This is a genomic window from Corticibacter populi (assembly GCF_004217315.1).
Taxonomy (GTDB): Bacteria; Pseudomonadota; Gammaproteobacteria; order Burkholderiales; family Burkholderiaceae_C; genus Lampropedia; species Lampropedia populi.
In genome coordinates this window covers 56930-113934 of the sequence record NZ_SGWR01000005.1, presented here as the reverse complement: position 1 = coordinate 113934, position 57005 = coordinate 56930, and the positions used below count along the sequence as shown (strand labels likewise).

Annotated in this window: 48 protein-coding genes and 1 pseudogene (2 of these 49 running past the window's edge); 18 read left to right on the top strand and 31 right to left on the bottom strand. The window is 65.9% G+C overall.

Annotation, left to right across the window (positions count from 1 at the left end; all coding sequences use genetic code 11):
* The 8 genes from EV687_RS19050 to EV687_RS17015 form a co-directional block, all read right to left on the bottom strand.
* Positions 1–374, bottom strand: partial view of an RcnB family protein gene (locus tag EV687_RS19050; protein WP_242612704.1) — the 5' portion only. It extends 76 nt beyond the left edge of the window; only the first 374 of its 450 coding nucleotides appear in the window; its start codon is at positions 372–374; its stop codon lies off the left edge, out of view.
* 145 nt (positions 375–519) lie between these two features.
* Positions 520–1767 carry a phenylacetate--CoA ligase family protein gene (locus tag EV687_RS17045; RefSeq protein WP_122231437.1) on the bottom strand — a complete coding sequence of 416 codons (1248 nt, stop codon included), beginning with the start codon at positions 1765–1767 and terminating at the stop codon, positions 520–522.
* Between the two features lie 136 nt (positions 1768–1903).
* Positions 1904–2713 carry an ABC transporter ATP-binding protein gene (locus tag EV687_RS17040; RefSeq protein WP_122231435.1) on the bottom strand — a complete coding sequence of 270 codons (810 nt, stop codon included), beginning with the start codon at positions 2711–2713 and terminating at the stop codon, positions 1904–1906.
* Positions 2714–2857: 144 nt separating this feature from the next.
* A complete protein-coding gene (locus EV687_RS17035) occupies positions 2858–4162 on the bottom strand; it encodes an ABC transporter substrate-binding protein (RefSeq protein WP_423201107.1) in 1305 nt (434 codons plus the stop codon).
* A 98-nt stretch (positions 4163–4260) separates the two neighbouring features.
* Positions 4261–5337 carry a branched-chain amino acid ABC transporter permease gene (locus EV687_RS17030; RefSeq protein ID WP_122231431.1) on the bottom strand — a complete coding sequence of 359 codons (1077 nt, stop codon included), beginning with the start codon at positions 5335–5337 and terminating at the stop codon, positions 4261–4263.
* Between the two features lie 120 nt (positions 5338–5457).
* A complete protein-coding gene (locus EV687_RS17025) occupies positions 5458–6387 on the bottom strand; it encodes a branched-chain amino acid ABC transporter permease (protein ID WP_122231429.1) in 930 nt (309 codons plus the stop codon).
* A 29-nt stretch (positions 6388–6416) separates the two neighbouring features.
* Positions 6417–7202, bottom strand: a complete 786-nt coding sequence (locus EV687_RS17020; RefSeq protein ID WP_122231427.1) for an ABC transporter ATP-binding protein — start codon at positions 7200–7202, stop codon at positions 6417–6419.
* A gap of 2 nt (positions 7203–7204) precedes the next feature.
* Positions 7205–9142 carry an AMP-dependent synthetase/ligase gene (locus EV687_RS17015; protein ID WP_122231425.1) on the bottom strand — a complete coding sequence of 646 codons (1938 nt, stop codon included), beginning with the start codon at positions 9140–9142 and terminating at the stop codon, positions 7205–7207.
* A 251-nt stretch (positions 9143–9393) separates the two neighbouring features.
* Between EV687_RS17015 and EV687_RS17010 the strand changes: the two genes are divergently transcribed.
* Positions 9394–10101 carry a Crp/Fnr family transcriptional regulator gene (locus tag EV687_RS17010; RefSeq protein WP_122231423.1) on the top strand — a complete coding sequence of 236 codons (708 nt, stop codon included), beginning with the start codon at positions 9394–9396 and terminating at the stop codon, positions 10099–10101.
* 115 nt (positions 10102–10216) lie between these two features.
* On the top strand, positions 10217–11404 hold the full coding sequence (locus EV687_RS17005; protein WP_122231421.1) for an acetate/propionate family kinase: 1188 nt from the start codon (positions 10217–10219) through the stop codon (positions 11402–11404).
* On the opposite strand, the gene EV687_RS17000 is transcribed toward EV687_RS17005, so the two are convergent.
* Entirely contained in the window at positions 11390–12067 is a 678-nt protein-coding gene (locus EV687_RS17000) for a TetR/AcrR family transcriptional regulator (RefSeq protein ID WP_162846667.1), read from the bottom strand. The genes EV687_RS17005 and EV687_RS17000 overlap by 15 nt on opposite strands.
* 109 nt (positions 12068–12176) lie before the next feature.
* Here EV687_RS17000 and EV687_RS16995 point away from each other — a divergent pair, with 109 nt between their 5' ends.
* Positions 12177–14054, top strand: a complete 1878-nt coding sequence (locus EV687_RS16995; protein WP_207226493.1) for a CocE/NonD family hydrolase — start codon at positions 12177–12179, stop codon at positions 14052–14054.
* 467 nt (positions 14055–14521) lie between these two features.
* Here EV687_RS16995 and EV687_RS16990 read toward each other — a convergent pair whose 3' ends face one another.
* Positions 14522–15043 (bottom strand): outer membrane protein assembly factor BamE, encoded by a 522-nt coding sequence (locus EV687_RS16990; RefSeq protein ID WP_122231417.1) that lies wholly within the window; start codon positions 15041–15043, stop codon positions 14522–14524.
* 42 nt (positions 15044–15085) lie between these two features.
* Between EV687_RS16990 and EV687_RS16985 the strand changes: the two genes are divergently transcribed.
* The 7 genes from EV687_RS16985 (at position 15086) to EV687_RS16955 (ending at position 22956) form a co-directional block, all read left to right on the top strand.
* On the top strand, positions 15086–15301 hold the full coding sequence (locus EV687_RS16985; protein WP_122231674.1) for a DUF3460 family protein: 216 nt from the start codon (positions 15086–15088) through the stop codon (positions 15299–15301).
* 107 nt (positions 15302–15408) lie between these two features.
* Complete coding sequence (locus EV687_RS16980; protein WP_122231672.1) at positions 15409–16344, top strand: segregation and condensation protein A; 936 nt, start codon at positions 15409–15411, stop codon at positions 16342–16344.
* Positions 16345–16419: 75 nt separating this feature from the next.
* Positions 16420–16878, top strand: coding sequence for an acyl-CoA thioesterase (locus EV687_RS16975; RefSeq protein ID WP_122231415.1), 459 nt, complete (start codon positions 16420–16422; stop codon positions 16876–16878).
* A 263-nt stretch (positions 16879–17141) separates the two neighbouring features.
* The gene (locus EV687_RS16970; RefSeq protein WP_122231670.1) at positions 17142–18500 is read left to right on the top strand and encodes a sodium:proton antiporter; all 1359 of its coding nucleotides are present in this window, start codon (positions 17142–17144) and stop codon (positions 18498–18500) included.
* Positions 18501–18554: 54 nt separating this feature from the next.
* Positions 18555–19532 carry a 2-hydroxyacid dehydrogenase gene (locus EV687_RS16965; RefSeq protein WP_122231413.1) on the top strand — a complete coding sequence of 326 codons (978 nt, stop codon included), beginning with the start codon at positions 18555–18557 and terminating at the stop codon, positions 19530–19532.
* Positions 19533–19552: 20 nt separating this feature from the next.
* A complete protein-coding gene (locus EV687_RS16960; RefSeq protein WP_122231411.1) occupies positions 19553–21124 on the top strand; it encodes a DNA recombination protein RmuC in 1572 nt (523 codons plus the stop codon).
* Between the two features lie 200 nt (positions 21125–21324).
* A complete protein-coding gene (locus EV687_RS16955; protein WP_122231409.1) occupies positions 21325–22956 on the top strand; it encodes an ABC-F family ATP-binding cassette domain-containing protein in 1632 nt (543 codons plus the stop codon).
* Between the two features lie 60 nt (positions 22957–23016).
* Here EV687_RS16955 and opgC read toward each other — a convergent pair whose 3' ends face one another.
* The 3 genes from opgC to msrA form a co-directional block, all read right to left on the bottom strand.
* A complete protein-coding gene (gene opgC, locus EV687_RS16950; protein ID WP_122231407.1) occupies positions 23017–24216 on the bottom strand; it encodes an OpgC domain-containing protein in 1200 nt (399 codons plus the stop codon).
* Positions 24217–24448: 232 nt separating this feature from the next.
* On the bottom strand, positions 24449–25705 hold the full coding sequence (gene icd / locus EV687_RS16945; protein ID WP_122231405.1) for an NADP-dependent isocitrate dehydrogenase: 1257 nt from the start codon (positions 25703–25705) through the stop codon (positions 24449–24451).
* Positions 25706–25899: 194 nt separating this feature from the next.
* Entirely contained in the window at positions 25900–26439 is a 540-nt protein-coding gene (gene msrA / locus EV687_RS16940; protein WP_122231403.1) for a peptide-methionine (S)-S-oxide reductase MsrA, read from the bottom strand.
* 204 nt (positions 26440–26643) lie between these two features.
* On the opposite strand from msrA, the gene EV687_RS16935 reads away from it, so the two are divergent.
* From EV687_RS16935 to EV687_RS16925, 3 genes are all read left to right on the top strand, one after another.
* Positions 26644–27855, top strand: coding sequence for an efflux RND transporter periplasmic adaptor subunit (locus EV687_RS16935; protein ID WP_162846666.1), 1212 nt, complete (start codon positions 26644–26646; stop codon positions 27853–27855).
* Positions 27856–27870: 15 nt separating this feature from the next.
* Positions 27871–31065 carry an efflux RND transporter permease subunit gene (locus EV687_RS16930; protein ID WP_122231399.1) on the top strand — a complete coding sequence of 1065 codons (3195 nt, stop codon included), beginning with the start codon at positions 27871–27873 and terminating at the stop codon, positions 31063–31065.
* Between the two features lie 279 nt (positions 31066–31344).
* Positions 31345–32052: a protein-L-isoaspartate O-methyltransferase family protein gene (locus EV687_RS16925; protein WP_122231397.1), complete on the top strand. Its 708-nt coding sequence runs from the start codon at positions 31345–31347 to the stop codon at positions 32050–32052.
* A 52-nt stretch (positions 32053–32104) separates the two neighbouring features.
* On the opposite strand, the gene EV687_RS16920 is transcribed toward EV687_RS16925, so the two are convergent.
* Positions 32105–32896 (bottom strand): type III pantothenate kinase, encoded by a 792-nt coding sequence (locus EV687_RS16920; RefSeq protein WP_122231395.1) that lies wholly within the window; start codon positions 32894–32896, stop codon positions 32105–32107.
* Positions 32897–33038: 142 nt separating this feature from the next.
* On the opposite strand from EV687_RS16920, the gene lysM reads away from it, so the two are divergent.
* A complete protein-coding gene (lysM, locus tag EV687_RS16915; RefSeq protein ID WP_122231393.1) occupies positions 33039–33524 on the top strand; it encodes a peptidoglycan-binding protein LysM in 486 nt (161 codons plus the stop codon).
* 76 nt (positions 33525–33600) lie between these two features.
* On the opposite strand, the pseudogene EV687_RS19460 reads toward lysM, so the two are convergent.
* From EV687_RS19460 to purM, 5 genes and pseudogenes are all read right to left on the bottom strand, one after another.
* Positions 33601–34366 (bottom strand): annotated as a pseudogene (locus EV687_RS19460) (M48 family metalloprotease).
* Between the two features lie 207 nt (positions 34367–34573).
* On the bottom strand, positions 34574–35983 hold the full coding sequence (locus EV687_RS16905) for a GGDEF domain-containing protein (RefSeq protein WP_122231391.1): 1410 nt from the start codon (positions 35981–35983) through the stop codon (positions 34574–34576).
* Positions 35984–36209: 226 nt separating this feature from the next.
* Positions 36210–36740 carry a GNAT family N-acetyltransferase gene (locus EV687_RS16900; RefSeq protein ID WP_122231389.1) on the bottom strand — a complete coding sequence of 177 codons (531 nt, stop codon included), beginning with the start codon at positions 36738–36740 and terminating at the stop codon, positions 36210–36212.
* A gap of 379 nt (positions 36741–37119) precedes the next feature.
* Positions 37120–38241: an AI-2E family transporter gene (locus EV687_RS16895; RefSeq protein ID WP_122231387.1), complete on the bottom strand. Its 1122-nt coding sequence runs from the start codon at positions 38239–38241 to the stop codon at positions 37120–37122.
* Positions 38242–38291: 50 nt separating this feature from the next.
* A complete protein-coding gene (gene purM / locus EV687_RS16890; protein ID WP_122231385.1) occupies positions 38292–39341 on the bottom strand; it encodes a phosphoribosylformylglycinamidine cyclo-ligase in 1050 nt (349 codons plus the stop codon).
* Between the two features lie 142 nt (positions 39342–39483).
* Here purM and hda point away from each other — a divergent pair, with 142 nt between their 5' ends.
* From hda to folK, 4 genes are all read left to right on the top strand, one after another.
* Positions 39484–40248, top strand: coding sequence for a DnaA regulatory inactivator Hda (gene hda, locus EV687_RS16885; protein WP_122231668.1), 765 nt, complete (start codon positions 39484–39486; stop codon positions 40246–40248).
* A 295-nt stretch (positions 40249–40543) separates the two neighbouring features.
* Complete coding sequence (locus EV687_RS16880) at positions 40544–41239, top strand: histidinol-phosphatase (protein WP_122231383.1); 696 nt, start codon at positions 40544–40546, stop codon at positions 41237–41239.
* Between the two features lie 20 nt (positions 41240–41259).
* Positions 41260–42990 carry a polynucleotide adenylyltransferase PcnB gene (gene pcnB / locus EV687_RS16875; RefSeq protein WP_122231381.1) on the top strand — a complete coding sequence of 577 codons (1731 nt, stop codon included), beginning with the start codon at positions 41260–41262 and terminating at the stop codon, positions 42988–42990.
* Positions 42977–43507, top strand: coding sequence for a 2-amino-4-hydroxy-6-hydroxymethyldihydropteridine diphosphokinase (gene folK / locus EV687_RS16870; RefSeq protein WP_122231666.1), 531 nt, complete (start codon positions 42977–42979; stop codon positions 43505–43507). Before pcnB ends, folK begins: the two co-directional genes overlap by 14 nt.
* A gap of 31 nt (positions 43508–43538) precedes the next feature.
* On the opposite strand, the gene EV687_RS16865 is transcribed toward folK, so the two are convergent.
* From EV687_RS16865 to EV687_RS16810, 12 genes are all read right to left on the bottom strand, one after another.
* Complete coding sequence (locus tag EV687_RS16865; protein ID WP_122231379.1) at positions 43539–43937, bottom strand: DUF423 domain-containing protein; 399 nt, start codon at positions 43935–43937, stop codon at positions 43539–43541.
* A gap of 189 nt (positions 43938–44126) precedes the next feature.
* The gene (locus EV687_RS16860; protein ID WP_207226492.1) at positions 44127–44567 is read right to left on the bottom strand and encodes a YbaN family protein; all 441 of its coding nucleotides are present in this window, start codon (positions 44565–44567) and stop codon (positions 44127–44129) included.
* The gene (locus EV687_RS16855; RefSeq protein WP_162846665.1) at positions 44557–45882 is read right to left on the bottom strand and encodes a tetratricopeptide repeat protein; all 1326 of its coding nucleotides are present in this window, start codon (positions 45880–45882) and stop codon (positions 44557–44559) included. Before EV687_RS16855 ends, EV687_RS16860 begins: the two co-directional genes overlap by 11 nt.
* Positions 45883–46003: 121 nt before the next feature.
* A complete protein-coding gene (locus tag EV687_RS16850; protein ID WP_122231373.1) occupies positions 46004–46630 on the bottom strand; it encodes a biliverdin-producing heme oxygenase in 627 nt (208 codons plus the stop codon).
* Positions 46631–46712: 82 nt separating this feature from the next.
* Positions 46713–49235 carry a PKD domain-containing protein gene (locus EV687_RS16845; RefSeq protein WP_165392838.1) on the bottom strand — a complete coding sequence of 841 codons (2523 nt, stop codon included), beginning with the start codon at positions 49233–49235 and terminating at the stop codon, positions 46713–46715.
* A gap of 150 nt (positions 49236–49385) precedes the next feature.
* Positions 49386–52088 carry a TonB-dependent receptor domain-containing protein gene (locus EV687_RS16840; protein WP_122231369.1) on the bottom strand — a complete coding sequence of 901 codons (2703 nt, stop codon included), beginning with the start codon at positions 52086–52088 and terminating at the stop codon, positions 49386–49388.
* Between the two features lie 135 nt (positions 52089–52223).
* Entirely contained in the window at positions 52224–53228 is a 1005-nt protein-coding gene (locus EV687_RS16835) for a FecR family protein (RefSeq protein WP_162846663.1), read from the bottom strand.
* Positions 53225–53872, bottom strand: coding sequence for an RNA polymerase sigma factor (locus tag EV687_RS16830; protein WP_122231365.1), 648 nt, complete (start codon positions 53870–53872; stop codon positions 53225–53227). Before EV687_RS16830 ends, EV687_RS16835 begins: the two co-directional genes overlap by 4 nt.
* Positions 53873–54206: 334 nt before the next feature.
* Positions 54207–54647 carry a YbaN family protein gene (locus EV687_RS16825; protein WP_122231363.1) on the bottom strand — a complete coding sequence of 147 codons (441 nt, stop codon included), beginning with the start codon at positions 54645–54647 and terminating at the stop codon, positions 54207–54209.
* Complete coding sequence (locus EV687_RS16820; RefSeq protein WP_162846662.1) at positions 54644–56014, bottom strand: tetratricopeptide repeat protein; 1371 nt, start codon at positions 56012–56014, stop codon at positions 54644–54646. Before EV687_RS16820 ends, EV687_RS16825 begins: the two co-directional genes overlap by 4 nt.
* A 145-nt stretch (positions 56015–56159) precedes the next feature.
* Positions 56160–56813 carry a biliverdin-producing heme oxygenase gene (locus EV687_RS16815; protein WP_122231359.1) on the bottom strand — a complete coding sequence of 218 codons (654 nt, stop codon included), beginning with the start codon at positions 56811–56813 and terminating at the stop codon, positions 56160–56162.
* A gap of 72 nt (positions 56814–56885) precedes the next feature.
* Positions 56886–57005: the 3' end of a surface lipoprotein assembly modifier gene (locus tag EV687_RS16810; RefSeq protein WP_162846661.1), read on the bottom strand. Its footprint extends 1350 nt past the window's final position; 120 of the gene's 1470 nt are visible here — the last part of the coding sequence; its start codon lies off the right edge, out of view — the gene reads right to left on this strand; it ends in the stop codon at positions 56886–56888.

Genomic DNA, 57005 nt, shown 5'->3' with positions numbered 1-57005 from the left:
ACCCACTGGTGGCCGCGCGGCGGGGCGCTGAGGTGATAGGCCCGCCAGTTGTCCACCACCGCATGGCGGGTGCGCTGATCCGGCGGCAGACGGTCGCCACGGCGGTAGTTGTGCTGCGGGCCGGCGCCGCGTCCGGCATCCTGCTGACGTTGCGCGGCGGGCTGCGGCTTGTTCGCCTGCGGCGCCCTTTGCACCTGCTGCGCCTGTGGCTGGCCCTTGCCGGGCTCGGCGCGCTGCGGTGCCTGCTGCGCCGACTGGCGTTGATCGCGTTGATCGCGCTGGTCACGGTCGTCCCTGGGCTGGGCCAGCGCCAGCGTGCTGGAAAGCCCCAGGGTCAGGGCCATCAAAGCGCTGGTGATCTTGATTGATTTCATCTCATCGACCTCCTCATTGGATCGGTTGTGGTACGGCGCATTGTGCGCGGGCCGCTCAAAGTTGTGCGAGGCCCGCGTCAAGCCATGGTAAAGCTTTGCCACCAATCGAAAGCGAGGATTCACCAGGCATCGCGCCGGGGCCTGATCACTGCAGGCTGCGCACGTCCTCGATGACCTTGCCGTCATTGGGCAGCGTGCCTGGCGGCACCATCCGCACCTCGCCGCGCAGCTTGGTGACCTCGCGGATCACCTCGGCGATCTGCACGGCCAGGCCGCCACCGGTCTCAAGGGTCTCGACCTGCAACTCCATCCGGTCGCTGGCCATCTCGCCGCTGACCACCAGACGCGCCTTGCCCACCTGCGGAAAGCGCCGGGCGATTTCCGCGATCTGGCCGGGATGCACGAACATGCCGCGTACCTTGGTGGTCTGGTCGGCGCGCCCCAGCCAGCCCCGGATGCGGGTGTTGGTGCGCCCCGTCGGGCAATGGCCCGGCAGCACCGCCGAGAGATCGCCGGTGCCAAAGCGGATCAGCGGATAGTCCGGGTTCAGGGTGGTGACGACGACCTCGCCCACCTCGCCCTCGGGCACCGGCTCGCCGGTGCCCGGCCGCACGATCTCGACGATCACCGCTTCATCGAGCACCAGGCCTTCGCGTGCCCGGGTTTCATAGGCGATCAGGCCCAGATCGGCCGTGGCATAGCACTGGTAGCCCTCGATGCCGCGCTGGCGCAGCCAGTCGCGCAGCGATGGCGGAAAGGCCTCGCCGGAGACCAGCGCCTTCTTCAGGCTGGCGATCGGGGTGCCCAGCGCCTGCGCCTTCTCGACGATCAGCTTGAGAAAGCTGGGCGTGCCGGCGTAGCCGGCCGGCCGCAGTTCGGCGATGGCCTGCACCTGCTGCTCGGTCTGGCCGGTGCCGCCCGGGAACACGGTGCAGCCCAGCGCGCGGGCGCCGCTTTCCATCATCGAACCGGCGGGGGTGAAGTGGTAGCTGAAGCTGTTGTGCACCAGCTCGCCGGCCGCGAAGCCGGCCGCGCGCAGCGCCCGCGCCATGCGCCAGTAGTCGGGCCGGGCGCCTTCGGGTTCATAGATGGTGCCGGGGCTGGCGAACACGCGTGGCATGGCGGCGCCGAAGCCCAGGCCGGTGAAGCCGCCGAACACGTCGCTGGCGCGCAGCGCCTGCTGGCGCGCCAGCAGCTCGTACTTGCGCGTGACGGGCAGCGCCGCCAGTGCCTGCCGACTGGCGATGCCGTCAGCATCCACACCGCGCAGGATGTCCGCGAACGCGGCAGTGTGCTGTTGCGCATGCGCGATCTGCGCGGGCAGCACGGCCATCAGTGCGGCTTCGCGTGCCTCGGGCGCGCGGGTTTCCAGGGCGTCGAGGGTGGAACTCATGCGTATCTTCCTTGCTTTTGCTCTTGAGGTTCGTCGGTGGCGTGACAGTGTGCGTGGCGGTGTGCCCGGTCCTGCGGACGGTCACAGCCCTTCATACGGGTTGTCGATCAAGGCGAACCTCGATGGCGACGCCGCATCAGGCCAGCCAGCGCTTGCGGCGCTTGTAGCTCTTGACGTCGCGGAAGCTCTTGCGCCCTTCCCCGCCGACGCCCAGGTAGAACTCCTTGACGTCGGAGTTGTTGGCCAGATCATGGGCGTTGCCATCCATGACGATGCGGCCCGACTCCATGATGTAGCCATAGTCGGCGTATTTGAGGGCCATGTTGGTGTTCTGCTCGGCCAGCAGGAAGGTGACTTTTTCCTTGGTGTTGAGATCCTTGACGATGTGGAACACCTCGTCGACGATCTGCGGCGCCAGGCCCATCGAGGGCTCGTCGAGCAGCACGATGCTCGGGTTGGTCATCAGCGCGCGGCCGATGGCGCACATCTGCTGCTCGCCGCCCGAGGTGTAGGCGGCCTGCGAAGTGCGGCGGGTCTTCAGGCGCGGGAAATAGGTGTAGACCTTCTCCAGGTTGGCGGCAATTTCGCCCTTGTCGCGGCGCGTGTAGCTGCCGGTCATCAGGTTCTCCTCGATGGAGAGGTGGGCAAAGCAGTGGCGCCCCTCCATGACCTGCACCACGCCGCGCTGCACCAGCTCGGCCGGCGAGAGGTTCTCGATGCGCTCGCCGCGCAACTCGATCGAGCCCTTGGTGACCTCGCCACGCTCGGCCCTGAGCAGGTTGGAGATGGCCCGCAGCGTGGTGGTCTTGCCCGCGCCATTGCCGCCCAGCAATGCGACGATGCCGCCTTCAGGCACCTGCAGCGAGACGCCCTTGAGCACCAGAATGACGTGGTTGTAGATGACTTCGATGCCGTTGACGTTGAGGACGATGCTGTTGGAATCCATGGTGTTGCCTTCGCGTGGCGGCTGCGGTGACAGCCATTCTGAAACTGGCGCGCCCGAGCCGGCGGGCGCCGTGGACCGGGCCTGGCCCGGCCGCCTGCGCCATCCGATCCTTCCGGAATGGCGCTGCGGCTCAGGGCGATGTCCTCAGGACTCGCAGTCGGCCGCATCGCGGCGCTGCAGCCGCTTCTCGGCCACGTAGGTGTCGCTGCCGGCCTTGATCAGACGCGTGAGGATCTCCTCGTCGGCCTGGTACCAGTCGGACATGCCGCCCCACTGCTTGCCGTCCCAGGTATGCACACGCGCCCAGGTCGAGCCCATGTGGTCCTGGCAGGTGGTCTGCAGCGGCCGGATGATGCTCTCGAAGCCCAGCTCCCGCAGGCGCTCGTCGGTGAGGTTGAGGTTCTCGAGCCCCCAGCGCACCTGCTCGGCGGTCATCACCTTGCCCTTGCCGAACCTCTCCTGCGCGGTGCGAATGGCCTCGACGGTGAGCATCTGGATGATCACGCCGCGCGTGTAGATGACCGCTCCCACCTCGTCGCGCGGGCCGGTGCCCTGGCCCTTGCCGTGCACGTGGGTGAGGATCTCCTGGATGACCTTGTTGTCCTGCCCGTAGCCATTGAGCGCCAGTGCCTTGTAGCCCTTGGCGCCGGCACCGACGTCACGCACGTCCGGCTCGGTGCCGGCCCACCACACGCCGTAGATCTTGTCGCGCGCATAGCCGGTGGCCTGCGCCTCCTTGAGCGCGGTGGAGTTCATCACGCCCCAGCCCCACAGCAGCACATAGTCGGGGCGGCTCTGGCGCACCTGCAGCCAAGTCGACTTCTGCTCCACGCCCGGCGCCGTCACCGGCAGCAGCTGCAGGTCGAAGCCGTGCAGCTTGGCACGTTCCTGCAGCAGCGGAATCGGCTCCTTGCCGAACGGGCTGTCGTGGTAGACCAGCGCGATCTTCTTGCCCTTGAGCTTGTCGAGGCCGCCGAGCTCCTGGCCGAGGTGCTGGATCAGGATGTCGGCACCCGTCCAGTAGCTGCCGAGGAACGGGAAGTTCCACTTGAAGGCCGAGCCGTCCTGCGAGATCGACAGGCCATAGCCGACCGTGATGAGCGGGATCTTGTCGACCGGCGCCTTTTCGGTCAGCGCGAAGGTCACGCCAGTGGATTGCGGATCGAAGATGGCCACGCCCGGGCGGCCCTTGAGGCGCTCGTAGCACTCCACGCCACGGTCGGTGGCGTAGCCGAATTCACATTCCTCGTAGCTGAGCTTGACACCGTTGACGCCACCATCGCGCTCATTGATGAGCTTGATGTAGTCCTGCTTGCCATTGGCCCAGGGAATGCCGTTGGGGGCATACGGACCGGTGCGGTAGGACAGCAGCGGGATGAACTGCGTATCCTGCGCCTGCACGGCCGGGACAAATGCCGCCAGCACGGCGCTGAGGGCGGCGGCGGCCATCAGGGGGGTCTTGAGTCGCTTCATGGTTTGTCTCCTTGGTGGTGTAGTGGGTTGAAGCACGAGGGAAACCGGTCGGGGCCAGGACATCGAAGCCGGCCTCAATGCGGGAAGGGCCAGATGCGCAGCTTCTGCTTGGCCGTCGACCACAGCTTGGCCAGGCCATGCGGCTCGACGATCAGGAACCACACGATCAGCGCGCCGAAGATCATCAGCTCGGCATGCGAGACCCCCGCGGTGGAGATCTGCGCGCCGAACAGCCCGAACAACCAGGGCAGGAACTGATTGAGGACGATCGGCAGCACCACGATGAAGGCCGCGCCGAAGAAGCTGCCCATGATGGAGCCGAGCCCGCCGATGATGACCATGAAGAGCAGCTTGAACGACACCTCCACCGAGAAGGCCGCCGGCTCCCAGGCCCCCAGGTGCACGAAGGCCCACAGTGCGCCGGCCATGCCGATGATGAAGGAGCTGACGGCAAAGGCGCTGAGCTTGGCGTACATCGGACGGATGCCGATCACTGCGGCAGCCACATCCATGTCGCGGATCGCCATCCACTCGCGGCCGATGGCGCTGCGCACCAGGTTCTTGGCCAGCAGGGCCACCACCACCAGCAACGCAAGACAGAACAGGTAGCGCGCGGTGGCCGTATCCAGCGGGAAGCCGAACACCTGCAGGTGGCTCACCGACACCGAGCCGGAAGGCGAATCATTGGTGAACCACTTGATGCGCAGGAACATCCAGTCCGAGAAGAACTGCGCGGCCAGCGTGGCTACCGCCAGATACAGCCCGCGCACCCGCAGGCTGGGCAGGCCGAACAGGATGCCGAAGGCCATCGCGCACAGGCCACCGAGGATGACCGCCGGAATCAGCGGCATGTCCGGCACCCGTACGAAGAAGTTGTAGGCCCCGTAGGCGCCCACCGCCATGAAGGCGCCCGAGCCCAGCGAGATCTGTCCGCAGTAGCCCACCAGGATGTTCACGCCCAGCGCCGCCAGCGACATGATCACCAGCGGGATCAGGATGGCGCGGAACAGGTAATCGCTGGCGAAGGCCGGGATCAGCAGGAACAGCACGGCCAGCAGCACCAGCATGGCGATGCGGTCCTGGCGGATCGGAAAGATCTGCTGATCGGCCTGGTAGCTGGTTTTGAACTGGCCGTTTTCTCTGTAGAACATACCTTGTGTCTCCTCTTGTCCATCTTGGGGCGATGATCTTTTGGCTCCCTGCGCGGTGCGCAGTGCACCAGAAGATCATCCTTCGCCTGCGGCGAAGAACCCTCCGGGCCGATCGTGTGTTCACACACGATCGATGATCTTCTCGCCAAACAATCCCTGCGGCCTGAACAGCAGGAACACCAGCGCCAGCACATAGGCGAACCAGATTTCGATGCCGCCGCCCACGTGCGGGCCGATGTAGACCTCCGAGAGCTTCTCGCCCACGCCGATGATGAGCCCGCCGATGATGGCGCCGGGCACCGAGGTCAGTCCGCCGAGGATCACCACCGGCAGCGCCCGCAGCGCCACCGTCGTCAGCGAGAACTGCACGCCGAGCTTGGAGCCCCAGATCATCCCGGCCACCAGCGCCACCACGCCGGCGACGCACCACACGATCACCCAGATGCGCGCCAGCGGAATGCCCACCGACTGCGCGGCCTGGTGGTCGTCGGCCACCGCGCGCAGCGCCCGGCCGGTGCCGGTCTTCTGGAAGAACAGCGTCAGCAGGGCCACCAGCGCCGCCGCGATGGCGGCGGCATACAGGTCTTCCTTGTTGATCATCACGCCACCGTCGAACACCGTATCGAGCAGGAACACCGGGTCCTTGGGCATGCCGATGTCGATGCTGTAGACGTTGCTGCCAAAGATCGTCTGCCCCAGCCCGTCGAGGAAATAGGCGATGCCCAGCGTCGCCATCAGCAGCGTCGCGCCCTCCTGGTTGACCAGGTGGCGCAGCACCAGCCGCTCGATCAGCCAGGCCACCACGAACATGGCCAGCGCCGCCACCACGAAAGCCAGCAGGTTGGCGAGGATCTTGCTGTCAAAGCCCAGCCAGGCGGGAATCCACTCGGCAAAGCGCGCCATCGCGAGCGCCGCGAACAGCACCATCGCCCCCTGCGCGAAGTTGAACACGCCCGAGGCCTTGAAGATCAGCACGAAGCCCAGTGCCACCAGGGCGTACAGCATGCCGGTCATCAGGCCGCCAAACAGCGTCTCGAGAAAAAATGCCATGTTCGTCTCCTTGCTCTCTTCCCGGCCGCTCAGTGCGCCGTGCCCAGGTAGGCGCGGATCACGTCTTCGTTGTCGCGCACCTCGTGGGGCGCGCCATCGCCGATCTTCTTGCCGTAGTCCAGCACCACCACGCGGTCGGAGATGTCCATCACCACGCCCATGTCGTGCTCGATCAGCACGATGGTGGTGCCGAACTCCTCGTTAACCTCGAGGATGAAGCGGCTCATGTCCTGCTTTTCCTCCAGGTTCATGCCGGCCATGGGCTCGTCGAGCAGCAGCACCTGCGGCTCCATCGCCAGCGCGCGGCCCAGGTCCACGCGCTTTTGCAGGCCGTAGGGCAACTGGCCCACCGGCGTCTTGCGCCAGGCCTGGATTTCGAGAAAGTCGATGATCTTCTCGACGAACTCGCGGTGGCGGATTTCCTCGCGCTCGGCCGGGCCCCAGCGCAGCGCCTGCAGCAGGATGTTGCTCTTGATCTTCAGGTTGCGCCCGGACATGAGGTTGTCGATCACGCTCATGCCCTTGAACAGCGCCAGGTTCTGGAAGGTGCGCGCCACACCCATCTCGGCGACCTGGCGCGAGTTCATGTGCGAGAAGGTCTGGCCGCGGAAGGTGATGGAGCCCTCCTGCGGGACGTAGACGCCATTGATGCAGTTGAGCATCGAGCTCTTGCCCGCCCCATTGGGGCCGATGATGGCGCGCACCTCATGCTCACGCACATTGAAGGAGATGTCGGTCAACGCCTTGACGCCACCAAAGCGCAGGCTGATGTTCTTGACATCGAGGATGACGTCACCGGTCTTTCTGCTCGTCATGGTCAGGCCGCCTTTCTTGCCGCTGCCGGATGGGTCTGGGCATCGAGGATGCGCAGCGTGGCGCTGACCTTGCCGCTGCGCCCGTCCTCGAACTTCACCAGGGTCTCGATGAACTGCTCGCTCCTGCCGCCGTAAAGCGCCTCGATCAGTACCGCGTACTTTTCGGCAACGAAGTTGCGGCGAATCTTGCGGGTGCGGGTGAGTTCGTCGTCGTCCGGGTCCAGCTCCTTGTGCAGCACCAGGAAGCGCCTGACCTGGGTGGCCTCCATGCCTTCCTCGGCCGCCAGTTCCTGGTTCACCTGGGCGATGCATCCGGCCACCATCTCCAGCACCGGCTGCTTGCCGGCCAGGTCGACGTAGCCGGCATAAGGCAGGTTGCGCTTCTCGGCCCAGTTGCCCACCGCCTCGAAATCGATGTTGATGAAGGCCGTCACCTCGTCGCGCTCGTGGCCGAAGCACACCGCCTCCTTGATCTGCGGAAAGAACTTGAGCTTGTTCTCGATGTAGTTGGGCGCGAACATCGCGCCGCCGCGCAGGCGGCCGACGTCCTTGGCGCGGTCGATGATGCGCAACTGGCCATCCGAATCGAGCACGCCGGCATCGCCCGTCATGAAGTAGCCCTCGGCATTGATGACCTCGGCGGTGGCATCCGGGCGCTGGTAATATTCCTTGAGCACCGAGACGCCCCTGACCAGCACCTCGCCGTTGTCGGCGATCTTCAGCTCGATGCCGGGTGCCGCCTCGCCCACGGTGTTGAGCTTGACGCGACCGTTCTTCTGCAGGCACACGTAGGCGCAGGTCTCGGTCTGGCCATAGAGCTGCTTGAGGTTGATGCCGATCGAGCGGTAGAACTTGAAGAGTTCCGGCCCGATCGCCGCCCCCGCCGTGTAGGCCACGCGGATGCGCGAGAAACCCATCACGTTGCGCAGCGGGCCATAGACCAGCACATGACCCAGCGCGTACTGGATGCGATCGAGCAGCCCCACCGGACGGCCGTCGAGGATGTCCGCGCCGACGCGCCCGGCCAGCGCCATCGACCTGGCATACAGCCAGCGCTTGAGGCGCGAAGCATCCTCCATGCGGATCGATACGCTGGTGAGCAGCCCCTCGAACACACGCGGCGGCGCGAAGTAGTAGCTCGGCCCGATCTCCTGAAGGTCGATCTGCACCGTCTCGCTCGACTCCGGGCAGTTGATGGTGAAGCCCGCCACCAGCCACTGCGCCACCGAGAACAGATGGTCACCCACCCAGGCTGGCGGCAGGTAGCTGATCACGTTGTCGCCGCTGCTGAGGCCATCGACCTGCACGCCCCCTTCGGCCGCGCTGGCAAACGAGCGGTGCGTCTGGCACACGCCCTTGGGCTTGCCGGTGGTGCCCGAGGTGTAGAGGATCACCGAGACATCATCGGGCGCGCCCGCGGCCACCCACTGTTCGAACACGCCGGGGTGTTCGGCATCCCAGCTGCGGCCCAGCTCCAGCAATTGCTGCACGCTGATGAGACCGCTCTGCGCATAGCCGCGCATGCCGCGCGGGTCGTCGTAGACGATGTGTTCCAGGGATGGGTTGCTCTCGCGGATCTCCAGCAGCTTGTCGACCTGCTCCTGGTCCTCGGCGAAGGCGATGCGCGCCTGGGTGTCCTGCACCACGTAGGCCATCTCGGCAGCCACTGCGTCCTGGTACATCGGCACCGGCACGGCGCGCCGGCTCTGCGCGGCCAGTAAGCCCATGTAGAGAAACGGCCGGTTGCCCGAAGCCAGCACCAGGTTCTGCCCGGGCTCCAGCCCCAGCGCCGTCAGGCCACAGGCCAGCTGCCGCACGTCGCGCGCCACCTCGGCCCAGCTCCAGGTCTGCCAGATGCCGTACTCCTTCTCCCGGATCGCCGGGTCCTCTGGGCGCTGCTGCGCATGCCGCTGCAACAGCCTCGGGAATGTTGTCTCCATGCCACCTCCGTGTCTAGTGGAACGCCAGCCCTGCGACTGCGCCCAAACGTGCACTTTGTTCTGTGTTCGCGATGCCTGTACCGCAAGTCATCTGGAACGCATGGTAGGCAAAACTTTGACGCTTTTTTGTCTTTGCAACGACAATCCTGGGTAAACCCGCTCTAGGCATTTCCCTACAATTCGCTGTCAAAAATCCACGAACAGGCAGCAACGAAACGCAAAATGGCCAAAAGGTCATTCAGGAGACAGTATTGAGCACATCCGGCATCACCGAGCTGCTGCGCAGCCGGCGCGCACCCACGCCCCAGGAGCTCGACGGCATCCCGTGGCTGCACAAGCTGCAGCCACGCGACCGCAAGGTCGTGCAGTCGGCGCTGGAGGTGGGCGAAATCCAGGTCGGCGGCCATGTCTGCCGCGAAGGCCGCCCGGTGCGCCACTGGCTGGGCCTGATCGACGGTCTGCTCAAGGTCAGCAACGACCGCCGCGACGGCCAGACCATCACCTACATGGGCGTGCCGGCCGGCAGCTGGTTCGGCGAGGGCACCGCGCTCAAGCGCGAGTGCTACCGTTACGACGTGCAGGCACTGCGGCGCAGCACCATCGCCGCGCTGCCGCTGGAGCAGTTCCACTGGCTGGTGGACAACTCCATCGAGTTCAACCGCACCATCATGTACCAGCTCAATGAGCGGGTGGCCCAGTTCTTCGTCAGCCGCGAGACCGACCGCATCAACAACCCCGAGATGCGCGTGGCACGCACGCTGGTCGGGCTGTTCAACCCGATTCTGGCACCCGGCGTCGGCGAGGTGCTGCGCATCACCCAGCAGGAGCTCGCCGGCATCGTCGGCCTCTCGCGCCAACGCGTCAACCAGGCCCTCACCCGACTGGCTGGCCAAGGCCTGATCCGCATCGACTACGGCAGCCTGCAAGTGCTCGACCTGGCCGCGCTGCACGCCTATTGAAGGCCCGGGAGCGGCGCACGGCCACGGACGCGGTACCGACACGATTGGCGGCCATAATCGGCCTGTCGCTTCGTTGTCTTGCCTCGTTGTCCACCTTTGCCAGGAGAGCATTGCCATGGCCCGCCCCGTCGTCCTGACCCTCAATTCCGGATCGTCGTCGCTGAAATTCGGCCTCTACGACATCTCGGCCGAGCCCGTCGAGCTGGCCGTCGGCCAGATCGAGCGCATCGGTTCGCAGCCACGCCTGAAGGCGCGCTCCGGGGTGGACCAGACCGAGATGTTGCGCGACCTCTCCAGCGCCGACGTGCGCGACCACGAGGGCGCGTTGAACATGGCGCTGGGCATGCTGCGCGAGCAGTTCCCCGACGCCCACGCGGTGGCCGTCGGCCACCGCGTGGTACATGGCGGCGTGGCCTACACCGCGCCGGTGGTGTTGACGCCGGACGTGCTCGCCGAGCTCTACCGGCTCTGCCCCTTCGCGCCGCTGCACCAGCCCCACAACCTCGCCGGCGTCGAAGCCGCGCTCAAGGCCTTTCCGGACGCGTTGCAGATCGCCTGCTTCGACACCGCCTTCCACCGCAACCAGCCACTGGTCAACGACGTCTTCGCGATTCCGCGCAAGTACTACGACCAAGGGGTGCGCCGTTACGGCTTTCACGGCCTGAGCTACGAGTACATCTCCAGCGAGCTCAAGCGCGTGGCGCCGCTCATCCATGCCGGCCGCGTGGTGGTGGCCCACCTGGGCAATGGCGCCTCGATGTGCGGCATGCTTGGCGGCCGATCGATGGCCTCGACCATGGGTTTCACCGCACTCGACGGCCTGCCGATGGGCACGCGCTGCGGGCAGATCGACCCTGGCGTGATCTTCTACCTCGTGCAACAGGAGGGCATGAGCATCGACGAAGTGCGCGAGATGTTCTACAACGAATCCGGCCTCAAGGGCCTCTCGGGCATCTCCAACGACATGCGCATCCTCGAGAAGGCCGGCACGCCCGAGGCCAACCAGGCCATCGACTACTTCATCTTCCGCATCCGCCGCGAGCTCGCCGGCCTGGCCGCCGCGATGGGCGGACTGGATGCGCTGGTGTTCTGCGGTGGCATCGGCGAGAACTCGCGCTTCATCCGCTACCTGATCTGCGAAGACCTGGACTGGATCGGCATCGACATCGACCGCGAACGCAACGAGGCCAACCAGATGGTCATCAGCGCCCATCTGAGCCGCACCCGCGTGATGGTGATTCCCACCAACGAGGAAATCGTCATCGCCCGCGCCGCCAAGCGGCTGCTTTCAAGCGCCGGCTGATCCGGGCATTCGCTCGGGCAGCACGCCCTGTACGACGCGCTCGATGAAGGCATCGTCGATGGGCCGGTGGCTGATGAAACGGCGCATGTAGAGCGGGCCGATGGCCCGCTCGATCAGCTCTTCCGCGTCGGTCTGCGCATCGAGTTCGCCCCGCACGCGGGCGCGCCCGAACATCGCCTCCCGCAGCGCAACACGCTTGAGCCAGTAAAGGCGCGTCAGCGCATGGAGTTCAGCGCTGTCCCCCGAGGCGAAAGCCACGGCCACGAAGGCCGCGCTGTCGGGCCCCTCCAGAAAACGGCGCAAATCCACGAGCATGGCCCGCAGATCGCCGGCCAGCGATCCCGTATCCGGCACCGGCAGCAACTGTTCGGCCTGGCGCGCAGCCACAAAGGCCACGAGTTGCACCGCCGTGGGCCAACGCCGGTAGATCGAGCTGCTGTGGACCTGGGCCCGCTCGGCAATGCGCGGCACGGAAAGCGCGTGCATGCCGTGCACGCGCAACTCCTCCAGAACGGCCTGCGAGACATGCTCGATCACCCTGGCACTGCGCCCGCCCAACCGGGGGGTGGGCGCAGGGCGGACATCGTCGGCGGCCACTCCCCCCTTTGCCGTTCTCGCCTTGGTCACCTTGGTCATCTTGGTCATCTTGGTCACTTTGCTCATGGCCGAAATTACAGCACAGCAGCCGACGAACGGTGGAAGAGGCGACAAGTAGTTTGGCATCGCCCGTCAATTAACGCATAATTAATTGCGTTAATAAACAGGAGACCCCATGCCTTTGAAACTTGGAATCCGCCGCTGCATCACCGCAGCATGCCTTGCACTCGCCGCCGCAGGCACAGCCAGCTGGGCCGCTGCCAAGGTCCCCGGCCCCGTCACAGAGGCAAGTGCCGCGCCATCGACCAGCGGCGCGCCCATGCCCTTTCCCGTCGATACCGTCCAGTTCGAATACGACGCCACCGTGACGATGAGCGATGGCCTGCCCTTGCACATCAACGTGTACCGCCCCAAGGCGAGCGGACGCTACCCGGTCATCATCACCCACGGCATCTATGGCAAGGACGTGCTGTGGCAGACGGCCCCGCCCTACCAGGCCGCCTGGGAGAAGATGAGCCAGAAACTGCCCGGGCTCTGCGACGGCTCCACCTGCCAGTTCATGCGCTGGGAAATGCCCGATCCGGAACGCTGGGTGCCGCAAGGCTATGTGGTCATCCATGCCGATTCGCGCGGTGCGGGCAAGACGCCCGGCTACCTCGACCCGCTGGGCGCGCGCGAAACCCAGGATTACAAGGAGCTGATCGAATGGGCCGCGCAGCAGCCATGGTCCAGCGGCAAGGTCGGCCTGCTCGGGATTTCCTACTACGCCATCAACCAGTGGCAGGTCGCGGCGCTGCAGCCCAAGGGCCTGGCCGCCATCATCCCGTGGGAGGGCGCCTTCGATGCCTACCGCGACATGTCCTACCACGGCGGCATCGCCTCCACCCTGTTCAGCAAGCTGTGGATGAACACACAAATCCTGCCCAACCAGCATGGCAACGGCGCATCGCCATTCGTCGATGCCATCACGGGCGGCCCGGCCGCCGGAGCGGCCATCCCGGAGACGGTGCTGCGGGGCAGCGCCAGCTCCCTGCTCAAGGACATGCTGGCCCACCCCTACGACGATGCCTACTATGCGCAGCGCACGCCAAGGGCCGAGCGCATCGTCGTGCCCACGCTGTCGGCCGGCAACTGGAGCGGCGCCGGCCTGCACCTGCGCGGCAACCTGGAGGCCTACCAGCAGATCGCGGCGCAGCAGAAATGGCTGCGCGTGCACACGGGCGACCACTTCTCGCCGTTCTATGCACCGCAGTCCTTCGCTGTGCAGAAAGCCTTCTTCGATCGCTTTCTCAAAGGCGACGAAACGGCCTTCCCCGATGAACCGCGCGTCATGCTGACCATCCGGGATCCAAAGAACGGCTTTCGCGAGCGCGCCGAATCGGCCTGGCCCATCGAACGCACCGAGTACCAGCGCTGGTACCTCGATGCCAATCAGTTGCAGCTGCACCAGCAATTGCCACAGCAGGGGCACAGTGCCAGCTATGCCGCCCGTTCCGACGGACTGAGCTTTGTCATGCCCGCAGCCGACACCGACCGTGAATTCACCGGACCATTGATGGCGCACCTGTGGGTCAGCACCTCCAGCGCCGACGCCGACTTCTTCCTGACGCTGCGGTTGCTCGATCCGACGGGCCGGGACGTGACTTTCGAAGGCGCCAACGCTCCGGCGGTCCCCGTCACCCAGGGCTGGCTGCGGCTGTCACAGCGGGCACAGGACCCGGCCCGCAGCCTCCCCTACCGGCCCTGGCATGCGCACCAGGCGCCACAGGCCGTCGTGCCTGGCGACCCCTATCCGATCGACGTGGAGATCTGGCCCACCAGCATTGTGGTGCCGGCCGGCTACCGTCTGGTGCTGACCATCCAGGGCCAGGATTTCTCCTTTCCGCACCTCACCGAAGGCCTGTTCAGGGGTTCTGCCCCGTTCCTGCATGAAGACCGGGATCCGACCCTGTATGGCGGCACCAACACCATCCTGAGCGGACCGCAACAGGCTTCGTTCCTGCTGCTACCCTTCATCCCGGCCACGCGCCAGGACCGGGGCGGCGCCGAATAAGCCTGCCGTGCGCCGGCCTGGTGCATGGCTGCATGCAGGGCGCCCCGCGGCGCCATGCGATCGATCAGGAACTGGCCCCGCCCGAATGGCCACGCCCTGCGGTCGATGTGGCGCAAAACTGGCGCGCAACGCGCCATGCATATCACAAAAATCCAGCACTTATGCACACTTTGGGTGCCTGTGAGCGGTGGTCAGCATGTCATGGCTCGGTCATGCCACTGAAATGTGATGCTTTCAATAGTGCAATGCAAGTCATTGATTTTCAAATAACTAAAACCAGACCATGGCCATTGCATAAAGAAACGGCAATGTGTCAAAGCCCTTGTCAGGACTGGCATCCGGCCCCTCTCCACATGCTTGTCCACAAAGTTATCCACAAGCTCTGTGGACTTCATCGAAAGATGAAAGCAAATCAGTGATTTACACGTGGCGGATGAGAAATGGCTCTCACGCGTGGCACAAAAGGCTCATTGGTAGCCGCCGCCCGAGCGGTACTGCTCGTCCATGTCCGGGCCGATATGGGCGCGCAACACCACCCGGTTGGCATCGAGCACCACGGTGAACATGCCGCTGGTGGTCGGGTCGCTCAGATAGCGCCAATCCACCTCGTGCTCGCGCTTGAGCGGATACCAGACATCCTTGGCCGGCTTGCCCAGCATGCGCCGCACCTGGTCGTAATGCATGCCCGGCTGGACCTTGGCAAACTCGGCTTCATTGAGCACCTGGCGCACCGCCTGCAGGCGGCCGTCGCCGCCGATCGAGATCATGTAGTTGACGTGTCCCTGGGGCTGGCGGTTGTATTCGAGCGTGCGCGCGCCCTGGCCGTCGTCCCAGACCATCTCCGGACGGCCCATGGCGTCGCGCACATCGGCCTCGGTCGACTGCCCCACCTTGAGCTTGTCCAGCGCGATCGGATCGCAGCCGGGCAGCAGCAGGGCCAACGCCGCCATGGCCACACCACCCGTCCATCGCCAAAATCGTTCCAGCATGTCAGCCCCATTAGAATGTCGCACTATTACGAGGTGCAGTTTATGTCATTCTTCCAGCGTCCCCACTACCAATCCGAAGCGACCCGGTTCATCGCGCAGCTCAAGCACCAGAAGCCCAGCCTGGATGCCGAGCAACAGGCCGGCCGCAAGCTGCTGTGGGACAAGAACGTCGATGCGCGCATCTGGCAGGAGTACCGCGCCGGCGAAGTGCCGCAAAAGCCCTACGTCTACCAGACCAACCCCGACGCCGAGGCTTGAGTCCTCTCATCGCCACAAGCACACCGTTTTCCGCGATGACGGCCTCCGGCGACGGTCTGGACACCCTGCCTGACGCGGCCGGCAGCGAGACCGGCGAAATGCCGGCCATGGTGTTCGCTGATACAGACGGGGCCGGCGCCACGGACAAGGCAGACACGGCCATCGACGCCGCCCCGGCAGGGGAGGCGCTCGATGCCGCTGCCGAACGGGCCCTGGCGAGGCTGTATGGAGAGCCGCTTTTCGAGCTGCCCGCCGACCTCTACATCCCGCCGGATGCGCTGGAGATTTTTCTCGACGCCTTCGAAGGCCCGCTGGATCTGCTGCTTTACCTGATCCGCAAGCAGAACTTCAACATCCTCGACATCCCGATGGTGCCGCTCACGCAGCAGTACCTGGGCTATGTGGAAGAGATCCGCAGCCGCAACCTCGAACTGGCTGCCGAGTACCTGCTGATGGCGGCCATGCTCATCGAGATCAAGTCGCGCATGCTGCTGCCGCGCCCGCCGGCCATCGAGGAAGAGGATGCCGAAGACCCGCGCGCGCAACTGGTGCGCCGCCTGCTGGAGTACGAGAAGACCAAGCAGGCCGCGCAAAAGCTCGCCGTGCTGCCGCAGGACGGGCGCGATTTCTTCGTCGCACAGGCACACGCCGAATTCAAGCTGGCACCGGTGCTGCCCAGCGTGCGGCCCGAGGACCTGCAGCGCGCCTGGCTGGACATCATCCGCCGCAGCAAGCTGGTGGCCCACCACACCATCACCCGCGAGAAGCTCAGCGTGCGAGAGTACATGAGCCACGTGCTGCGCGACCTGAGGAACCGGCCCTACGTCCCCTTCGAGGAACTGTTCCGGCCGGAACTGGGCATCCCGGTGCTGGTGGTGACCTTCATCGCCATGCTGGAACTGGCCAAGGAAACGCTGATCGAGATCACCCAGGCCGAGGCCTATGCGCCCATCTACGTGGTCGCGCACGCCGGCCGCGCCGATGACGACATCGCCGGCAGCGACGATGGCGGCCCGGAACCGCTGGTCGCAACCATGCACTGAGAACCTGTTTGCGGCGGCCATCGATGTCGTGCGCGGCATTGCGACAGGCGTTGCGCGGCTGGCACAATCGTCACCATGACCGACACCGCCACTCCTCCTGCGCGTCCCGCGCCGCAGCCGCGCAGCGCCTACGCCGCATTCGAAACCATCAGTACGCGCTGGTCCGACAACGATATCTACGGCCATGTCAACAACGTGGTCTACTACAGTTGGTTCGACACCGCCGTCAACAGCCACCTGATCCGCCACGGCGCGCTCGACATCGAAGCCGGCAGCATCATCGGCTTGGTGATCGAGACGCAGTGCAACTATTTCGCGTCGCTGGCCTTCCCGCAAGTCATCGAGGCGGGCATCCGCGTGGCGCACATCGGCACCTCCAGCGTCCGCTACGAAGTCGGCATCTTTGCCCAGGGGCAGCCACACAGCGCCGCCAGCGGCCATTTCGTGCATGTCTATGTGGACCGGGCCAGCCGCCGCCCCGCGCCCTTGCCGCAAACGCTGCGCCAGGTGCTGCTGGCGCTGCAGCAGCGCTGAAACCACGCGGAAACGCAGCCCGCCGGCAGGGCTGCCCGCCGCATTGCGCTACAGTGCGCGCTGGACCTCGTTCGAGGCGATTCGCATCAATTCGCACACCGCCGGCTCGCACCGATTCGCACAACGCCAATTCGCCTCCCCCTTTGCGCGGCTTCGCGCCCTGTCTTCTGCCCATGCTCTCCGACGCCTCCGCCCGCTCCACCGCCACCCGCTCCTGCCGGCGCACCTTCGCCCGGCTGCTGCCCGCGGCGCTGCTGCCCGGCATGGCGCAGGCTGCCAGCATCGATGGCGCCAGCCTGGGCCTGCCCTGGGCCGTGCCCTTCTCCGGCATGCTGCTGTCGATCGCGCTGCTGCCACTGCTGGCGCCGCAGTTCTGGCACCACCATTTCGGCAAGGTCACGGCTGGCTGGGCGCTGGCCTTTCTGCTGCCCTTTGGCCTGCAGTTCGGCTGGGCCACGGCACTGGCCGGCCTGGTGCATGCGCTGCTGGCAGAATACCTGCCATTCGTGCTGTTGCTGACGGCGCTATTCACGGTCTCCGGCGGCATCCACCTGCGCGGCAATCTGCGCGGCACGCCGCTGCTCAACACGGCCATGCTCGCGCTGGGCACGCTGCTGGCGAGCGTGATGGGCACCACCGGCGCGGCGATGCTGCTGATCCGGCCGCTGCTGCGCGCCAATGACGACCGGCGCCAGCGCGCCCATGTGGTGGTGTTCTTCATCTTCCTGGTGGCCAACATCGGCGGCTCGCTGACGCCGCTGGGCGATCCGCCGCTGTTCCTGGGCTTTCTCAAGGGTGTGGATTTCTTCTGGACGCTCTCGCACATCTGGAGCGAGACTTTGTTCCTCAGCCTGGCGCTGCTGGCCATCTTCTTCCTGCTCGACAGCTGGTTCTACCGCCAGGAGGGGCGCCGCCCGTTCGATCCGACACCGACCGACAGCGACCGCCTGCGCATCGAAGGCAGCGCCAACTTCCTGCTGCTGGCGGCGGTGGTGGCGCTGGTGCTGATGAGCGGCCTGTGGCAGCCGGGCGTGGTCTTCTCCGTGCTGGGCACCGAACTGGCGCTGCAAGGCCTGCTGCGCGACCTGGGCTTCATCGCCATCACGCTGCTCTCACTCTGGCGCACACCCGCCCGGGTGCACGCGGCCAACCAGTTCGGCTGGGCGCCCATGCAGGAGGTCGCCAAGCTCTTTGCCGGCATTTTCCTGACCATCATCCCGGTCATCGCGATGCTGCAGGCCGGCACGGCAGGCCCATTCGCGGCGGTGGTGCGCACCGTCACCGGCGCCGATGGCCAGCCGATTCCGGCCATGTACTTCTGGGCCACGGGGCTGCTCAGCGGTTTTCTCGACAATGCGCCCACTTACCTGGTCTTCTTCAACACCGCCGGTGGCGAGGCACAATCGCTGATGCACCAGTTCCCCACCACGCTGGCGGCCATCTCCGGCGGCGCCGTCTTCATGGGCGCGCTCAGCTATATTGGCAACGCGCCCAATCTGATGGTCAAGGCCATCGCCGAGGACCGGGGCGTGCGCATGCCGAGCTTCTTCGGCTATATGGCCTGGTCGATCGGCATCCTGGTGCCGCTGTTCCTGGTGCTGACCTGGTTCTGGCACCGCTGACTTTTCGTCTGATTTTCTTCATCCCCCTTGCCCTTCTCCTCGGAGCATCTGCCCATGACCACCCGACCCAAGCTCCTGATCGCCAGCCCGATCTTTCCGGAAGTCGTCGACAAGCTGCAGCAGCATTTCGACGTCGAGGCCAACCGCACCGACTCCGTCTGGACCGGCGAGGCCTTCACCAGCCGACTCGCGGACAAGCAGGCGGCCTTTCTAACCGGCGCGCAGACCGTCAACGCCCAGGTGCTGGCCCAGGCGCCGGCGCTGAAGATCGTCGCCAACATGGCGGTGGGCTACAACAATTTCGACGTCGCGGCGCTGGAGGCCGCCGGCGTGGTCGGCACCAACACGCCCGATGTGCTGACCGAGACCACCGCCGACTTCGGCTTCGCGCTGCTGATGGCCACCGCACGCCGCATCACCGAGGCCGAGCACTTCCTGCGCGCCGGCCGCTGGGACAAGTGGCGCTACGACATGCTGCTCGGCGCCGAAGTGCACGGCAGCACCTTGGGCATCATCGGCATGGGGCGCATTGGCCAGGCAGTGGCGCGCCGCGGCGTGCACGGCTTCGGCATGCAGCTCATCTACCACAACCGCTCGCCGCTCGATGCCGCCACCGAGACCGAGCTCAAGGCCCGCTACGCCCCCACCATCGAGGAGGTGCTGCGCGAGGCCGACCATGTGGTGCTGGTGCTGCCCTACACACCCGCCGTGCACCACCTGATCGGCGCCGAGCAGATCGCGCTGATGAAGCCCACCGCCACGCTGATCAACATCGCGCGCGGCGGCATCGTCGACGACGTGGCGCTGGCCGCCGCGCTGCAGGCCGGAAGAATCGCCGCCGCAGGCCTGGATGTGTTCGAGAACGAGCCGCACTTCGCCAAGGAGCTGCTGGAGGCCCACAACGTAGTGCTGACACCGCACATCGCCAGCGCCACGCGCACCACCCGCCTGGCCATGGCCAATCTGGCCGCCGACAACCTGATCGCCTTCTTCACCACCGGCAAGGCGCTCACCCCCGTCACGCGCGGCTGAGCCGCCAACATTCGACGTCCATGCCCCCACTCGACGGCTTGCCGCTCTGGGCCGCCCTGGCGCTGGCGGCGGCCGCGCTGCTGATCGGCTGGCTGCTCGGCCACTGGCGCGCCGGCGCCAACCAGCGCGAGGTGCAGCGCCAGCGCCTGGCCGACTGGCGCGAGCAGGCCGAACGCGAGATCGCGCTCTGGCGCGACCAGCTCGAGACACTGCGCAACGCCCATCAGCACCTGCAGCAGCAAGCCCTGCAATGGCGCGAGGCGCTCGATGCCGCGCGCGACGAGCGCGCCCAGTGGCAGGAACGCAGCCAGCGCATTCCCGCACTCGAGGCGCAGCTGCAGCAAAGCCGTGCCGCCGAACAGAGCAGCCAGGCCGAGCTGGCGCGCCTGCACAGCGAACTGGCGGCGCTGCGCGCGCAGGCGCGGGCCGAACAGGCCGCCGCGGCCGACAAGCTGGCGCTGCTCGAACGCGCGCGGGAATCGCTTGGCACGCAGTTCCAGCAGCTGGCGCAGACGATTCTGGAAGAAAAAAGCCAGCGCTTTGCCGAACAGAACCGCCAGAGCCTCGGGCAACTGCTCGACCCGCTCAGGAACCGCCTGCAGGAGTTCCAGGGCCGCATCGAGCAGTTCTACGATGCCGAAGGCAAGCAGCGCGCCGCACTTGGCCAGCAGGTGCACGACCTGATGGGACTGAACCGGCGCCTGAGCGACGAGGCGCACCACCTGGCCCAGGCTCTCAAGGGCTCGGCAAAAACCCAGGGCAACTGGGGCGAGACGGTACTCGAGCGGGTGCTGGAACAGGCCGGCCTGCGCGCCGGGCACGATTACGAGGCGCAATCCTCGTTCGCCATCGAGGATGGCCGCCGCGCCCAGCCCGACCTGATCGTGCACTTGCCGCAGCAGCGCCACCTCATCATCGACGCCAAGGTCTCGCTGACCGCCTACGAGCGCTATGTGCGCCTTGACGAAAGCAGCCAGGCCGGCGAACGCAAGGCGGCGCTGCGCCAGCACGTCGAGTCGGTGCGCGCCCACGTGCGCGAGCTGGCCGGCAAGAACTACCAGAAGCTTTACGGCCTCACGTCACTGGACTTCGTCATCCTGTTCGTGCCGATCGAGCCAGCTTTCATGCTGGCACTGGGCGAGGACGAGCGGCTCAGCCAGGAAGCCTGGGAGCGCAATGTGCTGCTGGTAGCGCCCTCGACGCTGCTGTTCGTGCTGCGCACCATCGCCCACTTGTGGAAGCAGGAGGCCCAGACCCGCAACGCGCAGGAAATCGCCCGGCGTGGCGGCGAACTCTACGACAAGCTGGTGGCCTTTGTCGCCGAGCTCGAAAATCTCGGCGGCCAGCTCGATCGCGCCCAGCAATCCTGGCAGCAGGCCATGCACCGCCTCGCCAGCCAGAAGGGCAATGTGATCCGCCAGGCCGAGATGCTGCGCGAGCTGGGCATCCAGCCCGCCAAAAAGCTGCCGCAGGCACTGCTGGAACAGTCAGAGGGCGGGGAAGATGGCGAAGCGCTCCCTGCCGGAGACGGCCAAGCGCCAGCGTTGCCGCCGCATGCGCAAACGCCCGCCGACACCACGCGCTGCGGCTGATACCGGGCTGGCGCAGGGCGCCCCTGCCGCCGGCCAGCATGTGCCGTGACAATTTTCTATAATCGGCCGCTTGCCATCCCCCAGGAGGATTCGTCCCATGCGCCATTGATGCCGCCGTCCGAGTGACGGCCCGACACCCAGCTCCCACCACCACGCCTTGACAGCGGGGGGGAGATTGTCCGGCATCGATGGAACGCCCCATGACGAATCCTTACCTGACGCTCGAAGGCGTCTCGCACGTTCTGCCCACCGGCAGAGTGCTGTTCTCCAAGCTCAACGAAAACTTCGACCGACGCGCCACCGGCCTGGTCGGCCGCAATGGCGTGGGCAAGAGCGTGCTCGCGCGCATTCTCGCCGGCGAGCTGACGCCCACCATAGGTCGCTGCAGCCGCAGTGGCAGTGTCCACTACCTGGCGCAGCAATCCGGTCCGCCCACCGCGGGCACGGTGGCGGCATTGGCCGGTGTGCAGGATGCCCTCGACGCGCTGACCCGCATCGAAGCGGGCAGCAGCGACGGCGCCGACTTCGACCTGCTGGCCGAGCGCTGGGATCTGCCCCAGCGCCTGCAGGCGGGCCTGCGGGACGCCGGCCTCGCGCACTTGCGTGCCGACAGCCCCGCCCACACGCTCAGCGGCGGTGAAGCCATGCGGGTGGCATTGCTGGGCGCAGCGCTCTCGGGCGCCGGCTGGCTGATCCTAGACGAACCCAGCAACCACCTCGATGCGCGAGGCCGAGAAGACCTGATCGATCAGCTGCGCCGCTGGCAAGGCGGCTTGCTGGTGGTCAGCCATGACCGCGAGCTGCTGGGCCACATGGCACGCATCGTCGAACTCTCGCCGCTGGGCCTGCGCAGCCATGGCGGCAATTACGCGCACTATGCACAGGCCAAGGCCAGGGAGAACGCCACAGCCGAAGAGGAACTGGCGCGGCGCAAGCTGGAACGCCAGCGCGAGCGCAAGATCTTGCAGGTGCAGCGCGAACGGCAGGAGCGGCGCCTGGCGCGTGGCCAGCGACAAGGGCGCGAAGCCAACCAGGCGCGCATCCTGCTCGACCGCCAGAAGGAGCGCAGCCAGGGCAGCGGCGGCAAGCTGCGCCAGGCCCAGGATGCGCGCCGCACCGAGCTCGACGCACAGGTGCGCGACGCGGCCGGGCACATTGCGCCGGAAGCGGCGATCCACCTGCATGCCATGCCCACGCCGCCACCGTTCTCATCCAGCCACGGCGTGGTACTGTTCGAGGGCGTGCGGCTGCCCTTTGGCGCGCCGGCCTTGCGCGGCCCCATCGACCTGAGCCTGCACAGCGGTCAGCGCCTGGGCATCGCCGGACCGAATGGCTGCGGCAAGTCCACCCTGCTGAAGGTGCTGGCTGGCGTTCTGCCACCAGAGACGGGACGCGTCCTGCGCCAGGCCCCGGCGGTCTACCTGGACCAGCACCTGGGCGGTCTCGCTCCACAGCAAAGCGCGCTGGCACGGCTGCGGCAAGCCGCCCCGCGCAGTGACGAGGCACGCCTGCGCATGCTGCTGGCCCAACTGGGCCTGGATGCCGGCAAGGCCGAAGCCCCGAGCGGGCGCCTCAGCGGCGGCGAACGGCTCAAAGCCGCCCTCGCCTGCGCCCTCTATGCTGATGCGCCCGCGCAACTGCTGGTGCTCGATGAGCCCAGCAATCACCTCGACCTGCCGTCATTGCAGGCGCTCGAATCCATGCTGCGGAACTACCGGGGATGCCTGGTGGTGGCCTCGCATGATGCCGTGTTCATGCGTCAGATCGCACTTGGCGAGCGTCTGCGTGCCAGCGATACGGGCTGGCTGCTGGAGCCCTGGCCGCCGGCTTGATGTGCGTCTGACGGCCAGGAGACTGCCGCGGCATGTGCGGCGGCTTTTGGGGAAACCAGCTCAGGCCCGCAGCGTCGCTGTCGGCGGGTGCAACGCCGGCGACAGCTGCGGCCCCACCACCTCTGCCGGCACAGCCGCTGCCGCGGCACGGCGTGCCGCGCGCTGGCGGTCATGCCACTGGCTGATGCGCGCGACCGCATGGAGCGTGCCAAAGCAGGCCGCCAGCAACAGCGCATCGCCCCACCATGGCCGGGCATCGGGGGCGCCGCCCATGGTGGCCAGCACCAGCAGCACGATCACCAGGTGAGCGCAGAACACCGGCAACGAAGCCTGTCCCAGCGTGATGAGAAAGCGCGGCCGCGGCAGATATGCAGCCAGCCTCGGGCCGAAATGCAATGCCACGGCGAGCAGCGCGAACAGGTTGATCATGCGCAGCGGCCCGAGCGTCCATTTGTCGAACCAGAGGTTGCCCGCCGATCCGATCGCAAACGGCACCTGGCCCACCACATGGCGCCAGACCAGGAAGGTCAGCGCCAGCGCCACGGCCAGCGTCACCGACCAGCGCGGCAGCGCGAAGACCTGCGCGCGGCCCTGCGCCAGGCTGGCCCCCAGCCACAGGCCCATCACCCAGATCAGCTGCCAGGCCCAGATGGAGAACGAGCCCGTCTCGTTGAGAGGTACCGACAGGCCGATGGCCACGGCAATCGTGTCATACAGCCAGTCGCCGATGCCGAACTGCGCGCCCAGCCAGAACAGCACGCTCACGCTCAGGATGGCGCCCCAGCCATGCCGCAGACCATGGGAGAGCAGCAAGGGACTGGCGAGCATGAACAGCACGTAGATCGGCAGAATGTCCAGCAGCGGCGGCATGTAGATGAGCGCCAGGCTGGCGAACCAGCCCGTGAAGGGATTTTCCAGGAAATAGCGCATCAGGCCGACCGCGCCGGGCTGGCCGATGCGGACCGCCAGCGCAGCGACGACGGTGAAGAGAAACAGCAGCATCAGCGCATGGCAGACATAGATCTTGCCGGCGCGCTGCCACAGGGCATCGCGCATGGCCGGCAGGCCATCGCGCAGGCTGCGGCGGCCATAGACCATGCCCGCCATGAAGGCCGAGAGCAGCACGAACCCTTCGGCTGCAGAGACATAGCCAAACGGCTGGCCCGTCGGGGCGGTCAGGCGCGTGGGCAGGTGCGTCAGCGTCATCAGCACCAGCATCAGGCCGCGCAGGGCGTCGAGTTCCCAGAATCTCTTGTTCATCGTTGCGGATCGGTTCATGTCGGTTTGATGACAACGAACCAGACTGGCCGCTGGTGCACAAGCGGTGCAAGAATGCCCACTTCTTACAAAATCGAACCGGTCGCCGCCGCGCCTGCTGCCTGGGCAGGATCAGCCTTCCGGGACACCACGCAAAAAAGCACGGCCCTCCGTCAAGGGCCGTGCTTTTGCGTTTGCCGTTCGCGGGTGGCGCGGCCGATCGCCGCGCCGCGGTTCACAGATTGTCGATCAGGACCTGACCAAAACCGGAGCAGCTCACCTGCGTCGCGCCTTCCATCAGGCGCGCGAAGTCATAGGTGACCTTCTTGCTCTTGATGGACTTGCCCATGGCGCTGATGATGGCATCGGCCGCCTCGGTCCAGCCCATGTGGCGCAGCATCATTTCGGCCGAGAGGATTTCCGAGCCGGGGTTGACGTAGTCCTTGCCGGCATACTTGGGCGCCGTTCCGTGGGTGGCTTCGAACATGGCCACGGTGTCGCTCAGGTTGGCACCCGGGGCGATGCCGATGCCGCCGACCTGTGCCGCCAGCGCGTCGGAGACATAGTCGCCGTTGAGATTCAGCGTGGCGATCACGCTGTATTCGGCCGGGCGCAGCAGGATCTGCTGCAGGAAGGCATCGGCAATGCTGTCCTTGATGACGATGTCCTTGCCGGTCTTGGGATTCTTGATCTTAAGCCACGGGCCACCGTCGATCTCGACGCCGCCGAACTCGTTCTTGGCCAGTGCATAGCCCCAGTCACGGAAGCCACCTTCGGTGAACTTCATGATGTTGCCCTTGTGCACCAGCGTGACACTGGGCTTGTCGTTGTCGATGGCGTACTGGATGGCCTTGCGCACCAGGCGCTCGGTACCCTCGCGCGAGACCGGCTTGACACCGATGCCCGAGGTTTCGGGGAAGCGGATCTTGGTGACGCCCAGCTCGTCCTGCAGGAACTTGATGAGCTTCTTGGCCTTGTCGGACTCGGCCTCGAACTCGATGCCGGCGTAGATGTCTTCGGAATTCTCGCGGAAGATCACCATGTTGGTCTTCTGCGGCTCCTTGACGGGCGAAGGCACACCGTCGAAATACTGGATCGGGCGCAGGCAGACGTACAGGTCGAGTTGCTGGCGCAGCGCCACGTTCAGCGAGCGGATACCGCCGCCCACCGGGGTCGTCAGCGGGCCTTTGATGGAGACCACGTAGTCCTTGACGGCGTCGAGCGTCTCGTCGGGCAGCCACACGTCAGGGCCATAGACCTTGGTGGACTTTTCGCCGGCATAGACTTCCATCCAGTGGATCTTCTTCTTGCCGCCATAGGCCTTGGCCACGGCCGCATCGACCACCTTGATCATCACCGGCGTGATGTCGGCGCCCGTGCCGTCACCCTCGATGAACGGGATGATCGGCTGGTCCGGCACATTCAGCGAATTGTCGGCATTGACGGTGATCTTCTGGCCCTCGGCAGGCACCTTGATGTGCTGATAAGTCATTGGGGAACGTCTCCAGTAACGGTGCGGGACGCCCGGCGCGGGCGCAAACGCAGAAAACAAGCGCAGGCCATGCCCTGCGCGAACAAAAACCAATCCATTCTACCCAGAAATGCCGGCACCTCCAGCCGGTCACGGCGCCACGGCAGGCCTGAAAACCGGTTTGCGGCCGATTTTTCGCACCCCCGGAGGCCGTCTCACGGCTTGATGAGGGCCGCGAAGGTCTGGCGGAACTTCTCGACCTTGGGGCCCACCACGGCCGCACAGTAGCCCTGGTGCGGGTTGTTGGCGAAATAGTTCTGGTGGTAGTCCTCGGCCTTCCAGTAGTTGCGCAGCGACTCGACTTCGGTGACCACCGGCTTGCCCAGCGTGCCGCTGGCGTCGATCTCGCGGATCAGGTCCTCGGCGATCTCGCGCTCCTCGTCGTTCTCGACATAGATGCCGCTGCGGTACTGCGTGCCCACATCGGCGCCCTGTCGGTTCAGGCTGGTCGGATCGTGGATGGTGAAGAAGATCTCCAGCAACTGCGTCAGGCTGACCACTTGCGGGTCGAAGCCGATGCGGGCAACCTCGACATAGCCGGTCCCGCCCGTGCAGACTTGCTCGTAACTCGGCCGCTGCGGGTTGTCTCCATTGGCGTAGCCGCACTCGACGCTCGCCACACCGCGCACCCGTTCATAGACCGCCTCGGTGCACCAGAAACAACCGGCGCCGAGCGTGATGAATGATTCCGTCATGATGAATTCTCCTTTGGGGCAAGGCCAACCTGGCAGGACGCATGTCTTCGCGGCGGCACGAAGGCACCAGGCCGGCCAACAGGGGCAATATAGCGCAGCCACACCGCAGCCACACGGCCGCTTGTCATAATGCCTCGACGCCATCGTGAGAACCTGTACCCCGTTCCATCACAACCCTCTTTCGCCGACCTGCCGCACTCCGACATGAAGAAAAAACTGCTATGGACCCTGGTGCTCGCCACCCTGGCGCTGCTGCTCTGGGGCGGCACGCGCGCCTGGCAGCGCCAGCGGGACCATGCGGTGGCACTGGCGCAGGACGAGACCGCGCGCCAGTCGCTGCGCATCCGCCTCGCGCCCGATGACATCACCATGGCCGAGCGCCGCCGCATGCCGCTGCAGGTGCCGGCCTCGGGCAGCCTGCGCGCGCTCGAGAGCGTGAGCATCAGGGCGCAATACGGCGGCCAGATCCAGGACCTGCGCCTGCGCGAGGGCGAGCCGGTGCGCGCCGGCCAGGTGCTCTTCTCGATTGCCGCCGAGGATGCCGCCGCGCGCCTGCAGCAGGCCCGGCAACAGGCGCAGGCAGCGCAGGCCGAGTGGCAGATGGCGCAGCGCGATGCGGACAACAGCCGGGCTCTGGCCGGGCAGGGTTTCATTTCGCCCACCGCGCTGGCCAACAGCGAGGCGCGGCAGCAGGCCGCGCGCGCCAACCACCAGGCCGCGCTCGCCGGTGTGGAAGTGGCCCGCAAGGGCCTGGGCGACAGTCGCGCCACCAGCCCGCTCGACGGCGTGGTGGCACGCCGCCATCTGCAGACGGGCGAGGTAGTCAGCGCCGGCCAGGCCGTGCTGGATATCGTGGATGTGCGCCACTTCGAACTGCAGGCCGAAGTTTCGGCGCAGGATGCGCTGCACGTGCGCGCCAGCCAGCCGGCGCAGTTGCAGGTCGAGGGCCTGAGGGCGCCGCTGCCAGCCGAGGTCACCCGCATCAGCCCCGCCACGCAAAGCGGCAGTCGCAGCGTGCCGGTGTTCCTGCGCGTGCTGCCGGACGTGCTGGATGGCGGGCAGGCCGCAGCAGCGCCGCTGCGCGACGGCCTGTTCGCACGCGGCGAGATCACCACCGGCGAAGTGGATGCCGTGCTGGTGCCGCAGACGGCCATCCGCACCGACAGGCCGCTGCCCTACGTGCTGCTGCTGACCGAAGATCGCCAGCGCATCCTCCACCGCACGGTGCAGGTGGGTGCCCGCATGCGCGCCGGCGGCCAGGTCTGGGTTGCCGTCGAGGGTCTCGCCGATGGCACGCCCATCCTGACCGGCGCGGCCGGCCTGCTCAGCGATGGCACGCTCGTGCAGGTCGACGAGCCGCCCGCCGCGAACAGCCCCATCGCCGCGCCCGCGGGCGCGGCGGCCGTGCAGCCCTGAAGACGCGGCCAGCACATGTGGTTCACCCGCGTCAGCCTGCAGAATCCGGTCATGGCCACCATGGTCATGCTGGCTTTCATCGTGCTGGGCTCATTCGCCTACCAGCGCATGAAGGTCGACCAGTTCCCCAGCATCGAATTCCCGGTGGTGGTCGTGGTCACCAGCTACCCGGGCGCGTCCGCCGAGATCGTCGAGAGCGAGGTGACCGAGAAGATCGAGGAGGCCGTCAACACCATTGCCGGCATCAACCTGCTGAGTTCGCGCAGCTATGACAGCGTCTCGGTGGTCATCGTCCAGTTCGAGCTGACCATGGACGGGCGCCGCGCCACCGAGGACGTGCGCGAGAAGATCGCCGGCATGCGCAGCCAGTTGCGCGACGAAGTCGAGGACCCGGTGGTTCAGCGCTTCGACCCCGAGGACCGGCCGATCTGGTCGCTGGCCGTCATTCCCGCCGCCGATGCCCCGCCAACGGCCGAGCTGGCGCGCAACCCGGTGGCCCTGACCAACTGGGCCGAGCAGGTGCTCAAGCGCCGCCTCGAGAACGTGCGCGGCGTCGGCGCCGTCCATGTCGTCGGCGGCACCGAGCGCATCATCACCATCGAGCCGGTGCCAGCCGCATTGCGCGCGCACGGGGTCACGCCCCAGGAACTGGCCGATGCCGTGCAGGGCGAGAACCAGGACGTGCCGCTGGGCACGCTGCGCTCGGCCGAGCAGGAGCGCAGCGTGCAGATCGACGGACGCATCGGCTGGCCGGACGATTTCGGCGACCTCATCGTTGCACGCCGCGGCGGCGCGCCGGTATTCCTGCGCGAGCTTGCACGGGTGCGCGACGGCGCCGCGGAGCTGGATTCGCTGGCGCTCTTCAACGGCCGGCGCACGCTGCTGATGAACGTGCAAAAAGCCCAGGACGAGAACACCATCGAGGTGGTCGACGGCCTCAATGCCGCAGTGGCGGCGCTGCAGGCCGAACTGCCGCCGGGCCTCGTGCTGCAGGCGGTCTCCGACGATTCGCGCCAGATCCGCGTGGCGGTGGCCGCCGTGCAGCGCACCCTCGTCGAGGGCGCCATCCTCACGGTGCTGATCGTCTACCTCTTCCTCAACTCCTGGCGCTCGACCATCATCACCGGGCTGACACTGCCGATCGCGCTGATCGGCACCTTCATGTTCATGGGCCTGTTCGGCTTTTCGATCAACATGCTGACACTGATGGCGCTGTCGCTGTGCATCGGCCTGCTGATCGACGACGCCATCGTGGTGCGCGAGAACATCGTGCGGCACCTGCAGATGGGCAAGAACTCCCACGACGCGGCCATGGAGGGCACGCGTGAGATCGGCCTGGCGGTGCTGGCGACCACGCTGTGCATCGTCGCGGTGTTCCTGCCGATCGGCTTCATGGGCGGCATCATCGGCAAGTTCTTCCACGAGTTCGGCCTGACCATCGCCGCCGCAGTGCTGATCTCGATGTTCGTCAGCTTCACGCTCGACCCGATGCTCTCGAGCGTCTGGCACGATCCGCAGGTCAGCCCGGCCTGGCGCCAGCGGGCCGAGCCCCGGCACGGCCCGCTGGCGCGCCTCTACAAGCCGACATTGGGCCGGCTGACAACCTGGTTCGAGCGCCTCACCGGTGCGCTCTCTGCGCTTTACCAGGATGCACTCGGCTGGGCATTGCGCCACCGTCTTGCTACCGTGCTGGCGGCGCTGGCGATCTTCGTGCTCAGCCTTTTCATGCTGCGGCTGGTCGGCACCGAGTTCGTTCCGGCCTCGGACTATTCCGAGGCCACCATCCAGTTCCACACCCCGATGGGCTCCTCGATCGAGCAGACCGAGGGCAAGGTGCGGCAGGTCGAAGCCATCGTGCGCGCCATGCCGGAGGTGCGCTACACCCTCACCACCATCAACAGCGGCAATGCCCAGGGCAAGAACTACGCAAGCATGTACGTGCGCCTGATCGACCGCCATGAACGCACACGCAACGTCGATGAAATGGCGCGTGTGCTGCGCCAGCAGTTGCGCCAGATCGCCGGCATCACCGTCACGCACGTGGGCCTGCTCGATCCGGTGGGCGGGCAAAAGGAGCTGGAGTTCTCGCTCAAGGGCGGTGACCTGGCCGAACTCACGCGCATCTCGCGCCAGCTCATTCCGCAGCTCGAAGCCATTGCCGGTCTGGTCGACCTGGATGCCCGCACCCAGCAGCGCGTCCCCATCGTCAACGTCGAGATGCGGCGCGAGGAGGCCTCGGCATTGGGCCTCGGGCTGCAGGACATCGCCACACCGCTGCGCCTGCTGCTCGCCGGAGACACGGTGGGCAACTGGCGCGCGCAGGACGGCCAGGCCTACGACGTGCGGCTGCGCCTGGCGGCCGCAGACCGCGCGCAGCTCGACGACCTGGCGCAATTGCCCTTCGTCATCGGCAATGGCGCCACCGGAGTGCAGTTGGTCTCGCTCGGCCAGGTGGCCACGCTGCGCGAGGGCAGCACGCCCCACTCCATCGACCGCCACAGCCTGCAGCGCGAGGTGCGCATCACTGCAAACACCTCGCTGCGCTCGCTCGGGGAGGTGTCGGCGGACATTCGCCGGCTGCTCGACGCCACACCACTTCCCGCGGGCTACAGCTACCAGTTCGGCGGTGCCACCAACGACATGCAGGAATCCTTCGCCTATGCGCTGATGGCGCTGGCACTGGCGGTGGTGTTCATCTACATGGTGCTGGCCAGCCAGTTCCAGAGCTTTCTGCAGCCCATCGCGCTGATGATGTCGTTGCCGCTGACCATGATCGGCGTGGCTGCGGCGCTGCTCGTGTTCGGTTCGCGCATCTCGATGATCTCGGTCATCGGCATCGTCATGCTGATGGGCCTGGTGACCAAGAACGCCATTCTGCTGATCGACTTCGCCAACCGCGCGCGGCGCGACCACGAGGACGACGACGGCAGGCGCGTTGCCGGCCTGCCACGCGACGAGGCCCTGCTCAAGGCCGCACGCGTGCGGCTGCGCCCCATCCTGATGACCACGCTGGCGATGGTCTTCGGCATGCTGCCGCTGGCGCTCTCGCGCGGCGAGGGCGCCGAGGTGATGGGCCCGCTGGGCCAGTCGGTGATCGGCGGCGTCATCACCTCATCGCTGCTGACACTGGTGGTGGTGCCGGTGGTCTATGGCTACCTGGACGAGTGGGGCCAGTGGGCCCGGCGCCGCTTTGCACGCCTGCATCCATGAGAAAAGCCGTCCGGCGCCGCGCTGGACTCCCATCGCGCACCGCCCGTGCCTGTCTCGGGCGCATGGTCACCTTGCCGCAACCTCGCCGGGCCACCGGCCCGACGAAGTTGGCGCCTCGTATCGCATCACCTGTCGGAGCAACGTGACCCATGAAAAGACCGTAAACAGGTTCTAAAATGCCGGATGCATTGATCCGCCACAGCCTGCTGTCTTCTCCTCTGCGCCGCTGGTCGACCCGGCCCCCACACATACACCCACGCCTCAGTCCTGGAGTACACGATGACCCTGCCCCTGAACCGTCTGCAAGAGTTCACCCATCCTGCGGATGTGTCCCGCTTCAATATGATCGAGCAGCAGATCCGGCCTTGGCGCGTCGACGACACCGCGGTGCTGGAGCTGCTGGGCAGGGTCAAGCGCGAGCACTTCGTGCCAGAGGCCTTTCAGGCACTGGCTTTCATGGACCTGCAGGTGCCGCTGGTGAGCGAGGACAGCCTGCAGCACCACCCCGACTGGTGCATGGTGCCGCCCAAGATCGAGGCGCGCATGCTCAACGACCTGAAGGTGCAGCCGCACGAGCGTGTGCTGGAAATCGGCGCCGGCTCCGGCTACATGGCCGCGCTGCTGGGCGGCCTGGGCCGGGAAGTCATCAGCCTGGAGATCGAGCCCGAGCTGGTGCGCCTGGCGCAGGGCAACCTGCAGAAAAACCAGATCGCCAACGTGCAGGTGCTGCAGGCCAATGGCGCCACTGAGGTGCCGGCCGGCGGCTTCGACGTGATCGTCGTCAGCGGCTCGGTGGTCGAGGTACCGCCGCTGCTGCTCGCCGCCCTCAATGAAGGCGGCCGCCTGATGGCCTGCGTGGGCCAGGAGCCCGTCATGCGCATGCAGCTGGTGCGCAAGACCAACGACCAATATGCGGTGACCACGCCCTGGGACTTCAACCTGCCGCGCCTGCAGGGATTTCCCGAGCCGAGCGGCTTTGAATTCTGACGTCGAATCCTGAAGACGCGCGGCCGGCCGACCCGGCTGGCCGCCGCTGGCATCAAGCCGCCCTGGGCGCCTCCGGCTGGCGCTCCAGGCGCTCCTCGGCGATGGCCAGCAGGCCATCGAAGATCAGGCTTTCGACCAGTTCGAAAGGCCGCGTCATGCTCGGCGCCATTTTCCAGGCCGCCCCGCCGGTCATGATCCGCACCGGCTCCTCGCCCGTGTGCGCCTGCAGATGGCCGATCATGCGCTCGACCGCGCCGGCAATGGCATAAGTGCCGCCACTGGTGAGCGCATCGCTGGTATTGGTGGGAAACTGGCGCACCTCGCCGGTAGGCACATGCAGGCCCGCCGTGCCCGACTCCAGCGCACGCAGCATGATGCCGTGGCCAGGCAGAATCAAGCCGCCGAGAAAGTGGCCGCTGGCATCGATGGCCTCCACCGTCACCGCCGTACCCACCATCACCACGATGATGGGCTTGCTGACCTGCCTGGCCAACTGGCGGTTGCGCGCGCCGATCATGGCCACCCAGCGGTCGGCCCCCAGCCGGCCCGGATGGTCATAGCCATTGATCAGGCCGGCCGCCTGCTGGCTCGAATGCACCCAGTGCGGCTCCAGATCCCACATTTCAAGCTGCTCGTCGACGCGCCGGCGCACCGCTTCGCCGGCCACCGCGCAGCCGACCATCATGCGCGGCGCGGGCAGTCCCGCCCAGTGGCTCTCGGACAGCCTGTCGATGTGGTCGAGGAATTCCACCCCCTGAGCCAGCAGGCGTGCACCCCAGCGCGGCTCACTGTACATGGCCCATTTCAGGCGTGTGTTGCCGATGTCGATTGCCAGTAGCGTCATCTGTTGAAATGTGTATTTTGATGATCGGAACCGAAAATAATAACGGCTCCGGCTCTTGCACGCACCGAACGCACTACACTTGGACGCGCACGGCGGCACCCGGATACCGCTTGTGCGCACGTTTCAACACAAGGAGTCGACAATGGGACTGTTCAGTTTTATCAAGGAAGCAGGAGAGAAGCTTTTCGGCGGCAAGGAGGCCCACGCCGCCGAGGCCGCTGCGCCCAGCAACCAGGAGGCCTTGAACGCCACCGCCGCCAAGGCCATTGAAGACTACATCGGCACGCAGAAGCTCGACGTCTCCGACGTCAAGGTCGGCTTCGATGGAGCCACCGGCAAAGTCACCGTCAGCGGCGTGGCCAACACCCAGCAGGATCTGGAGAAGGTCACGCTGTGCTGCGGCAATGTCGCCAATGTCACCTCGGTGGAAAACACCATGACCGTGACCAACCCCGAGCCCGAAGCCCAGTACCATGACGTGGTCAAGGGCGACACGCTGTCGGCCATTGCCAAGAAGTACTACGGCAACGCCAGCAAGTACCCGGTGATCTTCGAGGCCAACAAACCGATGCTCAGCGACCCTGACAAGATCTACCCCGGCCAGAAGCTGCGCATTCCGCCGCTGTGATGCTCATATGCCTGCGGCCACCGATGGCTGCAGGCATGGGGGTGTTGCGGGGCGGGGATGTGTCGTCCCCGCTGCCTCACTGCCCCCGATTCAGACGGGTCTGCATGTTGCGTGCGCGCTGCTCGGAAGGCGGGTGCGAACCGAGCAGAGCCAGGCCGGCACCACCGCCCTGGCTGGCGAGCTTCTGAAAACCGGTGACCAGCCCCTTGCGCTCGAGTCCCAGTTGCGTGAGCAGGTCGAAGGCGTAGCTGTCCGCTGCGGTCTCCTGGGCCTGTGAAAACTGCGCATTGACGAATTGCTCGGCCAAATCGCTCGCCAACGAGCCCGACAGGGCAGCCAGCGCCGTGTTGCCACTGGCTGCCGCGGCCGGCCCCTCATACTGCAGAAGTTGCATAGGCCGTACGCATGCCGGCACGTGAATGGCCCAGCGCGACGTGTCCCATCTCATGGGCGATCACGCCACGCAATTCATCGTCGTTCATCAAGTCCATCGGCCCGGTATAGACCCTCACGCAGCCATTGTCCATGGGCCAGGCGTTGACTTCCTGGGTCTGGTAGAGCTTGAAGTTCACTGCCTGGTCATTGATGGTCCTGGGCAGCGGAGCCACCACCTGGGAAAGCTGCCGCGCATAGGCACTGCCACTGGAGGCCAGATGGTTTTGCGCATCCATGGCCGCGCAGGATTGGGTGGAAAGCTGGATCACCTCGGCATCGGTGAGCGCCACCGCACGCAAGGCCGAGCCGCCGGCCTGCATCAGCGCAGGGTTATCCATCACATTGCAGCCGGTCAACCAGGCCACACAGACGAGGGTCATGGCAGCGGGCCACAGCGTGTCCTTCATCCGGAGCTTCATGGAACGCCTCCTCAAAACCTGTTGGCAGGGCTTGCAGCCGCGCAAGGCCGCAGGCAAGGCACGACCCCGGCATTGTAGAAATGCGCATGCGCGCGATGAAAAATCGCTCTTGAGAACCTGTTTACGATCTTTTCGTGGGCCATTCATCAGCGGCCCATGACCAGAAAGGCCTGGGAGGATGCCCCTCTCCGTCATTCACACGTCGGAGCGATCACGGCCGGCGCTCTTGGCGCGATACAACATGGTGTCGGCCCTGGCGAGCAGGCCATCGACACCAACAGGACGACCATCGGCGGGATCGTCCATGGCGATGCCTATGCTTGTCGTGATGACCAGCGACTTCCCATCGTCCAGAATCACCGGCTCGCGCGTTGCCGAACGAATCCTGTCTGCGAGTGCGACAGCTTGCGCTTTCGTGCAGTCGAACACCAGGGCCGCGAACTCCTCTCCGCCAAGTCGTCCGAACAGATCCTGGGCGCGCAAGCACGCCCTCACCCGCTCAGCAAAAGCGACCAGCACCTTGTCCCCGGTGGCATGGCCGAAGGTGTCGTTCACCGTCTTGAAATGATCGAGGTCGAACATCAGTATCGCGCAGGGCTGCCGGGTGCCGGCAAGGCTTTTTTCCGCATCCTCGCAAAACGCTTTGCGGTTGAGCATGCCTGTCAGCGGGTCATGCGTGGCCAGGTGATGGAGTTTGGCCAGCAGGTCGTTGCGGCTTTGCATCACGCATGCCAGCATAATCGGCGTGACGGCGATCAGGGAGATCCCCAGCCTCCAGGAGACGAGCATCATCTCGTCATCGGGATGTGCCGGCACGTAGCCGGCCGAGATGAAACCCAGGGTCCAGACGCCAAAGAGCAAGGTAAGAGCAGCGGTCGGGAAAACCGGGTAGACCAGAGCGCACCAGAGCAAGGCGGGAACCGGAAAGGCGATGGCACCCGGGCCGCCGATCCAGGCGGCAACCATAAAGGACAACAAAAGCACGGCCACGGGAGGAATGTCCGCTGCCCTCAATGACTTGGAGTCCTGAAGCCGCTGTCGCCAGCGAAGCTGGTCTGGAGCTGCCAAGATGACAGGCAGAACCGCGGCATAGTTGGCGAACTCCGTTGCGCACCAGAATACCCATCCGCGAAGAGCGCTGCCATTGAAAAGCATGGGGTTGGCCACGCCGCCCACCACACCCGCCACCGCCCCGCCTGCCGCTGCTGCAAGGAGGAGATAAAGCATGGACGCGGGTTGCCGCAGCCCCGTCTGGGCGGCGGGAGATCGCATATAAACCCCATACGCCGCCGCGATACCCGCGAGATTGGCGCCGTTGAGGATCAGCGCCTTGACCAGCGACGATCCTGTCAGCAGGTCGGCTGCCATGAATGCGATGCCGCCGGCGATCCACTTGGGCAGCCGGCCCGCTGAGGGCATCCGGATGAGAAGACCGAGCATCACGGCATTGGCCGGCCAGACCGTCGCCAGGAAACCGACCGGCCGCGTATGGATGCCGATCAGACACGCAAGAAATACCACGATGGCGAAGAGCAGTGGCGCGAGCGCCCGCGATGCGACCCGCCTCGATCGAGGCCAATTATTGAGGAGCGGGGTGCCGGCCATGCAATTGCCACCTCCCAAGCAATGTCGGGCCATCATAGTGAATCTGTCTCACATCGGTCTCCTGTCTCGGCAACAAATTTGCAAGATTGTGCAATGCCCCCACTGCGGCAGGTGATCAACGCCTGTGCCAGGACGGCCATCGCGCCAACCGACAGTGGATCTGGAGCAATGAAAAAGCCGACCTTACGAGGTCGGCTTGTCCGGGGTGGGGAATGGAACTGGCGGGTCAGCGATTGCCAGAGATCAACGAGCGCTTGACACGGATTTCTTCGATCTTGATGCCGCCGATCACCGCGGTCTTGGCACTGCTGAGCTCGCGCTCGAAGCCGGCGGTTTCATGGAACTTCAGCGCACGTTCGTTGCGCACCGGGATCCAGGCGGTGACATTGGTGCAGCCCTCTTCATGCAGCCCTTCGCGGGCGGCATCCCAGAGCGCCGCGCCCACACCCTTGTTCCAGTGGTTGGGGGCAATGTAGATGGCCCAGATCTCACCGGTGGTCGGACGGGTCTTCTCGTCGCGCGAACGGTCGAAACCCACGAAGCCGACGATCTTGTCGTTCTCGATGGCCACCTTGACCTGGGGCTCGCAATATTCGATGGCTTCGCGCCAGTAGGCCACGCGCTTGTCCAGGCTGATGGACTTCAGGTGCTCATCGGGGACCAGACCCTTGTAGGCGGCTTGCATGGCTGCGGTGTGGATCTGGGCAATGGCTTTGGCATCGCGGAGCGTGGCGGCACGAACCTGAATAGTCGACATAATGAGTTTATTAGGGGAAACGAGAAATCGGCGAAGGGCGTATTCTGCACCCAAGCCCCTGCGGATTCAAGTAGCAAAGGCGGGCACAGGAGAATTCGCCGGCATGCTTGCAAACGCCGGCGTTTTCGTGATTGCATGGGTGTCGCGGCCGTGCACCTGCAGCACGCCGCACAGGTCTCGGCGCATGTGCAAAGTCTCGGCGCGCTTGCCGTTGTGGCTGAGAAATCGTGGCTGCGAGGCGCAAACCGCAGCCGGGCTGGTGGCCCGGCGATAATTTGCAACGCCGCTGCATGCGGCTTTTCAGGGGCAGGCCAAAGGGCATGGCGCCGCCGCTGTGCGGCTGCGTGGCGAGAACTGTGGATACGCCCTCAGAACCCGTTCACACCAGCCGCGCCGCTTCCAGCTCTTTTTTCAGATAGGCATAAAAGAGCGGCGCTGCCACCAGACCGGCCGGACCGAAGATGGCTTCGCTGACGAACATCACCGCCAGCAGTTCCCAGACCGCGATGTGGGTCTTCTGACCAACCACCTTGGCGTTGATGAAGTATTCGGCCTTGTGGATCAGGATCAGGAAACCCAGGCAGATCAGCGCCGTCATCGGCGAGACGGACAGGCCGACGATGGTAATGACCGCATTGCACAGCAGGTTGCCGACGATCGGGATCAGCCCGGCCACGAAGGTCAGTGTGATCAGCGCCGGCGTATAGGGCAGGCGCAGCTCGAAGGCCGGCAGCACCAGCAGCAGGAAGAAGGCCGTCAGCGCCGTATTGAAGCTGGCGATCCAGAACTGCGCGGTGACGATCTGGCGGAAGGCGTCACCAAAGCGGCCGACGCGCACCTTCAACGCATCGGTCAGCGGCGCATGCTGGTTGCTGTGGCTGCGCACTGCGGCGAGTGCGCCGATCAACAGGCCCACATAGGCGTATAGAAAGCCCAGCAGCCAGATGCGCCCGGCGTTGGCCAGCGCACCGGCCTTGGCCCAGAGGTAATAGGCCACGGTGCGCTGCACCTCCTCGGCCTCCTTGGGCAGCATGGCGGCAATGTCCTCAGGCAGGTTATCCTTGAATTCGAGGATGGTGCGCGCTACGTAGTCGGTCAGCTCGGTGAACTGGTGCGGTGCGGTCAGCAGGTAGCTGCGGTAGTGGCTGAAGGTGAAGAACAGCATCAGCAGCGGCGCCAGAATCACCACCGTGGACGATAGCCGCGACAGCCAGCCCATTACGCGCGGGCCGGGGTGGCGGCGCACCAGCACCACCAGGCGCACCAGCACGGTATTGAGCCAGCGGGTCAGCAGAAAGCCCAGGCAGGCTGCCAGCAGGCCAGGCAGCACCCCGACGAACATCACCAGCAGCAGCCCCAGCGCCATCAGCAGGTAGCTGCCCAGGCGAATGTGCCAGGGCACATGGCTGTCGAGCTGCGGCGGGGTTGCCACCAGCGCAGCAGCTGTCGCATCATCGGCCGCGACCTTGCCTCTCTTGTCATCCGCTTGCGTGAAAGCCATTGTCTTGTCTCAATCCCTCATGCGGCGGATGGTTTCCTCTTCAGACGGTCTCAGGCCACAACCACTGCATCGCCGTCGCCGCGCGGGGCGATGTGGCCCAGCTCGAAGACAGCCTCTCCGTGGGCCCGCAGCGTCTCGGCCACGGCCTCGGCATCATCGCGTGACACCACCAGCACCATGCCAATGCCATTGTTGAAGGTGCGGTTCATCTCGCGCGCATCGATGCCTGCGGTGCTCTGCAGCCAGGCGAACAGTTCGGTTTGCGGCCAGCTGCCAGCTCGCAGGTGGGCCGCCAGGTGGGCCGGCAGCACGCGCGGGATGTTCTCCAGCAGGCCACCGCCGGTGATGTGGGCCAGGCCCTTGACCTGCCGGGGATACGCCTCCAGCGTGGCCAGCACGCTTTTGACGTAAAGGCGCGTGGGAGCCATGATGGCTTCGCGGAACGGCTTGCCATCGAGCGTGGCGGGCAGCTGGCTGCCGGCACGCTCGATGCACTTGCGCACCAGCGAGAAGCCATTGGAGTGCACGCCATGGCTGGCCAGCCCCAGCACCACATCCCCCTCGGCAATGTCACGGCCGTTGATGATGGCGGACTTCTCGACCGCGCCGACCGCAAAGCCGGCCAGATCGTATTCGCCGTCAGGGTACATGCCGGGCATCTCGGCAGTCTCGCCACCGATGAGCGCGCAGCCCGAGAGCTCGCAGCCCCTGGCAATGCCGGCCACCACTGCGGCGGCGGTGTCCACATCGAGCTTGCCGCAAGCGAAGTAGTCGAGGAAGAACAGCGGTTCGGCGCCCTGCACCAGGATGTCGTTGACGCTCATGGCCACCAGATCGATGCCCACGCTGTCGTGCATGTCCCACTCGAAGGCCAGCTTGAGCTTGGTGCCCACGCCATCGGTGCCGGTCACCAGCACCGGCTGGCGGTAGCGCGCCGGCACCTCGAACAGTGCTCCGAAGCCGCCGATGCCGCCGAGCACGCCTTCGCGCATGGTCTTCCTGGCCAGAGGCTTGATGCGCTCGACCAGCGCATCACCGGCGTCGATGTCGACGCCGGCGTCTTTGTAGGTCAGGGGTTGGGAGGAAGAGGTGGTGCTCATGTCTGGGGCAAGGGAATCTGGACAGGGAAAGCGCAGCATGCGTCCGCTAGAATCCGACGATTCTAAGGCCAGTATGACGCCGGCCGGCTTTCTCCGCCCCAGGCTTTGGGGCCTTTCCCGCAATTTTCTCTCAGCTATGGTCATGCAGCAATTGGCGCTGGACATCGGCATGGCGCCCGAGCCTGACTTCGCCCACTTCCTGGCCAATGGCAACCAGCAGGCCGTCGAATGCCTGCAGGCCGGGGTGCAGCAGTTGCTTGCCTCGCGCAGCGGCGGCGCCACGGGCCCGACACCCTCGCCGGTCTATCTGTGGGGCCCGCCGGGCGCCGGCAAGACCCACCTGCTCTCGGCCGTGGCGCTGGCGCTGCAGGCCCATGGCCTTGCCGTCGGCTGGCTGCGCGGCCGCCCGCTGGCGGGCCAGACCAGCCACCACGAATTCGATCCCGACTGGGCCGCCGTGCTGCTCGACGACGTCGATCTCTACAGCGCCGCGCAGCAGCAACAGGCTTTCAACTGGTTCATCAATGCCAGCCACCCGATCGAGGGCGCGCCGCGCTGGGTGCTGGCCAGCGGTGCCTGCCCGGTGGTGAACCTGGAAATGCGCGAGGATCTGCGCTCGCGGCTGGGCTGGGGCCTGGCCTTCCAACTGCACGTGCTCGATGATGGCAAGCGCCAGATGGTGCTGCGCCAGCAGGCGCAGGAACGCGGCCTGCAACTGAGCGACGAGGTGGTGCAATACCTGCTGAGCCGCTATGCCCGCGATCTGGCCAGCCTGAGCGAACTGCTTGCCCGCCTCGATGCGCATGCGCTGCGCACCCAGCGGGCCATCACCATTCCACTGCTGCGCGAGATGCTGCAGGACGGCATCCCCGCTCCCCGCGACGAGGACGACTTCTGGAAGCCCTAGAGAAGCCCTGCACTCCCCCGGGCGTTGCGCAGGCCGTTGTCACGGCGCGCCACCACGGCCGAATAACGCCAGGCGCGGGGCTTTCGTGCGAAAATGCCGGCTGCCCTGCAAATGCACCATGGTCCTTGAGCCGCACCATGTGGCGCTGCAGGTCCGCTGGCAGCCCACGCCTCGAACCTCGGCCGGGCCACCGGCCGTCGCACGGCGCGTCATGCGCACCGATGCCAGCCGACGGGTGTCGCCACACCCGCACCAACCACCTTATGCCCCTTCAACCCGGCATGATGAACCCGGCATGAACCACACGCCCTCCGCCAAGCCGCGCCTGGCCCTCTTCGACCTGGACCATACCCTGCTGCCCCTGGACTCCGACTATGAATGGGGCCAGTTCACCGTGCGCGAAGGCTTTGTCGATGCCCGGGACTTCGCCGCGCGCAACGCGGCCTTCCTGGCCGACTATCGGGCCGGCACGCTGGACGTGCATGCCTATGTGGACTTTGCCACCGAAGCGCTGCGCCGCCTTGGGCCCGAGGCCAGCGCCGCTGCCCGCGCGCGTTTCATGGCCGAGGTGATCGAGCCGGCCATCCAGCCGGTCGCACGTGAACTGCTGCAGCGCCATCGCGCCGCTGGCGACGAGATCCTCATCATCACGGCCACCAACGAGTTCATCACCACGCCGATCGCCCGGGCGCTGGGCGTCGAGACGCTGCTGGCGCTGAACCTGGAGCGCGACAGCCACGGCTGGTTCAGCGGCCGCATCGCCGGCACACCCTCGATGGGCGCAGGCAAGGTCACCCGGATGCAGCAATGGCTGGCCGGGCGCGGCTGGGACTGGGGCGACGTGCATACCAGCTTCTACAGCGACTCGCGCAACGACATCCCGCTGCTCGAGCGCGTCGACCAGCCCGTCGCCACCAACCCGGACGACACGCTGCGCGAACACGCCAGCGCGCATGGCTGGCCGATTCTCGAACTGTTTCCTGCGGGGTGAGCCCCGCACACCACGCATCCATGATCAAGCAATTCATCGACAAGCTGCTGGGCAAAAAGGCCCGCAACAACACTGACGGCGGCAATCGCGGCAACACGCATGCCGAGGCCGAACGGCCGGCGCGCGGCGCTCGCGCATCCCGCAAGATCTTCGGCACGCGCCGCGACGTCGGCGCCGAAGTGCACGGCATCGACCCCAAGCTGGTGGATCGCCGTGCCAACGAAGTGGTGACGACCCTGCAGGACCATGGCTACGAGGCCTACATCGTCGGCGGTGCAGTGCGCGACCTGCTGCTGGGCCTCAAGCCCAAGGACTTCGACGTCGCCACCAACGCCACGCCCGAGCAGGTCAAAGCCTTGTTCCGCCGTGCCTTCATCATCGGTCGGCGCTTTCGCATCGTCCACGTGGTGTTCGGGCGCGGGCGCGAAAACGAAGTCATCGAAGTCACCACCTTCCGCGCCTACCTGGACAACCAGGCCGCCGACAAGGTCAGTGGCAACGAGAAGACCAGCCGCCAGGCGCTGGCCAATGTGCAGCATGCCGTGGACGCCAGCGGCCGCGTGCTGCGCGACAACGTCTGGGGCAGCCAGCAGGAAGATGCGGCGCGGCGCGACTTCAGCATCAACGCCATGTACTACGACCCCCGCACGCAGACCGTGGTCGACTACCACAAGGGCATCGAGGATGCGCGGCGCCACACCATCCGCATGATCGGCGAGCCGGCCACGCGCTACCGCGAGGATCCGGTGCGCATGCTGCGCGCCATCCGCTTTGCCGCCAAGCTGCGCGCGCTGGGCTTCACGCTCGACGCCAAGACCGCGCAGCCGCTGTCCGAACTGCGCGGCCTGCTCGGCGACATCCCGCCCAGCCGCATGTTCGACGAGATGCTCAAGCTGCTGCAGACCGGCCATGCGCTCGCCTCCATCGCCGAATTGCGCGAGTTGCACCTCGAGAGCGGCATCTACCCGCTGCTGGACCTGATCGTCGCCCGCGGCGACCAACCGCTGGTGCAACTGGCCCTGCAGGACACCGATCGCCGCGTGGCCGAAGGCAAATCGGTGGCGCCCAGCTTCCTGCTCGCCTGCGTGCTGTGGGACGACGTGCAACGCCTCTGGCAGCAGTACCAGCAGGACGGCCTGGCGCCCCACCCCGCACTGCATCAGGCCATCGACGAAACCTTCGAGCGCCGCGTCGGCGACGTCTCGGGGCGCGGCAAGCTCGGTGCCGACATGCGCGAGATCTGGGTCATGCAGCCCCGCTTCGAGCGCCGCACCGGCAAGGCGCCGCTGAGTCTGGTCGAGCAGCCGCGCTTTCGCGCCGGCTTCGACTTCCTGCGCCTGCGCGCGCGCACCGGCGAACTGGACGAGGCGCTCGCGCAATGGTGGGAAACCTTCAGCCTGGCCAGCGACGAACAGCGCCTGCAAATGCTCGAAGAGGCCCGCCGGCAAAGCCAGCAAAGCTGCAAGCTCGGCACTGGCGGCACCGGCCCCAAGCGCAAGAGCCGCAAGCCGCGCACGCAGGACGATGCCACCGCAGACACGCCAGCAGAAGCAGCCGACGTCACTGAAGATGCTGTCGATATGGCCGATATGGCCGATATGGCCGATGTGGCCACCACACCGGACGACGAGACAGCCCCACCGGCCGCCAAGAAGCGCCGCCGCAGGCGCAGGAAGCCGGCCGATGCCAAGCCCGCCGATGGCGGCCTCCCTGGCGCCGCAGCGCCGCGCGCCCCCGATGCACAAGCCTGATCCGACCGAAGCCATCGAAGGCGGCATACCCACCTGGATCGGACTGGGCGCCAATCTCGGTGACGCCCGCCAGGCGCTGGAAGCCGCCGCCAGGGCCATTGCCCGGTTGCCCGATTGCGCGCTGGAGCAAGCCTCGCCGCTCTACCGCTCGGCCCCGGTTGATGCGCAGGGCCCCGACTACCTCAACGCGGTCGTGCGCGTGCGCACCCGGCTGCCTGCGCTGGCACTGCTGGACCATCTGCAGGCCATCGAGCTGGCCGCCGGCCGCGAGCGCCCCTACCGCAACGCACCGCGCACGCTCGACCTCGACATCCTGCTCTATGGCGACGTGCATATGGACATGCCCGAGCTCACCGTGCCCCACCCCCGCATGTACCAGCGCGCCTTCGTGCTCAGGCCCTTGGCCGACATCGATGCACAGCAGGTACCAGCCGCGCTGCTTGAGAGCGTGGCCGCGCAGGCGCTCGAGAAACTGCCCGCCGCGCAGCAGTGGCATCCGTTAGCGGATAAGTCCTAGGTCACCCGCAAGCCTGATCTCAAAACGATTCTCAGATTGGCCTGCCGGCCTCCAGCCAACCCGCCAGCGCCAACGCCAGCCAGGCCAGGATGAAGCTGGTCCCCCCCCATGGAACGAAGGGACGCAGGCTCTGCACACTGGTGAGTGTCTGCAGATAGATCAGGCCGCAAAACAGCACGATGCCCAGGCAGAACAGCGCCGCCGCCGCAACCAGCGCCCGGTTGCCGCCGGTCTGGCGGAACCAGAGGCCGATCAGCAGCAGCACCACGGCATGCAGCAACTGGTAATGCACCGCCGAGCCCATGCTCATGCGCGCCGCCTCGCGCGCCTGCGGCGAGGCAATGAAGCCCAGCCCATGCGCGGTGTACGCCCCCATGGCGACCCCGATGGCGCCGAACAGGCCGGCCAGGACGATAAAAAGTCTGGACATGCAACTTCTCCTTGCTTGGTTTCCTGAAACTCGGTCATGCGGATGCGGCCATGGCGTATCCGCGATTCGATGCGATGGCCCGATGAAAACGAGCCGCACATGGCACGCAAGGAAACGCTGATTCATTCGTCCGGATCGCCGCTCCCCGGATCGGGACACGGCGACAGGGTTGGATGACTCCGCGCTTCCTCAAGGCTCGGGCCTGCGCCAGAGCCAGAACTGTACCCCCGCCATGCAGCCGATGGCGATCCACACCGGCACCCGGTGCGGGATTGTCCACAGCATCAGCCATGAGCACAACAGCATCGACACGCTCGCTGCCCACTTGGCACGCCGGCTGACCTTTCTGCCATCGCGCCAGTTGCGCAGCATTGGCCCGAACAGCCGGTGCCTCAGCAACCAGCTGTGGAACCGGCTCGAGCCGCGCGCCCCCGCCCAGGCCGACAGCAGCACGAACTCCGTGCTCGGCAGCCCAGGCACCACCACGCCCACGCAGGCCACGCCCAGGCTCAGCACCGCCACGGTCAGCCAGACGGCACGCAGCAGGCGCGAGCGCGCCAAGGGTTGCGGCAGTGGCTGCTGGTGGACGTCGGCCAGTTGCGCAACCGGTTGCGCATGCTCACGGTCCATCGTCCGGTCGCGGCCCCGCCAACGCCGATTGCTCATCATGCTTTTGTCCTTGCGCCGACTCCAGTGCCTGCACGCGCAGCTGGTACGGTCGCGCCTGTGCCACCCGCCCCTGGCTCAGGTACAGCGCCTCCAGGTTCTGCAACACCGGCAGCAGCTGTGCATCCTCCGCGCCCAGCGCACGCTCCATCAGCGCCAGCGCCTGCAGGAACTGCGGCTCGGCTTCGGCAAACCGCCGCCGACGGTGCTCGAACCCGGCCAGGTAATTCAGGCTGCGTGCCTGGCCCAGCAACGCAGCCGGCGTCTCCTCCAGCCTGCGGTACTGTGCCAGTGCCTGCTGGTGCAGTAACTTGGCTTCTTCCATCCTGCCCTGCGTGCCTTCAAGCTGCGCAAGGCTGCTGACGAGATCGGCCTCGGCCAAGCTGGGATGGCCTTCCTGCTGGCGGCGCACCAGCGCCAAGGCCTGCTCAAAGAATGCGCGCGCCTGCTCCAGTTCGCCACGCTGTCCATGCCACAGCCCCAACTCGCTCAGGTGCCCGGCCAACGCACGGCTGTCAGGTTCCCTGGCCCGGAGAATCCGCACCGCCCACTGGTGCAGCGGCACGGCCTGCTCATGCTTGCCGCGGGCGTGATGCAGGTTGCCCAGCGCCGTCAACACCGGCACCAGCTCCACCGCATCTTTACCGTACTCGCGTTCATGAAGCTGCAGGCTTTGTTCCAGCGCAACCTGCGCCTGCTGCCATTGCCCTTGCTGCTGCAATTCCCGGCCGTGCCGCAGCAAGGCCAGGGCCTTGAGCTGGTCAGGGATGGCTGCCTCGCCTTCGCGCAAACGCTGGTTGTAGCTGCGCGCCTGTTCCTTTTCGCCCAGACTCTCGTGCACACGGCTCAACGCCGCCAGGGCCTGCTGTCGCAGTTGCGCCGCGGCCGCATCACCGGGCAGCGCTTCGGCAATTTGCAGCGCACGCCGGTAACTTTGCAGAGCCAGGTGCCGGCGCTCGCCCCCGCGTTCTTCCTGCACCTGACCGAGGTTGAAGGCCAGCAATGCCGTGTTGGCGTGCGGGCCCAATGTTTGTTCGCTGATCTGCAGGGCCTCGCGCAGCAGTTGCTGCGCCTCGTCGGCATGGCCCTGGCGCTGGCGCACCAACGCCAGCACATTGAGACTGCTGGCAATGAAGGGCTGGGTCTGGCCCTGGCCGGCACGCGCCTGCACCAGTGCCTGCCGCGCGGCCTGCTCGGCAGCGTCCAGCTCATCCGCAGCATAGGCGGCCTGCGCGCTGTCGTAGCGCTGCTGCCAGGCTTGCTGGCTTGTTGCGGTCATGTCGCTGCCGGCAGCCAGGGCGGTGAAACCCCACGCCATTGCCGCGGCCACTGCGCATTGCCGCCATGTTGGGCATCGGCCCAGGCATGCATGGCTTGCAAACATGCGGCGACTCCTTCCCTCAAGCAGTTGGGGGCAGCGGGCAGTATTGCTCAACGTAGGCCAGCGCCTGCGCAAAGGCCGCATTGGCACCCTCGACGCTCCGCGGCTCATCATCTGCCGGCAGCGTCACTTCGTCGAACTGGGCGATGAAGTCGCGCCAGTGCGCGGCGCGGCCATCAGGGTGCGGAGCCAGGTGACGCGCGCCGAACTGGCCGCCCAGCTCCAGTGCCGCAGCGGCCTTGAGCAGGAAGGCCGCGCCAATATTGGAGCCCTCGACGGCATAGAGCCAGCCCAGCGCGGTGGACAGGTCCACATCCGCCCCGGCAGCAAAACGCGGTTCAGGCAAACCCGCCAACGGCAGGGCCACGCCCAGGTCGCACAGGTCCTGCTCGACCAGTGCCAGCCGGCTGCGTTCGGCCAGTTGCGGCAACACGGCATTGAGTGCCGGCGCAACGTATAGCGCCTCGACATCCCGATGCAGTCGGTACTGGGTGTGCAGGAAGGCTTGATAGCGCTGCCGATCGGCGAACGGCCGAAACGCCATCAGGCGACGGTCCAGTTGCTCGTGAACACCGCGCGTCGCGTCCTTCAGCATGGCTCGACGGCCTGTCATCTTGAAATCCTTGGCAAGGGTCGCTGTCGTCATGATTCTCAAATCCGGAAATGGCTTTGGCAGAAAGCGCCATGGCGCTTTCTGCCAGCGGGAGAGGCAGATGCCTGCCCGGGGTTCAGTACACCCCGATGGTCGGGTTGAAATGGAAGGTGAAGTCGGGCTCTTCCTTGATCCCGAATGACCAGCTCAGGTTGCGTTTGTCAGCAACCACCCTGCCGCTCTCGCCAAGCGCCGGCAGGCGGTCGATGGGCCAGACCAGTTGGAACTCCACGCTGTCGCCTTTCTTGATGATCTGGTTGTCCTGGAGGCCAACGAACTTGGGAGTGAAGGCGCCATCGGCATCGACAGCCTTCAGGTTGGTGATGGTGTAGTCGCCCCCCACGGCAGACAGCCGGAAGCTGCGCACGACGAAGTCACCACGGAAACCGTTTGTGAATCCGGTGCGAATGATGTCCGCGCCTGCGATGACGGCATTGCCCGCATACTCGCTGACAGCCGTCCCTTCGAACGGGAATATCCGCTGGACGGCCAGGACGTCATCATCCTTGGCGATATTGAATACCAGCTGTTGGTCGGCATTGGACCAGCCATGCTGTTGCCTGATATCTTCGAGAAGCAGGTTGGGGTAATCCTCTCGGCTGGACGCATGGACTTCCATCGCGTAGGGCCCGCCGAAATCGATGCCGTCGCTGACCGCGAGGTCAATCACATAGCGTCCCGTTACGGTTGGCGCAAAGCTGAAGCTGTTGCATGTCCAGTTGCGGATGCTCAGTCCTTCCGCGATCCAGTCCTCCAGCGCGATCACTGAGGTGCCTGGATAGCTATTGCTGCCGGTGGCCGCGCAGAAGTAGTCGCTGGGATGCGCCAGCTCACTGCCGGCCGGCTCGGCGGAAAGTGTCCACAGATAGCTCAGCGGATCGCCGTCAGGGTCATACCCATTGGGCTGGAACAGCATGCTGTTCCACTTGTCCACTCGGGTGGAAGTGGTGCCGGTGTTGTACTGGATGGTGTTGCCGCTCTTGCCGATCAGCATGGGCTGCTTTTGCGTGAATGCCGGACCGCTGAGGGAAATGCGGCCGATGGGCGCATTGTTGACGCTCTTGGCGTTCACAACCAGGGTTCTCGGAGTCACCGAAATGCGGTCGGTGCTGGGGTAGCCATGTTCATCGGTAACGAGCAGGTCGAAGCGGTACTGCCCCGGCTGGTCAGGAACGAAAGTGGCGTTCATGCTGCTTGCACCTGTCAGCGAGACATTGCTGTTGTCCGGCTTGTCCAGCAAGGTCCATTGGTACGTCATGCGGTTGCCATCCGGATCGCTGCTGCCTTCCGCGGTGATGGTGACGGTATTGCCGACACCCACGACACCACTGCTGCCCATGACACTGGCGGCGGCCTGAGGCGGGCGGTTCGCGCCATTGATGACGGTGTAGGTGGCCGTGACAGGATCGCTCCAGTCCGTGCCGTCGAAGACGCGCAGTCGCACCTCGTAATCACCATAGTGCGTTCCCACGAATGTCTGTGCCTTGAAGTTGGCGGCCGCGTCGTAGCCTTCGGGAGCGCGCAACAGAGTGAACTCGCGCCCCGTGTACAGGCTGTCGCCGTCGATGTCGTAGGAGTACGCGGCGGTCATGTTGATCGAATCGCCACGCTCGGCCTCCCAGGTCTTGCTCCATGGAGCCGTGATGCGGGCGACCGGCTTCGTATTGGGCGCGCCTTCGGGCTTGATGACCTTGATGTTGAGCTGCTTGCCGCCACTGGCCTTGCCGTCGAATACGGTCAGACCGATGCTGTAGGTTCCCGCGAAGTCAGGGGTGAAACTGGCCTTGGCCTTGTTGGCATTTTCCAGCGTGGCTTCTGATCCAATGGGTTTCGACGTCACCAGCCAACGATAGGTCAGCGCGTCTCCATCCGCGTCGCTGCTGCCGCTGCCGTCGAGCTCTATGCGCTCACCACGCACGGCGTTCTCGACGTCCGCCACGATGTCCGCCTGGGGAATCGCGTTGAGCGCGCCGATCTTGATGATCACTTCAGCCGGCGCGCTGGTCTTGGCTCCGTGATACACCACCAGGGATGCTTTGTAGGTGCCATCCTTGTCGGCCACGAAGCGGGGCTGCACATGGTGAGGATTGTCCAGCTCGGCTGCACTGCCTTCCGGCTTTTGGGTCAGTGTCCAGCTGTAGCTCAGGCCAGCAGCGCTGCCACCGGCGGGCGGCTGACTGGGTGTGCCATCAAGCTGCACGGTCGTTCCCATCAACTGATTGATTTCCACCAGAGCGGGAATCGCTACCGGATTGGGATTGCTCACGGCAAGCGTGACCGCTGCGGTGCTGCTGCTGGCCGTACCGTCATTGACCACGAGCGTGATGACATATTCGCCGGGAAGATCCGGCGTGAAGGTGGGCTTGGCTGCCGTCGCATCGGACAAGCTGGCGACACTGCCCTGCGGCTTTTTCTCGATGGTCCACAGGTAGGTCAGTGTCCCCACGTTGGGCGTGGTACTGGCCGTACCATCAAGGGTCACGGTGGCACCGGCCAGCACGCTGGTCTGATCAGCAGAAGCCGCGGCCGTTGGCGGGTTGGTAGGCGCGACGGGAACGGAGTCCCCACCACCACCGCCCCCACAGGCGGCAAGAAACAATGCAGACGCCGCGGCCAGCACAGCGAGTCGGTTGCGCAATGAAGTTTGCATGATTTTTCCTTTGTCTTCTATTTGCTCTAACTTGCTCTAACGAATGAAGAGTGCGAAGGCAGCCGGCCTGCTGCTCCTGCATCCAATGAATCAAACTGCTCAGAAAAGCCAAGTCACGCTCAGACGCGCACTGCGTCCGGGTGCGGGCACCAGACCCAGACTGAGGGCGTCGAGGTAGTACTGATCCGTCAGGTTGTCGATGTTGAAATCGACACTGAACCGGTCATTGATCTTGTAGGTGGCAAACAGATCCCAGGTGGTGTACTTGTGCCAGGGAACTGGCGAAGCGAAGCCGCCATCGACTCCTTGCGCGTTGTACTCCGGCGTGGGTTTGCGCTGCCCCATGAAAGTGCCGCGCGCCCCCAGCGTGAGCTTTTGCCCCATCAAGCGGGTTCCAACGGTTGCGCTGGCATGCCACTTGGGTGGAATCATGTTGTTGACATAGCTGGCGGCGATACCGTAGTCGGTGCATTCCATGCGGCGGTAGCTACCGAAATGGCAGGTCTCGACAAAGGTGTACTTGGTGCCACTGAGTTCCGTGAAGAAGCGCCCCATGTCGTAGGAGCCCGACAGCTCGACGCCATGGAAGCTCACGCTCTCGATGTTGCGCAGCGTAAAGAACTGGCTGCCCGATCCCTCCTCCCAGGTATTGGGAATGGTGCGCGTCAGATAGTCCTTGGTGTGGTTGCGGAAGTACGCCAGCTTGGCGCGAAACTTGTCGCTGCTGCGCCAAAGACCATCCTTCATGAAGCCGATGCCTATTTCCTTGTTCCTGGTGTGTTCGGGCTTGAGGTGGATGTCCTGCGACGGTGCAACGGAGAATCCGGCCGTGGTCTCGAACAAGCTGGGCATGCGCAGCGCCTCTGCGTAGCGCCCATACACCTGCAACCCCGGACGCGGCTCCCATTGCAGGCTCAGCAGCGGCGCTGAACCACTGCGCCTGGACTTCATCATGACAGGATCGCAATCGCCCTCCGCATCGGGATTGACACAGTAATCGCTCTCCACAGTCACATAGCGTGGCTTGTCGTCCTGCGACTGGAAGCGGGTATGGCGGATACCGGCTTCCAGCGTCCACTTGGCAGCCGGCTTCCACTGCGCCGAAGTGAACAGGCTCAGTTCCTTGCGGCTGCCAGCGCGGCCACCCGCCGAGAAGGAATTGGCATCACCATCGCCATGCACCTTCTCGGTCTGGTAGGCCAGGCCGTAATCGAGCTTGATGCCGCCCCATTGGTCGAATTGCATGCTGTTGCTCAGATCAGCACCCCAGCGCTTGTAACGCTCGGTGCCGATGTCGAACATGTTGCTCCACACCCCTTCGGAATAGTTGCGGTTGAGACTGGTGGTATCGGTATGCCACAGGTTGGCGCGCAGGTCGAGCATGGCATCGTCAGCCGGGTTCCAGCGATAGCGACCCGCGTAGGTATTGGCGGTGACCTCGCTGTTGCTGGTCTGGCGCACCTGGCCGAGCCAGATCAGCTGGGAAGGCATCAACTCGCCATAGGTGCTGTCATAGCGCAGGTAGCTCAACTCCAGTTCGTGCGCGTCGGCCAGGTAGAGCTTGCCTTTGAGCAGCGTGGACTTGCTCTCGTAATTGGTGTTGGCGATGCGCTCGCCGGCACGGAATCGCGTGGCGCCGACAATCTCCGGACGCACCTCGGTATAGAAGCCCCGGTTGGTGGTATCGGAGAGGTCCAGGTAGGGTGCTGGCCCCTTGGTGCCCGCATAGTAGTTGCCCTGCCGACGCTGCGCGTAGGCGGCCACCAGATCAACGGCCTCAAGGCGCTTGGCCAGCGCAACGCTGCCCGCCCAGCTCTTGGGCTTCAACAGGCCTGGGCGGTTCATGCCCTCCGTGGAGCCCTGTGCATGGGCGATATCGAATGGCCCTTGGCACAGGCTGGCAATCACGCAATTGATGCGATACACGCCGGCGGTTCCTCCGGCCGCATCTCCGCCGGTGTTGTATCCCGATGGGGTGCCTGGCTGCGGCACCGAGCCGCTGTTGTTGCCGATGGCCTGCGCACGCACACGCAGGCCGAAGTCCTTGCCCGGACGCACGATGTCGTCGGCGTTGATGGTTCGCATGCTGACCAAGCCGCCGGTGGCACCGGTCCCCTGCGCCCCCATCACTGGCCCCTTGTCGATCTGGATACCGCCGATCAGGTCTGGATCGACATAGCTGCGCGATGCCACGCCCGCATACCCTCGATACACCGTGGTTTCCTGCCGCGCGCCATCGACGATCACCGGCACGCGCCCCTGCCCCTGCATGCCGCGGATGTTCACATCCAGCCCGCCGCTGTTGCGGTTCTCGCCCACAAGAACGCCGGCCGTACCCTTAAAGATGTCGCCGACCGAGGTGCCGCGGAACAATTCGATCTCATCGCGCGTCAGCACATTGGTGGACCCGGCACTCCGGTAGGTGCTGTCCTTGTCTTCGGTATCCATGGCGCTGGCCGTCACGCTCACTTCCGGCAGGCTATCTTCGCTGGCGAGCGGCATCGGCAGCGTGCGGACAATGGTCACGAAGCGGCCATCGACTCGCCCCTCCAGCCCGGTATCGCGCAACAGCAGGGCCAGTGCATCGGCAGCGGCAAACCGGCCGCGCACACCAGCCGACCGTTTGCCGGCCGTCAGACCGGAATCGGCGACGACCGAAAGACCCGTCTGCAGCCCGAACTGGCCGATGGCCTCGGCCAGCGGCTGCGGCGAAATGTTGAACTCGATGGACTGTGCCTGGGCAGCAGCGGCCAGCACCATGGCAGCGCCGACGGCCAGACCCGCGCGGAGTGAGGAGTGCATGCAGTGATTCTTCGGTTGCGGTTGAGTGGCGCGTCAATGCGCCCACTCTCAATGACGAAGAACCACTCCTGCCACCCTGGGTCTAAATTGTATTAATTTGCAACATCATTCGTTTTGACAATTGATCCAGGGCGTTCAGCGCGGATACAGGTAGACGGCGGCATCGTCCTGCTCGACATCGACCGCAGCCAGCGCGGGCAGCCGGTCGATGAACTGCTCGATGTCGCCGAACTGCACCACCGCGACGATCCGCGGCACCGGCCCATTGCCTCGCCGCTCCTGCGGCGCCAGCACCGGCCGGCGGCTATAGCGGCTCAGGCGCGTCGCAAGCTCCTGCAGGGTCGCGCCGGAGAACACCAGCGCATTGCGTTGCCAGGCGAAGCCGTCGGTAGCGGGAATGTCCTGCCGCTCGCCGCCCTGCTCGCGCACGTCAATGACCTCGCCGGCCCCCAGTATCCAGTGCTCCCGTTCCTGCCAGAAGCGCTTGCCGAACCATGGCCGCATGCGCGCCACCCGCACCCTGCCGCGTTCAACGCTGACCCGGGTGAGCGTATCGGTGAGCCGGTCGACCACGAAATACGTACCCAGCACCGTGACCCTGGTGTACTCCCCGTTCACCACGAACGGGCGCAAGGCGTCGGCCTGCACCTCGAAAGCGGCCACGCCCTGGTGCAACTCGATGATCCGCGCATCGCGTTCGTAGCGGATGCTCAGGCGCGTGGCGGCCCCGAGCGTGACACGGCTGCCATCGGGCAGCGTATGCACGCTCGCCGCCTGGCCGGCCGGCACATGCAATGTGGCGTGGTAGTCCGGCGCACCACCATGCTGCAACACGCGCCAACCTACGGTGCCGACGCCGAGCACAGCGACCGCGCCCACCAGCCCCCCCTTGATGGCCTTGCGGCGCGAGCGCCGGGCAACGCCCTGCCCATACGCGGCGGCAGACGCCAGGGAGGCCAGGCGCTGCGGCGAATCGAAATCCTCCCAGATCAGCGCCAGCCGCTGGTAGGCAGCCGTGTGCATCGGATGGGCCAGCAACCACCGCTCGAAGCGGGCTCGCTCCGAGACATCGTCCTGCGCCACGTTCTGCATGTGGGCAAACCATTGCGCCGCCTCCCTGTGAACCTTGCTGCTGTTCATGGCAATGCGTCCCGGTGTGCCTCGCGCCATGCGACGAGCTGCAGCAGCGCCCGCGCCACATGTCCCTCGACGGTCTTGATGCTGATGCCCAGACGCTCGGCGATCTCCGCCTGGCTGTAGCCCTCGACGCGCAACATCCAGAATGTCTCGCGACAACGGGGCGGAAGGCAATCGAAGAGCTTCTGCAAATGCTCGAGACGCTGGCGCAAATGCATCAGCGTTTCCATGGATGGCTGCGCCGTATCCTGCAGCTCGGAGGCGCAGCCGTCCTCGCCCTCCTGCAGTTCCGGCAGTGGCACGAAGCGCCTGGCCCGCCGGTGCTGATCGATCAGCGCCGATTCGGCAACGCGCCAAAGATACGCATGGGGCTGCCCGACCGGCTTGCGCATGGCCGTGGACGCGTAGCGGATCAGCGCGTCATGCAGCACATCTCCGGCCTGATGCGGGCATTGGGTCTTCTTGAGCAGCGCCTGGAGCAAGGTGCCGTAGAGCCAATGAATGTCGATACCCAACCAGGTATCGGCCGAAGCGTCCGTTCCGGCGGCGTCGCCTCGGCGGCTCTCGACGGATGGCTTGGCGATCTGCCGGTGCGGCGTATGCGCGCCCCACCCCGGCGAAGCGCGGTCAGAGAGAGAATCAAACATGGATGGCCTGCAACCTTTCTGCGGTTTCGATCAGTGCCGCAGCAGGCATGTGGCATGTCTGCTGCGGCACTTCCAGCCATCGTGGTAATCCCCGTCTCTGGCGCCGCCGGGCGGCTTCCCACGCCCCGATAGGGCCGGCGCAGGACGGGTTGAGGTGTTATAGGGCCCGATTTATAGCATTTCCATCAAGCCTGCTCACCGCAAGGTGTTTGCACGCCAGGGCCTCGCGAACGCCTCAGGCCTGGCACTCCGGCCATCTTTTGCGCTTGGCCCGTACCGTGGTCGGCGACACCTGATGGTTTCCGCAACATCGGCCCGGCGCAAGACCCGAGGCTCAAGGCTCGGGCCTGCGCCAGAGCCAGAACTGTACCCCCGCCATGCAGCCGATGGCGATCCACACCGGCACCCGGTGCGGGATCGTCCACAGCATCAGCCATGAGCACAACAGCATCGACACGCTCGCTGCCCACTTGGCACGCCGGCTGACCTTTCTGCCATCGCGCCAGTTGCGCAGCATTGGCCCGAACAGCCGGTGCCTCAGCAGCCAGCTGTGGAACCGGCTCGAGCCGCGCGCCCCCGCCCAGGCAGACAGCAGCACGAACTCCGTGCTCGGCAGCCCAGGCACCACCACGCCCACGCAGGCCACGCCCAGGCTCAGCACCGCCACGGTCAGCCAGACGGCACGCAGCAGGCGCGAGCGCGCCAATGGCTGCTGCGGCAGTCCGGGGCGGACTGCCGCCACATGCGCCCTGTCCTCGCGTTGCTCGTCGTTCATGGCCCTGCCGTACCAGCCGCATCCCCAGCCTGCTGCCCGGCTTGCTGCTTGCGCTGCAGCTCATGCACCCGCAACTGGTACGGCCTGGCCTGCTCGGCCCGGCCCTGGCTCAGGTACAGCGCCTCCAGGTTCTGCAACACCGGCAGCAGCCGCTCGTCCGCCGTGCCCAGCGCCTGCTCCATCAGCGCCAGCGCCTGCAGGAATTGCGGTTCGGCCTCCGCAAAGCGCCTGCGGCGATAGTCGAAAGCCGCCAGAAAGTTCAGGCTGCGCGCCTGCCCCAACTGCGCCGGCAGGCCCTGTGGCGCGGCGCGGTACAGCGCCAAGGCCTGGCGGTGCAGATCCCTGGATACATCGTCCTGCCCGGCCTGCCCTTCGAGTTGCGCCAGATTGCCGACGACGTCCGCCCGCGCCAGGGTCTTCTCGCCCGCCGTCTTCGCATCGCCATTCTGCCGCTCCAGCAGCGCCAGCACCTCCTCGAAGCCTGCGCGGGCTGGCTCGAACTGCCTGTCCTGCAACTGCCACAAGGCCAGTTCGTTGAGGTGCCCGGCCAGGACCGCCTCCTGCGCCCCCCCTTGCACCGTCTGCTGCCGCAGGATGTCCATCGCCCGCTGGTGCAGCGGCACGGCCCGCTCATGCTGGCCGCTGGCGTGGTGCAGATTCGCCAGTGCAGTCAATGCCGGCACCACAGCCGCATCCCGCGCGCCGTGCGCGGCCTCGAACAGCTGCAGGCTCTCTTCGAGCGCGGCCTGCGCCTCGGACCACTGGCCCTGTTGCGTCAACGCCATGCCCTGGCGCAGCAGCGCATCGGCGCGCAGATCTGGCGGCAGGCTGGCCTGCGACTGCAACAGGCGGCGGTTGTAGGCATCGGCGCGCTGCGCCTCGCCACGCTCTGCATGCAGGCGGCCCAATGCCGCCAGCGCCTGCTGTCCCACCTGGGTGGCCGCCGTGTCGCCGGGCAGTGCGTCGGCAATCCGCAAGGCCTGTTCATAGCTGGCCAGCGCATGCTGCTGGTCTGCAGTTTGCCCTGGCCCCAGCTCTTCCTGCACGCTGCCCAGGTTAAAGGCCAGCGAGGCGGTGTTGGCATGCCGGCCCAGCGTCTGCCGGCTGGTCTCCAAGGCTTCGCCGAGCAGTTCGGCCGCCTCCTGGAGCCGCCCCTGGCGCTGCAGGCTCAGCGCCAGGATGTTCTGGCTGCTGGCCACAAAAGGGCCGGTCTGACCCTGGCCGGCACGGGCCTGCGCCAATGCCTGCCGAGCGGCCTGCTCGGCGCCCGTCCAGTCGCGCCTGCCATAGGCATCCTGCGCCCGCGCGTACAGGCTTTGCCATTGCCGCTGGCCGGCCGCGGCATCATCGGCGGCAGCCAGCGCCATACCGGATCCCAAGCCCGTAGCGGCAGCAATGGCCAGCAGCAAAGCCGCCACAAGCCGTTGCCAACGCGGCGTGGACCGGAATCGGAGGAGGAATCGAAAACCGGAACGGATGAGGCGGGCATTGCGCACGGGCGGGCCTCCCGATTCAGGCCCGCACGCCATCGGCCGGCAGCGCGCAGTACTGTTCCACATAGCCCAGCGCCTGCGCAAAGGCCGCGTTCGCACCCTCGACGCAGCGCGCCTCATCGGCTGCCGGAAGCGCCACATCGTCGAACTGCGCGATGAAGTCGCGCCAGTGCGCGGCCCGGCCATCGGGGTGCGGCGCGAGGTGGCGCGCGCCGAACCCGCCACCGAGTTCCAGCGCCGCAGCCGCCTTGAGCAGGAAGGCCGCGCCAATGTTGGAGCCCTCGACCGCATACAGCCAGCCCAGCGCAGTGGCGACGTCCACATCCTTCCCGGCGGCGAAACGCGGCTCGGGCAGGCCGGGCAGCGGCAGCGCCACGCCCAGGTCGTGCAGGTCCAGCTCTACCAGCGCCAGCCGGCTGCGCTCGGCCAGTTGCGGCAGCGCGGCATTGAGCTGCGGCGCCACGTAGAAGGCCTCGACATCGCGGTGCAGACGGTACTGGGTCAGCAAAAAGGCCTGGTAGCGCTGGCGGTCGGCGAACGGGTTGAACGCCATGATGCGGCGGTCCAGCTTTTCATGAACGCCGCGTGTCGCTTCCTTGAGGGCCGCGCGGCGGCCAGCCGCCGCGAATCCGGCATGGTGATGATGATGGTGGTGGGCCTGTTGTGTGCTCATGGTGATGGATCTTGAATCTTCAGGAGGTCAATGAAAAACGGAAAAACGGAAGGCTGTCCGCCCCCAAAGGCATCAAAACACCTTGTTGAAGCCCAGCGTGACGCGATTCTTGCGGTAGTTGTACGCATGGGGAATGGTGCTGTTGTTGCGACGGTGTTCGTAGCTGACGGCCGGCGTCAAGCCCTGCCACTG

What these genes read in the sequence shown, in the direction of transcription:
- EV687_RS17045 (WP_122231437.1), bottom strand. Translation starts at nt 1,767, where the DNA reads ATGAGTTCCACCCTCGACGCCCTGGAAACCCGCGCGCCCGAGGCACGC.
- EV687_RS17040 (WP_122231435.1), bottom strand. Translation starts at nt 2,713, where the DNA reads ATGGATTCCAACAGCATCGTCCTCAACGTCAACGGCATCGAAGTCATC.
- EV687_RS17035 (WP_423201107.1), bottom strand. Translation starts at nt 4,162, where the DNA reads ATGGCCGCCGCCGCCCTCAGCGCCGTGCTGGCGGCATTTGTCCCGGCC.
- EV687_RS17030 (WP_122231431.1), bottom strand. Translation starts at nt 5,337, where the DNA reads ATGTTCTACAGAGAAAACGGCCAGTTCAAAACCAGCTACCAGGCCGAT.
- EV687_RS17025 (WP_122231429.1), bottom strand. Translation starts at nt 6,387, where the DNA reads ATGGCATTTTTTCTCGAGACGCTGTTTGGCGGCCTGATGACCGGCATG.
- EV687_RS17020 (WP_122231427.1), bottom strand. Translation starts at nt 7,202, where the DNA reads ATGACGAGCAGAAAGACCGGTGACGTCATCCTCGATGTCAAGAACATC.
- EV687_RS17015 (WP_122231425.1), bottom strand. Translation starts at nt 9,142, where the DNA reads ATGGAGACAACATTCCCGAGGCTGTTGCAGCGGCATGCGCAGCAGCGC.
- EV687_RS17005 (WP_122231421.1), top strand. Translation starts at nt 10,217, where the DNA reads ATGGCCCGCCCCGTCGTCCTGACCCTCAATTCCGGATCGTCGTCGCTG.
- EV687_RS17000 (WP_162846667.1), bottom strand. Translation starts at nt 12,067, where the DNA reads ATGAGCAAAGTGACCAAGATGACCAAGATGACCAAGGTGACCAAGGCG.
- EV687_RS16995 (WP_207226493.1), top strand. Translation starts at nt 12,177, where the DNA reads ATGCCTTTGAAACTTGGAATCCGCCGCTGCATCACCGCAGCATGCCTT.
- EV687_RS16990 (WP_122231417.1), bottom strand. Translation starts at nt 15,043, where the DNA reads ATGCTGGAACGATTTTGGCGATGGACGGGTGGTGTGGCCATGGCGGCG.
- EV687_RS16985 (WP_122231674.1), top strand. Translation starts at nt 15,086, where the DNA reads ATGTCATTCTTCCAGCGTCCCCACTACCAATCCGAAGCGACCCGGTTC.
- EV687_RS16980 (WP_122231672.1), top strand. Translation starts at nt 15,409, where the DNA reads ATGGTGTTCGCTGATACAGACGGGGCCGGCGCCACGGACAAGGCAGAC.
- EV687_RS16975 (WP_122231415.1), top strand. Translation starts at nt 16,420, where the DNA reads ATGACCGACACCGCCACTCCTCCTGCGCGTCCCGCGCCGCAGCCGCGC.
- EV687_RS16970 (WP_122231670.1), top strand. Translation starts at nt 17,142, where the DNA reads ATGGCGCAGGCTGCCAGCATCGATGGCGCCAGCCTGGGCCTGCCCTGG.
- EV687_RS16965 (WP_122231413.1), top strand. Translation starts at nt 18,555, where the DNA reads ATGACCACCCGACCCAAGCTCCTGATCGCCAGCCCGATCTTTCCGGAA.
- EV687_RS16960 (WP_122231411.1), top strand. Translation starts at nt 19,553, where the DNA reads ATGCCCCCACTCGACGGCTTGCCGCTCTGGGCCGCCCTGGCGCTGGCG.
- EV687_RS16955 (WP_122231409.1), top strand. Translation starts at nt 21,325, where the DNA reads ATGACGAATCCTTACCTGACGCTCGAAGGCGTCTCGCACGTTCTGCCC.
- opgC (WP_122231407.1), bottom strand. Translation starts at nt 24,216, where the DNA reads ATGAACAAGAGATTCTGGGAACTCGACGCCCTGCGCGGCCTGATGCTG.
- icd (WP_122231405.1), bottom strand. Translation starts at nt 25,705, where the DNA reads ATGACTTATCAGCACATCAAGGTGCCTGCCGAGGGCCAGAAGATCACC.
- msrA (WP_122231403.1), bottom strand. Translation starts at nt 26,439, where the DNA reads ATGACGGAATCATTCATCACGCTCGGCGCCGGTTGTTTCTGGTGCACC.
- EV687_RS16935 (WP_162846666.1), top strand. Translation starts at nt 26,644, where the DNA reads ATGAAGAAAAAACTGCTATGGACCCTGGTGCTCGCCACCCTGGCGCTG.
- EV687_RS16930 (WP_122231399.1), top strand. Translation starts at nt 27,871, where the DNA reads ATGTGGTTCACCCGCGTCAGCCTGCAGAATCCGGTCATGGCCACCATG.
- EV687_RS16925 (WP_122231397.1), top strand. Translation starts at nt 31,345, where the DNA reads ATGACCCTGCCCCTGAACCGTCTGCAAGAGTTCACCCATCCTGCGGAT.
- EV687_RS16920 (WP_122231395.1), bottom strand. Translation starts at nt 32,896, where the DNA reads ATGACGCTACTGGCAATCGACATCGGCAACACACGCCTGAAATGGGCC.
- lysM (WP_122231393.1), top strand. Translation starts at nt 33,039, where the DNA reads ATGGGACTGTTCAGTTTTATCAAGGAAGCAGGAGAGAAGCTTTTCGGC.
- EV687_RS16905 (WP_122231391.1), bottom strand. Translation starts at nt 35,983, where the DNA reads ATGGCCGGCACCCCGCTCCTCAATAATTGGCCTCGATCGAGGCGGGTC.
- EV687_RS16900 (WP_122231389.1), bottom strand. Translation starts at nt 36,740, where the DNA reads ATGTCGACTATTCAGGTTCGTGCCGCCACGCTCCGCGATGCCAAAGCC.
- EV687_RS16895 (WP_122231387.1), bottom strand. Translation starts at nt 38,241, where the DNA reads ATGGCTTTCACGCAAGCGGATGACAAGAGAGGCAAGGTCGCGGCCGAT.
- purM (WP_122231385.1), bottom strand. Translation starts at nt 39,341, where the DNA reads ATGAGCACCACCTCTTCCTCCCAACCCCTGACCTACAAAGACGCCGGC.
- hda (WP_122231668.1), top strand. Translation starts at nt 39,484, where the DNA reads ATGCAGCAATTGGCGCTGGACATCGGCATGGCGCCCGAGCCTGACTTC.
- EV687_RS16880 (WP_122231383.1), top strand. Translation starts at nt 40,544, where the DNA reads ATGAACCACACGCCCTCCGCCAAGCCGCGCCTGGCCCTCTTCGACCTG.
- pcnB (WP_122231381.1), top strand. Translation starts at nt 41,260, where the DNA reads ATGATCAAGCAATTCATCGACAAGCTGCTGGGCAAAAAGGCCCGCAAC.
- folK (WP_122231666.1), top strand. Translation starts at nt 42,977, where the DNA reads ATGCACAAGCCTGATCCGACCGAAGCCATCGAAGGCGGCATACCCACC.
- EV687_RS16865 (WP_122231379.1), bottom strand. Translation starts at nt 43,937, where the DNA reads ATGTCCAGACTTTTTATCGTCCTGGCCGGCCTGTTCGGCGCCATCGGG.
- EV687_RS16860 (WP_207226492.1), bottom strand. Translation starts at nt 44,567, where the DNA reads ATGGACCGTGAGCATGCGCAACCGGTTGCGCAACTGGCCGACGTCCAC.
- EV687_RS16855 (WP_162846665.1), bottom strand. Translation starts at nt 45,882, where the DNA reads ATGACCGCAACAAGCCAGCAAGCCTGGCAGCAGCGCTACGACAGCGCG.
- EV687_RS16850 (WP_122231373.1), bottom strand. Translation starts at nt 46,630, where the DNA reads ATGACGACAGCGACCCTTGCCAAGGATTTCAAGATGACAGGCCGTCGA.
- EV687_RS16840 (WP_122231369.1), bottom strand. Translation starts at nt 52,088, where the DNA reads ATGCACTCCTCACTCCGCGCGGGTCTGGCCGTCGGCGCTGCCATGGTG.
- EV687_RS16835 (WP_162846663.1), bottom strand. Translation starts at nt 53,228, where the DNA reads ATGAACAGCAGCAAGGTTCACAGGGAGGCGGCGCAATGGTTTGCCCAC.
- EV687_RS16830 (WP_122231365.1), bottom strand. Translation starts at nt 53,872, where the DNA reads ATGTTTGATTCTCTCTCTGACCGCGCTTCGCCGGGGTGGGGCGCGCAT.
- EV687_RS16825 (WP_122231363.1), bottom strand. Translation starts at nt 54,647, where the DNA reads ATGAACGACGAGCAACGCGAGGACAGGGCGCATGTGGCGGCAGTCCGC.
- EV687_RS16820 (WP_162846662.1), bottom strand. Translation starts at nt 56,014, where the DNA reads ATGGCGCTGGCTGCCGCCGATGATGCCGCGGCCGGCCAGCGGCAATGG.
- EV687_RS16815 (WP_122231359.1), bottom strand. Translation starts at nt 56,813, where the DNA reads ATGAGCACACAACAGGCCCACCACCATCATCATCACCATGCCGGATTC.